Genomic DNA, 51700 nt, shown 5'->3' with positions numbered 1-51700 from the left:
CTCTTTAAATTGTGCTCTATAGTTTAAAATAATTAAAAATGATATAACGTTGTCGGAATGAAAAAAGTGGTATATAATAAATATTAACATTACTAGTAATTATTTTAGGTATTCCTAGAATAAAGGAGCGATACATATGAAAATTACTATTTATTTCGGAAGTCATGAAGATCAAGATGTTCGTACTATGGACTGTCATTTAGATGTAGAAGATACAGAAGAGATTGTTTCTGTATCATAATATAAATAGTTAGGGTAAACCCTATTCCTTACAGCGTTTAAGGCACCTTTTATAAGGTGTCTTTTTTGTTATATTTTCATCAAAAACCCTTTACTTTATAGCGTTTTAATAGTAAAATATAAATATACGAACAAACGTTCTTTTTATTTTAAACGTACATGAAGGGATGATTTTAACAATGGATCCATTAAAGCGCAGAGGAAGAAAAAAGCAAGCACCTATTATTTCAAATACAGGCTTTATCGGCTCTGTCTTTATTGATACATTGGAGTTACAAAAGAAATCCTATTATTTCGCTCGTAAAAAACTTCAAATTGTTCATCACGTACTAGATGGTCTCTCTGGAGCAACAAGTGCTTTATTTAAAGAACATAACATTTCAGCATACATGTCATGTGTGTATTTACATAAACAAAAGAAAATTGGTTTTGTTCTTTCAACGAAACCATTTGAACAAAGTGATGGCGTTGCTTATTTTGTAAATTATTTAATCGAAAAGAATTTTTATGGCGGCCATGATGAAGATGTAGAATATCAAGAAGTATTTAATACAGGTTTTATCGGTGTAGTATTCGCTGATTTATCTAGTATAGATCGCTTTAATTTCGAGTTTGAAATGGGTATGCTAACGAAATTAATGAAAGATATGATTATTCCAGTTAAAGAACTCTTTTTACGCCATAATGTACCGGCTTACATCTCCACTTCCCATTTAGAAGAACAAAACAAATTAGGTTTCGTTCTCTCTGTAAAGCCATATGACGAACGCGCTGAAGCAGATTTATATTTTGAAGCGTATTTAAAAGAACGCGGATTATTTATTGGTGATGAAGAAGATGATATTGATAAGATTGTCATTAGAAAAACCGCTGAATTACGATAAAAAAGCGCAGGATCAGCATCCTGCGCTTTTTAAGTTACGTTAAACACTATAATCTTTTGAATGAATTTCTAAATTTAACTTATTTGCTAAAATTTTATTCAAAGTAAAAAATACAATCCCCCCTGCAATGGGAAGCGTGTAGGCTGGAATGAAATTTAATAATAGTCCTGATATTGCAAGTGCTATTGGCTGCATTATTTTACCTAAGCTTAATCCAATACTAAGAACTCTTCCTCTATATTCTTCAGGAATCTCATTTTGCATGAAATACATTAAAGGAATATCAATTTGTGCTATCATAAATCCTAAAAAGAACATAATCATGCAATACGTAGTAACATATACCAAATTATTTACTACAATAGGTTTAAATAAAACAGGTATTCCTGAAACTATCATAAAAATCGCCAACATAAAACTTATTTTTTTCAATAGATAAGAATAAGAAAAACAATCAGTTATCTTTTTTACTAGTATTGCACCAACTATCATACCTATCGGGAAAGTCCCTTGAATCATACCAAATTGCTTAGAACTAAGATTAAGAACTGTGTTAATAATGTATGGCAACGGAACAGTTACAGCAAAGCCTAAAAAGAAATTAAGAGAAATTAAAATACTAAAAGTATTTTTTAAGCGTTTCCGCTCCAATAAATAAGAGTATCCCTCCTTTATATCTTCAATAAAATTAATTTCTCTAATTGAACATTCCTCATTTATGTTTTGCTCAAACAATTTAAAGTTAATAAACAATATGGAAATAGCCGAAAGGATAAATGAAATACCATTTATAATTATAAAAATTTTAATATCAAAGACTGCAAAAACAATCCCCCCTAACATAGGGCCTAGAATTAAAGATATAGAATCGATAATTTTACTTATAGAATTAATACTCATTAACCGCTCTTTAGTGACCATATTCGGTTTTACGGCCTCTAAACCTATTCCAAAAAAAGTTGTAAATACTGTCATAAGAAAGGTAGTAGTATAAATGATAAATAAGTTTAATCCATAATAGCTGCTTAATATATAAACAGTTATTAATAAGCATCCGCTTAGTAAATCCATACAAATAACCAGTTTCTTTTTATCAACCTTATCAGCAATGACACCGGCAAATGGATTCATAACAATCATTGGAATCGTTCCTAATATGAGCGAAATTGCAAAATTTAACGCAGATCCGGTTATTTGTAAAACATACAATCCTAATGCAAAACTATAAATAGAGCTACCAAATAGTGATACTGTTTTTGCAATTGAATATAAACAAATATTTCTTAGTTCTTGGTTTCTTTTTTTATTTTCTATATGTAATCGTAAACTTCCCATCACTTTTCCCCCTGCCTAACTTTGTGTTACGTACATTGTAAGTTCTTGGGTCAACCCAATAGCAATATGTACTATTTGAAAAGTTTTAAGGGAAAATAAATAAAAGATGGAGTTAACCCCATCTTTTTCCGAAAAATGAATATGTATAAATTTCTTCTCCTTGAACAAAGAAATCCTCGTACTTTCCGCCTCGTTTTAAATAATTTGAAGTACTTTCATCAATCGATTGAAACTGTAAATTTTGGATTTCTTTCGTTACTTTTGCAGATGTAAAATTCTCTCGGAGTCTAGGTGCAATTTGGCTATTTATGCTGAATTTATTAAATAAAATAAATGAACTTAATAAATAACAATTAGGTTTAAAAAGGTAATTTAATTCGCGTAATAAAAACTCCTCATGTTCAAAACTATAATTACTTGTACCTGATTGATCAATTACAATATCAGCAGAATAATTCTGAATAGGAATGTTTAGAAAGTCAGCACAGATAAATACAATATTTCTTTTCAAATTTCTTCTCTCAATTACATCTTTTAAAAGTAAAAGTTTATTCAAATCTCGATCAACAGCAATATATAAACACTCTACCGGTAGTTCTTCATAAATATTTCGTAAAAAGAACCCAATACCAGACCCTAAATCAAGTAGTATTTTTTCATTTAAATCTAATTGCATTAGTTTCTTTTTCGCCCATTCTCCTCCTCTTTGAACATTTTCCAAAAAAGCAGTATCCGTTTCATGGATATAATCTGAAATAGAATCTTCAAGTGATTTCCTCTTATACACCTCAAATAATTTTCCAGCTGTTAAAACTCCGGAAGTAATCGCGTATTCTTCACCACAATTACAAATTAATTTCCCCTCAACAATTTGATTTTTATTAATAATGCCATCTTCAAGAATTAAATTTCCGTTACACTTAACACATTTAAATAAATGAAGTACTTTTAAATCTACCCCTAAAATTGAACTCGAAATTTCAGTTTCTATAGATAAATTATTTAACGTTTTCTTTAATTTATCTTTTCGTTCCTTTAAGGTTTTTATCTCTTGTTCAATCTTTTCATATTTTACTTTAAATAAAGATTGATAAAAAATATCCTTTTCATAGTCTAAGGATTTCCCTAAATTTTTATAAAGAAACAGTTCTTTAATTTCATTCAAGCTAAACCCTATCCATTTGTACTCTAATATAAGTTCTATATCCTTTTGACAATACTCGTCAAAAAAATAGTGACTTCCTTTTTTCTCAGGAATAACGAGTCCGAGATCCATATAATGTCTAATCGTATCTACACTTACATTATTTACTTCTGCAAACTTACTGATTTTCATCCTAATCACTACCATTTATATATTTGTTTATACATACTTCTTTATTATTTTAAAAAATCCTTTCATCTCCCTATATAAAATTGTTTATATTATGAAAAAGATGTAATTAATTTTAGAGTTCCGCCACATATCCATCAAGCTAAGCTTATATAAGTTTAGCTACTCTTTTTAATCTTGAATTTTAAAAAAGAGTAGTAGGTAGTACGGTTATGTCTATATATCTAAAAAACTTAAAATTAAACTATGAGTTCATGGATAAATTAAAAACTGTGGCGTAAGTACGACAGTTTTTTTCCTTTTTCATTGGGTTGGAATATGTAAGGTTACGTACTTTAACTGTAGAGGACTAGTACTACCCGTTCATATTAATTTCATAGACGTTTAGGATATTGTTTTATGGGAAGTGTTCTTGCTATGAAATCGGGATTGTAAATATAGATGGACGTGATTCAAGTCAAAGAAAAGGCACTCCTTAGAGTGCCTTTTCTTTGACTATTTTATATGTGCGAACGCTTTCAAAATTATTGGATATAAATTGATGTACGCATTGTATTAAATGGTGCATTTATAGATGTCTTTTGGTACTCAAAAGTTCCTTGTTGGTGTCCAGAAGCATCCCATTTATAATACCAGCCAACGATTGGTCTTCCGCCAATTATAGTGGAATCAATACTTTTTACATTAGAACCATTCATTTTAGCAAATGGGTTTTGGCCATAGCCCATTTCTTTCGTTGTAATATATAAGTATTTTCCCCCGTGATTACGCGATGTGCTGAAGCTGTTCTGATTAATTGTTTCTACCCCGCCTAGCTCAGACTCTACTTGTACGACGTTTAGTGAAGTAAGTGGTGCTGCTGGTCCAGCTGAAGCTTCTGTTGCCATTCCTAATCCGACGAACGCTGTAATTGCTAACGATGAAATCCCTAGTGCTGCTTTTTTAAACATAAAAAACATCCCCTTCCATCTATTGTTTTCTCTTTCATTTTCAATATAATCCTAATAACCTTATATGTAAATAGATTGTAGCTGTATAAATATTAGTGCGAATATTCTATTATATATTTCTACAATTCTATTACTTAATATGAATGATTTACAGTGCAAAACGAAATACACACATGTCAAGTTTGTAGTGTTGACATAAAAATTGTAAACTGGCTTATGCCTCGTATTTATCATATTTTATATCCAATATTCCTAAGCTTCTGTATTCTAGAATGTTTTTACTACAACTATTCATTTTTTCTTTGCAGGAACAACTGTGATAACATCTCCTTTATCATTTAAAGTCAGAGAATGTAGAAATTATAGCTAGTTATTGATATGCTACCTACTACGTACTGGAGCGCAACCTATCTGATGGTGAATGATTCATGTGAAAAAGGAAACGCTACCAGTTCTATAGCACCTCCTTTTTATTTAATAAGTTAGACAGAAAGAATAGAAATAATGTTTTTCCTGTTTCACTATCCTTTTGTTTGTAAATGAACTGAGTTTTGAAAAACTATCCTATATAGTATGAATCGGGTATAGACATTAAATAATAGAATAGGGCACCTATTACTCCACAAGTAAAAATAGTAAATCCCATATTTCTTATGCCTTTAATTTTTGACCACAATCCAATAAATCCTGCTATTAACCCACTTAAAGAGAATAGTGAAAAGTTGGAAACGGGTGTAAGAAGAAATTCCGCATTAATCCCTGTCCCCCAACAAACAATAGGTAACACGACAAGGGTAAGACAAAGTAATCCCATTACACTTACAAGTAATTTAAGATATTTGATACCTGCAATAATTAAATAGATTCCACCTATAAATCCACATAACCAGTAAATTGGCATAAAGTAAATCCAAAGAAAATGCAAGATGATCATATGTAATTTCCTCCTATTTATTTTCGCTCATTGTAGTTCTGGTTATTTGATGTTCTGAATTCGTTGCTAATTTATTAAGTTGATTTAGCGTTTCTTCTAAATCAAACGAATTAAACCAACGGTAATCCTGTCTGTCTAGAATACGATAATGCTGACTAATTAGATTTTGTTGTAAGCGAAAGTTCCCTTTTTCTTGAATCTGCTTCCACCAGACTTTTCCTCCCAATGTTTTTTCTTTGAAGTTGTTAGTGCTATTGTGGGCCATTGTTTCGATTACTACTAATGGATCATCCCCAAGAGTATTCTGTAAAACTTCACTATCTCTAAACAATGCACAAATAGCAACAGTGTTGGTCCAACCTGCATTCGTTCTCCCTTTCTCAATTTGAACAAGCGTTTTTTTTGATATGCCGAGAACTTCAGCCATTTTATCTTGTGTATATCTTTTTTCAGTGCGTATTAACTTTATTTTCATTGAAATAAGTTCAATTGCATGCTCCTTATTCACTTTACTTCCCCCTCAAAAGTAACTAATGTGTTATTTAGTGTAATTTTAAACTTTAATCAATTCATTTTCAACTCAATCCTCCTTAAATCTTGTAAGAAATAATTGGATAAGTCATAAAAAAGGCATTCCACAGTTATCTATGAGAAGATAGCTCGACCATCGATTTCTAACCTCGATGGAGATATGTCGAGATCACATTTCATTTTAATTAAATAAAAAACCCGTAAATAATTCACGGGTTTTACTTTAATAACTAATTGCTATTGTACCTTCACCTGCATGAACCGCAAATGAAATTGGTAATGGATATAATTTGAAATCCATTTCAGGGAATGCTTGTCTAATATCTGCAATCCATTCCTCGGCTCCATCTTTATCATTAGCATGGAACATGTGAAGTACTTTTGGTAATTCTTTTTCAAGTTCATTTTTAATATATTCTCGACATTTTTGGATTTTACGAACTTTCTTTTCAAGTAAAAGCTCTCCACCTTTTACTTCTAATATTAAGTTAACACTTAATAAACTTCCAAGTAAAAATTGAATGCCCTTTACACGACCACTTGCATAAAGGCCTTTTAAACTTTTCGGGAATACGTGGAAAGGTCTTCTTTTTTCATCTACTAATGTTTTGTGTATATCTTGTAAAGTCATACCATCATTGTATAACGATTTCGCTTTTCTAATTAGTTCATCCATTGGATAACTTGTTGTTTCACTGTCTAATACCGTTAATGGAAAACCTGCCATTTCTGCAGCTAGCTTCATATTTTGATAGGTTCCACTTACTTTTCCGCTAATAGCAACTGCAAATCCTTCTTCATATTCTTCTTTGCATTTCGTAAATAACTCTACCATTTCCCCAATATTAGGTTGTGAAGTAGTGACTGTTTTACCTTCGTTTAACGCATTATAAACACGTTCACGTACACCTTCTTCACAATCTTTGTACGACATTCCATCAATAATAACTTCGATTGGGATAACAAAGTTATCTCCTTCTGTTTTAAAATTCGCAGTTGTACTATCAGTAATCCAAGCAACACGCTTCATGTTGTTCCTCCCTTAATTCAATTCCTCTTTTCTAATTTTTCTATATATTTATGTTATAAAAAGAGAATATCCCTGTAATAGTAACAGGACTTTATTGTTTTGGCTATAGTAGATGTATATTAAATGTGACTATTTCTTGTCTATTTCACAAATAAAAAAGAAAATCAAGGAATTTGCTCGATTTTCTTCTTATCATATACTATTTAAAAGTTTCATTATCTAAAATTACAACATAATCATTCGTTAATCTTCCAGCTTCTTTTGTATAACTAACAAGCCTTTGTATATTATCACAGCAAATTTTTGCTCCCCATACGAGTAACGGTACGCCAATAAAATCGATATGGAACCTTCTAGAAAACAGCCCACCGAAAGTCATTGGTAAAGGCACTGTTGGTGATGTGTTAGAAAATATAATCTTTTCATGGCTTTGATAATGTTTTTGCAAGATTTCTCCTAAATGCTTCATCGCTGGTACAACAACTTTTGATGCGCCACATCCAATCGTATATACAGGATGACCATGTTCATCGATTCCATGAAAAATAATTTTTCCCATATCTTCTGTTTTCAATTTATTAAAGTAATCTACATTCAAAATTTCTTCTTTCGTTAACTTACGATCCGTTGGTAATTTATTTAAATGATACGCTGCAGCAAGTGAAGTTGTATGAGTACCGCCGAAGTCTGTGTAAATGTATATCATATTATCATCCCTTGTTGTAAAAGTTCAATGTTAATTAGTATTACCGTTCTTAGCAATGTTAAACAAGGGGTGAATGCATTTACGTTTTTTGTGTTAATTCATTATATTTTTTCCAAATATAATAACGTCTACTAATCACAGTGCCTAATGTAATACATAAAAAGGCATTTGTTACAACCATTAATGTCTGGTGCGTACTACCAGAAAACATACTTTGTTTAATCATAATTTTTGCTCCTAAAATAACAAGAAGGATTATTGTACTTACCCAATTTCCTTTTCGGAGTACATGACCTGTTTTACTATCAAATCGAAATGTTAAAGCTCTTCCCCGTATAATCCCTAGACCTAAGCCAATTCCAAGCATTACAACAAACAGTAGTCCTTGCAGCAAAGTTATTTGTCCCATATGAATAATGGACTGGATTGTTACAAAGCACAACAAAGCCGGAATGAGCCAAATACGGTTTATTTTCACTTTTCGTTCTTTACTTTGCATCAAAACAATAATAAGAACAACAAGTAAAATATCCATTTAGAATCCTCCTATAAACTTGTTTATCTTTAAAAAATATATTCTCCTCTTTTCATTCCATACTTGAAATACGATAGCTACTTTTAAGTGTAAGTTGGAAAATGTGATTTCTCATCAGTCTTAAGCATTATTTATAAAAATAAAAAGACGTACTTTTTACTCGTACGCCTTTAATAACTCGTTTAAACTCCTATTTATCAACTAATTCCACACCTTTAGAATTAGTTTTACCCAACACTCGAATGTTAAATTTATTAATGGCTTTTAAAAAGATAATATAAATACAATATCCAATAATAGAACCTATAACATTACAGATCACATCATCAATATCAGTAATTCGTCCTACTCCACTAAATAAAGACTGAATTAATTGTAGCAATTCGATACTAACTGATATAGTAAATCCTAATAAAATAGTATTTTTGAACTTTTTATATTTATCCCATAAAATTGGTGCTAAAAATCCTAAAGGCATTAATAATAAAATATTCCCGCCTACATTTCTTACAATAAGACCAATCATAAATAGGGCATCCCCATCATAAGCACTACCAATTTGATTGATGTCTTTAATAATTGATGCAAATGGTATTATATTGACCGAGCGATTCAGATTTTCAATATTAGAAGGAAAACCGATTGGTAAAGGGAATAAAGTTACTGCAACAACCATACAAATGTAGACCACGAATAAAAAACTTATTATTTCTTTCCACCAAATCATATGTTTTTTATTTTTGGTACCAATTAATATTCCACGTACAATTAAATAACAAATAACCCCTAAAATAATAAACAAACTACCGTTGATCATATACAAATTGTTAACACATCCTTTCATATGAATTAATAATTTAAATTTACAATTATATAGTAATGTTTTTTAATTTAAAAATCCATATAAACATATGTAATTGTGCGGAATTACAAAAACCCCTTATTTAATAAATAAAGGGTTCCTCGTTAACTAAAATATTTTTCAGAACAGAAACAATCATAAACCCGTTTAAATTATTTTCGTATCTCTTCTTTTATATCCATATAATTAAAAAGCTCTTTCTATTTCTGTCATTAATTTTTCAGGTCCTGCCCCTTTATTCGATGGAATAACTAAAGTGATTCCTAATTCTGGATATATGGCCGAGCGAAAACTGACGCCTGGATCATATCCCATTACATGATATTTGAATACCTTGTTTTCTCGTGTTTCAATCCATACTCCATATCCGTAAGACTGTTTATCATTTACATGAATGTGGGGAGTTAAAAGTAACTTTGTATATTCCTTTCCTAAAATTTCATTATTAAATAGTGCCGCCCAAAATTTCAACATGTCTGGTGCAGTAACATATGCACCTCCATCAGCCCCTCCTTTTATTGGTATAGAGTAAGCGTTTGTTCTCCAATTTTGGTTGGTTTCGTCCTTTATATATCCTAGAGCTGTATGTCTTGGTAATTTATCTAACGAAAAATAGCCAGAATCATTCATGCCAATCGAATTAAAAATGTTTGTTTCTATATACTCCGTAAATTTAAGTCCCGTCTGTTCTTCTATTATTAATCCAAGTATGATAAAACCTGCGTTGTTGTAGTGAAACTTACTCCCAGGTGCAAACATCATATTACTGTTTTGGAATAATGGTAAAAAGTCTTTTAAGCTCTTTAATAGATACATAGGTGTTTGTTTCCAAAGATCCTCGAAGTTATCCATAATACTTTCATCAAAATAATCTGGTATACCAGAGCTATGCGTTAGTAGTTGATGTATTGTAATATCTTCATCGAAGTTTGGAAGTTTTATCTCTAGACAATCCTTTAATTTTGTATGAAAAGAAATAATACCTTTTTCAACAAGTTGACAAATTCCAATTGTAGTGAAAATTTTACATCCTGAGGCAATGCCGAATCTTGTTTGTATCGTATTGTTTATACATTCACTTTTGTTTGCGTAACCCATTGCTTTTTCATAGATTAAGTCTTTTTCTTTTTTTACTAAAACTACCCCAGAGAAATCTATTTTCTTTTGTATTTCTTTTACAATTTTATTAATTTCATCTTTTGTTTTTATCACGACAACCACCCTTGTCTTTCGGTATTGTTCTTTACCCTTATTAATTTTTCCATATAAAGGGGAAAGAACCCTTTTATTAAATACGATAAATTGTTAATGAGAACACAAAGTTCATTTCGAATGTATTCCGCTATTTGTGGGCAGTAGGACCCCCATCTCAAAATTCAGCGAAAGCAAAGAAGTTAAGTGGGGACCCTGCTGCCCGTAAAAGCCCGATTGGTGAGGGCTGATAATCAGTGGGGGATGCCCCCCTCATTAAAGTTTCACTTTATTGATTCAGTAGAATACAACTTAGATTGTGATGGGAATAAAGTAAACACACACAAGACGATAGTAATAAATAACATGATCAATGAACCTACAATAACTACCAGTTGTATAGAAATGAACTGAGTCGCAACACCAGATAATATTGTAATAAAGATTGTTACTAACGCAATAACAAGTCCATATATACTTCCGATCCGTCCCATTATATGAACGGGAACGTTATTTTGGTAAAACGTATAAAAGCCTGTATTTGCATATGCCATAGAGAAAGATAAAATAAAGAATCCAATAGCAGCTATTAAAAATATATTTGAAAAAGCATAAATTAAATAACCAATTGCGATGAATAATGATCCTATTCCAATTAGAAATGAAGGTGCTAATTTCTTTGACAAAATTGTATTTGTTATGGCACCTAAAATAAATCCTGCACCAGCTATACTAACTAGAAAACCATATTCACTATCTGTTAGTAGTAATACCTCTTTCGCAAACGATAGTTCAAGTGAATCAGTAGCGGTTGCTAATACGAACATACTTTGAAATAAGAAATACACACATACGACATACACATGTTTTCTACTAAAATTTATAACAGTGTTCCAATCTTTTTTTAATACTGTAAGAGATAATGTATTACTTGTTGTATCCGAAGCTTCTTTCTTATCAAGATTAGGTAAAAGTAATGTAATTAATCCTGATAAGAGAAATGCTATAGCATTCATATATATAGCAAACTCTGGTGTACCTGCAATTAATAATCCCCCCGCTACTGCTGGTCCAATTAGTGATGCACCAGATCCTATTAAACTGCGTAGTGAGTTGAAACGTTGTCTTTGCTCTACTGGAATTAATTTCGTCATATACGTCATAGCAGTTGGCTCATAAATTGCACTGGCCATACTTATAAAGAATACGAATACATAAACAATCCAAAGTGACGGAAGTAAAGGTAAAATAGCGATAAATAACGCACGATATATATCGAGGTGAATCATTAATTTCCGTTTATTTAAACGATCAATCATACTCCCAGACCAAGCGTTTGTAAATAAAGTGGCTAATGGTTTTATTACATATAAAGTAGCAACAGCTAAGGCTGAGCCACCCATATTATAGACAAGTACATTCAGTGCTATTAAGTAAATCCATGCCCCTAAATTCGCAATACCAACTCCGGACAATAGTAATAAAGGATATTTCCAATCTTTAAGTAAATTTTTCATTTTTGGCCCCCGCTTTCAAAATTGTTTTACAACAATAAAAAAATCCCACCCCCAAGATTTTTAATCTTAGGGACGAGATTTATCATCGCGGTGCCACCCTAGTTTGTTAATATGTCACCATACTAACCTTATCAGGTACTGCATTCTAATTCATGCTTATACCATAGCTCTATAACGGGAGATCCCGTCACACCATCCCCTAATAATAGGTTCCGATGTGCTGCTCAGAGGCTTGGTTCAATAAAGAATTTTTACTCCTTTTCAGCTACATGGAGCTCTCTGTGAAAAATTCATTTTATTTACTCTTCTCTTCACTGCATTTATTTTTTCCATATTATCACATGTACATTTAACTGTAAATAAAAAATAATCAGACATTTAACAACTTGTCATTTATTATTTTTTCTAAAAATTACGGCGCGTGAAATTACTCGCAACTCTAAAGAAAGAGCTATTTGCATACAGCTCCTTCCAAATGCCTGGATTAATTCGTATTCGCCTCTGTTAACGGTTGTAACGGCGGTTCTAATTCTAGTTCTAGTATATCTCCTTCTTGTAAATCTTGTCCTTTTTCAATACTTTGACTCGTTACATAACCCGTACCAGAAGTTTTCAAATCTAATTTCAAAAGTTTAGAGAAATACATAACATCACGCATGGACCACCCTTTTACATTTGGCATTTGTGCGTTATTCCCTAATAAAAATATACGATCACCTTCACTCATTACCTCGCCAGACTGTGGATATTGTTTTATTATTTTTCCTTCTCCTAAAATTACCGGCTGTAGCTTCTCTTTTTCTACACTTTTCTCTATTGTATCCATCGATTGATTTACATAATTTTGTACTTTTAATTGAGATTGTTTCGCTGCATCAGCTATTTGTTTTTCTGTATACGGTTTCACCTTTAAATATTCAAGGCTGTTTTTTATAACAGGTTTAAATATTTCAGCAAGAGGCTGAGCTCCATACTCATCTCCTTTTAACTTTGGCTGCTTAATAGCTAAGTATACGATTAACTCCGGATCATCAATTGGAGCCATTCCTAAAAAGGAGAAAATGTAATTCTCTTTCCCTTCCATATATCGGCCGTTTTCAGGATTCGGGATTTGTGCTGTTCCTGTCTTACCTCCAATTGGATAACCATCTACTTTATACATTGTACCAGTTCCTTTTGAAGATGTTATAACACGCTCCATTAAGCTTCTAACCTTGTCCGCTGTTTCTTTTTTTATCGGATTCCCAATTTCTTTCGGTTGATTTTCCATAATAACTTCTTTGTTTGTTGGATTTACAACTTTATCAACGATATATGGTTGCATCATTTTCCCGTCATTTGCTATAGCGGTAGCCGCTTGGATTAATTGAATCGGAGTTACTGTAGAACCTTGACCGAAAGAAGTTGTAACCTGTTGAATTTGCGTATTTAATAATAAAGTATTTTTCCTTTCTCCAGGTAAATCTATCCCTGTTTTTTGATTGAATCCAAATTTATTCATATATTGCTTAAATTTATTTGGTTTCAGTAACTGATCTTCTAAAATAGAAAAAGCTACGTTTGATGACCTTTCAAATCCTTCATCAAATGTAATTGATCCCCATCCAAATCCACCATTATGGTCTTTTATATCAGATGAACCAACAGAATATTTTCCAGATTGAAAATATTCTTTTCCGTTATATACACCTTCATTAATGGCAGCTGCTAGCGTAAAAACTTTCATTGTTGAACCTGGCTCGTATGCATTTGCAATCGGATCATTTAAAAAGTATTCGATATCACCTATATTAGGATTGTAACTAGGTTTACTAGACATCGCTAAAACTTTACCGGTTTTTGGATCAGCAATAATTCCAATTAACATAGAAGGATCATAATGTTCTTGCGCTTTGTTCATCGCTTCTTCTAAAAAACTATTAATTTGTTTATCAAGCGTTAAATATACGTTATTCCCATTTTTAGCTGGTTCTACTTTACCTATATCATTTGTAAGCGGAATTCCCCTTCGTGTACCCACATATTCTATATTCCCGTTTGTAGAGCGCAAATATTTATCCAAACTCTTTTCCAGTCCAAACTTTCCTTCCGTATTCCCTTTATCATCTGGTCTAGCAAAACCAAGTATATAGGATGCGAAGTCTTCATTCGGATACACTCTTGCTTTTTCCGACATAAAAGATACACCTGGTATTTTTAAATTATTAATTTTTTCTTTCGTTTCCCTAGATAAATTCCGACCAATTTTTCCAATTTCAACTTGTGTACGCCCTTCATGAAAGTTTTTTAATACTTCTTCTTTATCAATTCCAAGCGCATCGGCTAATTGTTGTGCGGTTTCATCTTTATTTTTCACTTTATCTTTTCCTTTTAAATTCACAACAACTCGATACGTTGTAGAATCTTGTACTAACACCTTTCCGCTTTGATCATAGATAGTGCCACGATTCGCTTCTAAAACACCTTTTTTATTATGTTGTTCATTCGCGAGATCCTTTACATTCACATTATGCACGACTCCTACTGCCTGAATATAGAATATACGCAAAATCATAATAAGAAACAAAACAATAAAAGCAATCATCATATATCGAGCGCCTTTATTCGTTTGGAGTTTTTGCATACTTATCTCCTCTCTTTTGGAATGGATTCGTACGAAGATCCGTTTTAAAATTTGTAGTTTTTGTTTGCGATACTATATGTTTCGAAGTTTTCTTTTTAATTCCTTTAAAACAATGCAAAACTAACTGTTGTTATTTTGTGTCATTATTTTATATATTTTAAATACGGTGCGTGAAATTTCAGAATATTAATTAGTACAACTTGATTACAGAGCACTCTAAACTCTTTTCGTATTTCCTATAAAAAAATTCCCCTCTGGATGTCCAAAGGGGAATTTTTTTAGGAAAATTATGCGATATGGTTATATTTCGCTAAGAAAGGAATTCGTCTCGCTACTAATGCATACATTTTGAATACAAGTTTCGCTATTGGTTCAAACATACGTGTACTTTGCATTACTAAAGCGCTCGTAATAAGTGTTAAGAATGCTGCACCAAGTATATCTAAAGGATAATGAACACCTACGTACATACGTGATATACCGACTAGTACTGCCCATAATAGCGCGATATATTTCAGTTTTTCTCCTCTAAGAATAAATACGAAGGCGATTGAAAATACAAGTACAGAATGATCACTAACGAATGATGAATCTGCTGCATGTGGTACTAATTGATGTACATCATGTGATACGAATGGACGCGGATGGTAATATACCGCGTGTATAAGAACATTTACTAATAATGCAATAATAACCGAAAGCGTCGTATATAAAACTGTATATTGTTTTCTAATTGCCTTTTCTTTCTTTCCATTATTAAACCATAAGATAAACATAAATAGAACGGCTACGTATGCAGCGCTATTTGTAATAGCAATCATTAACGTATCTAATAGTTTGGATGAATCAGCAAAATTATTAAACCACTGAAATACTGTGTAATTCATTAAACTCTCTCCTTACATACAAGTGTTCTTGATTTACACAGTATACAATACCATTATGAAAATAGGCTTAAACTTTTTTCATCTAATTCTCATTTTACTATTACTCATGTGACAATTATAAAACAAATTTTATACGCTATTTATGTATAAAGCCGGTAAGCCTTTATAATAAGGCGGTTCGTATTTTTTTCATATTTGAAATACATAACATGTTCATTTAAATATACTAATTGTAAAATCATATTTTTTAATTCATTTGAAGTACAATATTTCCGAATTGTTCCCCATGTTCCATACGGCTTAGTGCTCGAATTGCTTCTTCTAACGAGTAAACCTTATCAATAATTGGTTTAATTTGATATTTTTCAATAAACTTTATCATCTCATTAAATTCCTCACGGCTACCCATGGATGTTCCCATAATATCAATTTGATTATAAAATAATGCGCGTAATGGTAATTCAATTTTATCTCCTGAGCTTGCACCAAAATTCACGATTCTTCCATTTGGTTTTAATACATCAAAATATTTCAAGAAAGTTGCCGGGCCTATACTATCTATTATTAAATCTACTTTTTCACCTTGTAAGCTCTCTTCCCAATTTCCGGTACTATTAAAAGAAATATCTGCACCATATTTTTCAGCAAGTTCCCTTTTATTCTCTACCCTTGAAGTAACACTCACTTTTGCGCCGATTGCTTTCGCGAATAACATGGCAAATGTAGCTACACCACCTCCTATTCCCGGAATTAAAACATGTTCACCGCACTTCAATCTACCCTTTGTAAAAAGTGCTCTATATGCTGTTAATGCGGATAAAGATAAAACACCTGATTCTTCCCAAGTAAGATATGCCGGCTTTTCTACTACATTTTCAGCCGGTACAATTACATATTCAGCAAACGTTCCATCTTTCGGTCCACCTAGCACTTCCGGTAACTCCGGTACTTCAGTAGCATGTTCCCATCCAATACTAGGATTAATAATAACTTCTGTATGTAGTGTAATATTTGAAACTCCTTCTCCTATTTCTGTAACAATTCCTGAGCCATCTGACCCTATTACTAATGGTAGATCCATTTCTTTTCTATTGTTTATAATAAATAAATCCCTATGATTTAACCCTGCAGCTTTTAACTTTATTTTTACTTCACTTGCATTAGGACTTATCTCAGGTGAAAATTTATATTCTAACCCCTCTAATCCTTTTTCATATTGATGTACAATAGCTTTCATTGCTTAATACCCCCTTAATATTTCCAATGTACTAGAAATATCAAAATAAATAAAATAGTTTGCCTCCATTAATTAGAAATTATATATTTTGTCATGAAAAAAACAAAAAATCCTCTCCCTATAAAAAGTATAGGAAGAGGTTTCAAAACTAGTTAGATAAGAATCTATAAATTTATTGAATTCTAGCCAATTCTAATATTTTCCGAATAAATGGCGCTTTTGCCTTTGTATATGAAACACGATCAAAAGCATATGTAATAGCAAGCCTCTCTTTTAATTCTCTATATTCTTTACGTGCCCATTCATGGCTTATTAGAAAGTCACGAAATAAAATATTGTTTCTCCACTCATCACTATTATAAATATAAATATGCAAATGATGAGTACCCGCTCTCCATTTTCCCTTTCTAAAAAAACGCCAATTGGTTGCATCTTTTGGAACAAACTCATATCCAATTTCCGATAGAATTTCAATCCAGTTTTCAGTAATTTGTAAGTCTGTTACGCCAATCATCATATCAATAAGAGGTTTAGCTCCTAATCCTTCTACTGCTGTGCTTCCTATATGTTCAACAGCAATTATTTCTTGTCCTAACAAGGAACAGAATTTCTCTTTTTCTTTTATATACTCTTCAACCCAGTCTTTTTGATATGCTTTAATAACAATTTGTTGATCCATTGTATTCACCTCTTTATAAGTGTTTATCATTATATTTATAAAATTTTATATTATTAGCATAGGATTTCCATAAAATATGTCGAATAGTGGAATGTACAACATAATTATATTAAATGTGAGGTAATCTATGAAAGATAATTCCGTGGAAATTCAGTTAAATAACGTAACATTCCAATTAAAAGAATATCATAATTTTGATTGGCTTATTAAATTAGGAACCGTATTTGCAGTTTTTGACCAGCAAGACTCAGGTAATATAAGTTTTGGTGTAGAAAAAGATGAGCATAAGAAATTTATCAAATACGCAGGAGCACAAACAATTGCATTTGAAGGAACAACGGGTCACGCTATTAAAAGGCTAAAAAATTCAGTTACTATCTATGAAGATTTAAAACATGAATCGCTCATAAGACTAATTGATCATTTTCCAGCTCAATCTGGATATGTATTAATTTTCGATTGGTTTGATGGTGAATGTCTTCATTCGCATTGGAGTTTCCCACCTCCTGAGAAATATAAAAATCCAAACTCTCCATTTTATAAATTTAGACATTTATCTGCTATAGAACGAATTCATTCCTTACATTCCCTTTTTTCTTTCCATACTTATGTAGAAAAGAAAAACTATGTAGCAATAGATTTTTATGACGGTAGTATTTTATATAATTTTAATACAAACGAAACAAAAATTTGTGATATAGATTTATACAGTAAGAAACCTTACATAAATAAAATGGGCCGGCTATGGGGTTCCTCCCGTTTTATGTCACCAGAGGAATTTGAACTAAACGCAACAATTGATGAAAGAACAAATGTATTTAATATGGGAGCAATGGCTTTCTCACTTTTAGGCGGTGAAAAAGATCGTTCTTTTATAAAATGGGAAGCAAGTAAGGAATTATATGAGGTAGCGTATCGTGCTGTAAATAAAGATCGCGCAGAACGGTATGCATCAGTTACAGAATTCTACGAAGCGTGGTTAAAAGCAGCTAACGCAGAAAAGATATAACCCTAAATTATTAAAAGAAATATAGAGTTTATACTATACTTGTTTTGTTTTCTTTGCTATTGCAAACTTCAAAAAAGCTGCAAGTAGGAGGAGGAGCGGTATTCCCTGAATAAAGAGACATCCTCCAAAAAAATCAAGCGTAGTGCTATATGGAGAGTCTGTTGCCATCACACCTATAAATAAAGCCATTGGACTTGTGAGTAGATTTATCCCTAAACAGATCATTATCAATGATAGATTTTTAGCCTTAATTTTTGATGAACCGGACAAGAAAAATAAAAATATCGCAGTACCAAATATAAGAAACAGTGTTACATAAAAACTTACCATAATATCCCTCCATGAATCTAATTGTACCATTAGAAAGGACAAATTTGAATAAATAGGATATTTATGTAAGTCAGATATAGTGTCTCTTTATCAGTGGCAAGAAAAAAGTGGATCCCTACTCTCTCACAAGGAATCCACTCTTTCTATTTCTACAACTCTATTTATATACGTTCCTCTTTTTGTCCTTATGAGAACTGCCATCACTAGATCATTAACATAATTATCTTTAGCGGAAGTTAAAGGTTTTTATTTTCTTGCTCAATTAAAGCACCTGTTAGTTAAAGATTATGGATAATTAATTTGAAAGTTTTTTATCTAAATACACCTTTTCTTTTGGAAAGCCAATCTTCTAAGGCATCTTCGTGTAGTTTTGTGAATAATTTTGGTATTTGGTCTATTGGGAAGTATTTTAAATCCAAAGTCTCAATACCATCTACAGTAAGTTCTCCACCAATTGGCTTACATTGAAAACAATGAGTGATAGTCTGAGCTTTATCTCCGTTCGGAAACTCACCAGAATATTTAGAATAGACACCTATAAGATGTTCAACTTCAACATTTAATCCTGTCTCCTCAAATATTTCTCGTTTAGCGGTTTCTTCAAGAGATTCTCCAAGTTCCATAGCACCACCTGGAAGACCCCATTCATTTCTATCTCCCCGTTTTTGTAAAAGAATTTCATTTCGTTCGTTATAAACAATACCTCCAGCAAAATTAAGAAATATTAAATCATGTCCTACTTTTCCCCGGATATAACGAATGTAGTCCTTATTTGTAGTCATAAATTCCCTCCTAATTTATATATAAAATACAAATTAATTATATATAAAGATAGAAGAAAATAGTAACAAAAATGATAATATTCCTTATTCTCATAAGGGATTTGCCCTTTACTTTTTATCAATCTATGCGTTTATTAACCATTTCTATTCTAATACCTTCATTTCCTAAATCCCCTTTCAAAATAAAGAGAACACCATTTCTTAAAACAATTTTATCGCAGTTCTAAAAATTGGTGTCCTCTAGTTTTCTAGCCGGACTATATTCTATTTTCAAGCCCATTTCTATCTCCCCATGAATAAAACTCAACGTTCTGTTTATACTACAACTACATCTAGAGACACATCACTGTTTAGAGCGGCTAGGTTTTGTTAGCTGCTCTTTTGTGTTTTACACAAATAAAATCAATAACTCAGCATATAATATCTATGTAGCTAGACTATTACCTCTGTATCGAGCAGTTAGGCTGGGCTAAATGCTCTTTTATTTATGACAAAATAAAACTTTTAAACAGAATTACTTTCATATAACATTTTCAATCTCGCTTACACTATAACTGTAACTTTAAGTTACACATCTATTACTTATAGGGCCTAATTTTCTTTTGTGTAACAATTGGTTAGCTCATAAAGTTAACCAATTTGTTGCGTTAAATATTTTTTATTTCTCAATACTTAATACCTGGAATTAATTCTAATTTATTGGTATTAAACTATTGACATTGATTTTCCTCATATGCAATTTTTGAAAAGGCCTTTTCTCTCATATCAGGCTCTTTTATTTATTAAAAAAAGATTATTTTATATAGATTACTATAAGCATCCATAAAGCCAAAGCACCAATGATAGCGAGTACTATACGTGTTGATAGTATCCTTACTTCAAAGTCTGTTTTCTTGGAGGGTTCAGGATATGCAATTATGTAAATTCCCTTTAATAATGCAAGCCATGCAATAACCGTTAGGAATCCCTGCCAGTTGAATCCCCATACATTATGTAGAATTACAGTACCTAATCCTAGGAAAATTGATAGAAAACCATACATAATACCAAACCCTCTGTCTTCAACCACTAATTTTTTTAAGTCACGTAGCACCGATGGACGGACGAAAAGTATTCCCGATACGATAACCGTCATCCATCCCCAGAACAGCCCTGAAAAAGTACTAGTTTCCATTATTATTTCACTCCCCTCAATTATATTTATATTTCAGATATTCCTTCCTTTAGAACAATTCCAGCACTTTTCACATTTATAATAACTAACTATCCCCATCTTACCAGTTTTAAAATCTTCATTGTCATGACTATTAATAAGTTTATATCAATGTATACATTTAGGTTCTTTTAATTTATCCAACCAATTTCCTAACATAAATTAATTCCTTTCCTCTCGAAGATATTCTTTCTATTCCCAACCTCTTAAGGAAACATTGGAAAATATCTCCAATTATTGTAACGTGGTGGCTTGTTTTTCTTTAAACAAAAGAATTATTTTGTTTAAAAATTCATTCTAATTTATAACCACTATATTTTTCTTATATTTTCCATTAAAATTTAATAGAAATATTTTGATAACAAAGGAGCAACCTATGAAGCATAATATAAATCTACGGTCTTTTATTTTTTCATTCGTTTGCATTGCTTTTTTTTCTTTTATATCTTGAAGTATGCACACCTGAAATGAATGCGTCGTTTATAAATATCGTTTATTTTCACCCTTTATTTTTTGTACTCATTTTTTCAATAGGAACTTTTTTTGCTGGTATTAAAGGATTCTCTAAAGCAGGTAATTGGATAGCAATGCTTAGAAGCATAGTAACAGTTCTGCTAACATTGTTATTATCATTGTTTTTAACACTAACTTTAATCGTTGGTTATGCATTAAGTTAAACGTAATTCTTCACGAATAAAACTAAATATTACGTCAATACTATATATGACATTAGATTTTCTCCTTGTTCCCCCTTGGAGATGAGCAGTTAGCTTTTGCTAACTGCTCTTATTTTCTACAATTGGTTTCATTTACCTGATGTATTTAACGTAATATTAAGTTACGATATAAACGAATAAAATATATTTGGCAGTTATACCATTACCCTAGGAAACTAGGGTTTTGATTTCTATAAAATGAAATTTTTATTGTAATTACTCACCCATAGTTTTATATTTTTCAAACATTTCATTCTTCCGGAGAGTATTTACTAGCTGCCTTATCGTTAATTCCGTTCTTCCTACTGCTAAAGCAATTCCCTTCACCTTTCCGAATCCATAATACTTACATATGTAGGCTAATTCTTTCGTTGTATGCGGCTTCTTATGATTCGGATCGTAATCAGGATGATACTTCATTCGGCCCTGCGCATCATATTGAACTTCCACCCTGATCACATTCCTTTCAAATGAAGTTTTTATTAAGCTACTTGATAAGCTTTACAAACCCATGATTCATCTTCGTCTGCATCATCCGCAAAGAATATTTCTACCTTCAATTTGAAATCATTCTCCATTACGGCCGTCGCCTCAAATACTCTGCTTATATGGTCAAATTGCTTGATATCCTCGTCCTCAACCATTCCGAATTCTTCTCGGAGACTATCGTAGAATTTTTCTACTGCACTTTCTAAATCATACTGACTTTTATATGTTTGTTCGTGAATTAACTGGACCTCCATTTTCATTCTCCTTTTCTAATAAAATAGCGTTTTTGTTTAGTTTCACTCTAAAAGTAAAATTTTCATTTTTTCATTCAACCAAGTTCATAACATATTCTTTTCCCCCGATAAAATAATGATTAGGTGTCCCATGCGCATTTTATTCATTGGAAATAATACCTTTCACGTACTTACGTATTAGAAACTTCATTTCTGCTTCTTCTCCACTAGCAATTTTGTTCACTTTTTTGATACATTTATGAAACATTCACATGTTATCTTCAATATGTTCTATTCTTTTTGAAAAACCATGTGAGAATACCAAAATAAGAAGCCCTAGAGCCTTAACTCTAGGGCTTCTTGTTTTCAAATAAGGATTTTGCTAAAAAACTACACATTTATTAAGAACATGCATAAAATATAATGTGGTATTCTTTTTCAATATTAATGTTTATCCGAGAGCGCCTTGAATGGCGCTCTTTAATTTCCAAATAACATTTTTAGATAATTACGAGAGCGGATTTTATTATGTTGTACAAGCACTACTTTACTTTATTAAATAGACTATATAGATATCTAAAAGAAGGGAGCTTTAAATTCATATGGCTGATTACTTTTATAAAGATGGTAAAAAATATTATAAAAACCAATCACATTCCAACAATCAAAAAAATAACTGTTTTATTGAAACTCATACGATAGCTGGTTCTGCAGAAAATGCAAATGGAAATATACCTGTGTCAGTTTTCCTTGAAACCACCGCTCCACAAACTGTATTTGAGGATTTTACAAACAATCATAATAAAACATTAATTCAGTTATTCGTTGTCGGTATGAGTGCACCCGTTCAAGTAACTATTCTAACAAGAAGATCTAGCGTACCAATTACTACTACATTACAACCTGTTCAAACAAAAATATTTCAAGTTGAAGATTTTCAAAGTGTTACTCTTACAAAGCAGGAAGGTTCTACTAGTGTAGTTAGTTTATTTGTTCAAAAAACATTTTGTATATGCTGTAACGATAATAACGATTCATGTGATGAATATTACCACGAATGTAATTGATATATTAAATCACCAGAAAAACCCTTTATATAAAGGGTTCTTTTCCTTTTACTCCCCTCATTTTCCCGTTTTTTATTATGTTTCCTAACTTACAGTAATGTCCTTAAAAAAAATTTCATATATATTTATCAAACGCACTTTAAAATCCCAGAGTTTCAAATAATTTCAAAAGTCGACTGACCAACAATATTCGACTTATCTTTAAAAACTTATTAAAAATAACTTAGATACAAAAAGGCTACGTTTTATATAAGATAAAAAATTATCTTACGCAAAGGAGCTTGATTATTTGTGAATTACCAAAATGATAACAACTCTAACATTCACAAACCTTGTTCTTGTCCATCTCCCACGGCTAACAGTTTAAATGTTGTTCAAACTACCCCATCAATAGTTTCTGTAAACTCTGCGATTCCACTAGATACCGTGGTAAATTCTAATGGTACGGCAATCTCATTCACACCACCAACAACTGTTTTACTTGAAGGTGGAAGAACCTATTTGGCAATCTATGAAGTGCAAGTTATTATTCAAACAGGAGGTAATTCGGCAGGTATAACTATGTATCTGAATAATAATCCAATCATTGGCTCAGGTACTTCTCTAGGATATACTGCAGGATTCACTTCTGTATCAGCACCCGCAATTTTCACTACACCTCCAGGTATAACAAGTACTCTTACTGTTAATGTAGGACCATATTCTAATACATTGAATACGTTGGGCTTAACTCTTGCTGTTGTAGCATTAACATAATAAAATGTAAAACTCTCTAAAATGATTTTATTTGTCCCTTAACTGTCTATTGGGCTAGCCTCTAAGAACTCCCCATAACTACATATAGAAAAAGTACATTATTTGGTTCGATAGTACTAGGTGACTCGGCTAGCACAATTGTTGAGTCACCTATTTTTTTATAATAAAATAACGCTTTTAATTTTATTTCCATGAATACAGCAAAAAAAGAGGCCCTATGGCTCTTTTTTTATTCCTTAATAACAATCTAAATATGATAAAATATATCCATCACTCATATGTCCAAATATGTAATTTTCATAGCACCAAAATTACAACTAGACTTATATATAAATAAAAAAAGCACTCATTATGAGTGCTTTTTAAAGGTTATAACCTATCCATTTTTATCCTAACGATGTATTAATTAAATACCATGCTTGTTTTACTTTGACAGATTGATAAGCAACATAACCTACTACATTTGGGTTACCAGGGCCATTATATAAAGGTTGTTTAGATTCTATTTCTAGTTGAGCAGCATTTGAATTTAATCTATCTTTAAGAAAAAGTGCATCTCCATTATAGCCAACCCATTTTTCTCCTAAAGATGTATCAATTAAATACCATGCTTGTTCTACTGTAACAGTTTGCCAGGCAACATAACCTACTACATTTGGATTACCAGGACCATTATATAAAGGTTGTTTAGATTCTATTTCTAGTTGAGCAGCATTTGAATTTAATCTATCTTTAAGAAAAAGTGCATCTCCATTATAGCCAACCCATTTTTCTCCTAAAGATGTATCAATTAAATACCATGCTTGTTCTACTGTAACAGTTTGCCAGGCAACATAACCTACTACATTTGGATTACCAGGACCATTATATAAAGGTTGTTTAGATCCAACATAATTCAATAATTGAGATCCGCCGCTTGTATAAAGATCCGCTTTATGATTTCCGTAAGCCATAACTTTTGAAGAATTGATAGACATAAATGCGAATGCTAGTACAAAAAACACTACAAAAACCTTTTTCATTTTCTTTCCCCCTTGCATTATTTTATATTTCCATTTTTTATATCACTTAATTTTCAGTATATTGTAAATATAAAATTAGCAGTAACTTACATATCATATCCTATAACTGAATTTGTTCATATATGGTAAAATATATCCATCGCTCATATGTCCAACTATGCAATTTTCAAAATAGCAACATTACAACTAGACTTATACAACATAATTCAAAACAAAATGAAGGAGTGTTTTAAGTGAAAGGACATATTCGAAAAAGAGGAAATAAGTACTTAGTGTGTTTCTGGTTATAAGACAAAAAAGAAGCAGTAAAAAATGTGACGAAAAAGATTACGGATTTAAATGAAGGGACTTTTGTGGAGCCGTCTAAGCTTACTTTAAAAGACTATCTCGTTCAGTGGCTAGAAATTAAAAGGATGAGTTTAGAAAAGAATACCTACGTTTCTTATAATAGCAACATAACCCACCATGTTTTACCGAACATGCAGAAAGAAGTAGTAAAAAGTTTTGGTAAAAGTATCTTTGAATAGCTAATGTTTGCATTTTATAAAAAAAGCTAAATAAATCTTGTATGAACAAGGTTTATACATCCTAACACATGTTATCATGTATAATACATATGTTAAGTAAATTCAGAATAACGAGGCAAATATTATGGACTTTGTTTATATTAATCAAAACGTATTAAATAATCTTCTATACATTTTATGTAGTATATTTGTTTTTTATTTCATATATGATAGCAAGCATTATTTGAAAAAATACAAAATATTACTGATTACCCTTTGTTCTAGTATCCCGCTTATTTTATGTATGCGATACCCTATCTATATGGATGAAAGTTGTATTCATGATTTAAGACAAATTCCGGTCATAATAGGTACGCTTTATGGTGGATTCCCTGTCGGTATCATATTGTTTACAATTTTATTAATTACAAGATTTTTATTTTATGGCTTTAACATGCTGACAGTCGTTGTTTACGGAATAATGTTCATCGTTACAGCACTCGCATCTTCAAAATTTAATACATATAATAGAAAGCTTAAAGTAGCTTTTTCCATGTTTTTAACCTTTTTCCTAGCAATATTTACAACTGTAATTGTATTAACTTTATCAGATTTTGAAGTGAATAATTTGTATATTATTTATTTCATGGTATTACCGACTACTTTAATGTTATTTATTGTTTATATAAATGAAGTTATAAAAGATGCTGTATTAATGCGCTCTAAATTAATTAAAATGGAAAAAATGGAGATTGTTAGCCAACTCGCTGCAAGTATATCGCACGAAGTAAGGAATCCCTTAACGGTTGTAAAAGGATTTACACAGCTTTTAAAAACACCAAATTTAACTGCTGAATCAAGAGACGAATATATTAAACATATACTTGAAGAGTTAAATCGTGCCCAAGAAATTATCGATGATTACTTAACGTTTGCCAAACCTTCTCCAGAAAAATTAGATCAAATTTCAGTAAAACAAGAGTTAAATCGAGTTATTAATATGATATTGCCATTGTGTAATATGAATACGATACATATTACACAGGATTTTTCTGAGGCAACCATTGTTGGTAATAAACAACACTTTCAACAATGTTTTTTAAACTTAATAAAAAACAGTATTGAAGCAATGCCTAATGGTGGTACCTTAAATATTTCCTCATCTATCAATAATAGTAAAGTTGAAATACGAATTGAAGATAGCGGAGTTGGAATGTCACAGGAGCAAATACATCGATTCGGTGAACCGTATTTTAGTACAAAAACAAAAGGCACCGGTTTAGGTACGATGGTTGCTGTTAAGATTATTGAGACGATGCATGGAAGTTTAAAAATCCGGAGTATCGTTAGTAAAGGAACGACTTTAACGATTACGTTCCCGAAATATAATAAGAATACGCATTAAAACAAATAAAAAAGGAGCATAGTCGCTCCTTTTTTATTTGTTTCGATACATAAGTATCTTCAATGTTTTTTTAGTTTACATTTGTGAAGACTAATTAAAAATTAGTATCCTCCGCCCCAGCAGCTGCATCCTACAATTATTAATAGAATGAATAACACAACTAGTAAAGCAAAACCTCCACCAAAACCACAAGAACCACCGTAACTCATATTTTCTCCTCCTTTTGGTTTGAAAACTAATAGGTAGTTGATCATTTTAACTGGTTCGTATTATACATTATGTATATATCCCTTTTTTGAGCATGTCTACATAAAAATAAGTAAAAGCACTCGTTTAAAGAGTGCTTTAAAATGGATACCAAAAGTTTTGAAATACGTTTAATTTTAAATATACCGCAGCAATGAATATGAAAACACCGGCAAATAAAATGATAAAATCTTCACGTTTCACCTTACTTGTATAAAACCATGTACGTTTATCCTTCTTTCCAAATCCTCTTAGATCCATTGCATTTGACACCGTATCTATTCTTTCTAGAGAATGAATGATTAGTGGCCAGAAAATTAAAACACGGTTCTTCATACGAACCCATAAACTTGCTTCTCCTTTTTCAAAAGCCACTCCTCTCGCTTCTTGCGCGTGTTTAATAATTTTATACTCAGACTGGATGTCAGGAATATAACGAAGTGCAATATTTACTGCATATGTAATCTTATAATGAATACCAAGTTTACTCAAACTACTTACAAATTCGCTTGGATCTGTCGTGTATATAAAAAGAAGTGTAAATGGTAATAACGTAAAATACTTTAATGAAAGTGTAGCTGCATAAAATAATGTTTCATATGTAATCGTTGCATATCCAACATGTAAAAACGCGGTATATGATTCAGTTAATTCAGATCCATGAGTTGGTGTAATCAATAAAATCATGACAGAGTTTAATAAACTAAATGTAAATATGACACTAAAAACAATTAAAATTTTACGAAATGGAATTTTAGCAATGCTGAGTCCGATACATCCAATAATAAATAGTATTAGCAACACCCGAAAATCAAAAAACAAAAAAGTAAGCATCATACAAAAAATAAATAAAAACAATTTCACTACCCCATCCATACGATGAAAATATGTACTATGCACCTTCCTCCCTCCTATTACTATCTAAATAAAGTTCCATAAATTTTTCCGGACATGCAATCCCACTAAATTTAACAAGCTTGGTTAAAGAACTCTCTCTTAAGTTAGCTATTTGTAACGTTTCTTGATCACCAAATACATTAGACACTGTATTATCCGCAATAATTTTCCCTTCATGTAGAACTACTGCACGGTCTGCATATTCTAGTGCGAGATTCATATCGTGAGTGATAAAAACAAATGAAATTCCCTTTTTAGCTAGTTTTTTAATAAAAGACATAAATTGTTTATAGTGATAATAATCTTGTCCCGCTGTCGGTTCATCCAATATGATAAGTTTAGGATTTGTTGTTAATACAGATGCGATTGTTAATCTCTTTTTTTGCCCATAGCTTAGTGCTTGAATTGGCCAATTACGAAATGGATATAAACCACAAATTTTTAAAGTTCCTTCTACTCTATTCTTAATTTCTTCCTTAGAAAAATTATGTAATGTTAATGTAAATGAAACTTCTTCAAAAACAGTAGGCTGTGTGATCATATGATTTGGATTTTGCATCACGTAAGATATGATTTTCCCACGTTTACGAATAGACCAAGAACTAATATTTTCACCTTCTAACAAGATTTTCCCATTTTTTATTTTGTTTATGCCTATAAGACTATGAGCTAATGTGGATTTCCCTGCTCCATTATGTCCCAACAGTGCCACAATTTCTCCTTCATATATTGAAAGGTTTACATTTTCTAATACTTTTTGTTTATTAGGGTATGAAAATGATAAATTCTCCACTTTAAGTAATTCCTTGTTTTTAGTATTACCTTTTAATATGACTTGTTTCTCCATCCACTCTTTTAGAACGTTGCCTACCTTTTCTTTTTGAAGGTTTTCCATTGGATATATTACGTCATTATTACGATCAAAATGTAATCTCTTTAATGCTTCGATGTAAATAGGCTCTCTTAAGCCAATACGTGGCAATATATTTGACGCTAAGATTTCTTTTGGTGTTCCTATCCCAATGACTTTACCTTCATCAATTAATATAACTTTGTCTAAATCCAGTTTTAAAATTTCTTCTATCCTATGTTCGATAATAACAATCGTTTTATTATATTGCTCATGTATATCTTTCATAAGTTCTATCGTATGTACGGCGCTTAGTGGATCTAAGTTCGCTAACGGTTCATCGAACAATAATATATCCGCATTTGTTGTTAATAAACCAGCAAGAGAAACTGTTTGCTTTTGACCTCCTGATAATTCATGTGGACTTTGTTTATGAAACGTATGCATCTTCACCTTTCTTAATGAGTCCGAAACAATCTTTTTCATGTCATCTTGCTTTACACATTCATTTTCTAAATAAAAAGCTACATCTTCTTCTACTGTCAGACCAATAAATTGAGCATCTTGATCTTGCAAAATTGTTCCTACCTGCTTACTTTGTTCAAAAATACTTCCTTCCCTCGGATCTTTACCGGCAATTAAAACGTTACCTGTACTAGTCCCTTCGTAAGAAAATGGGATTAGCCCATTTATACAATGAGCTAATGTCGACTTTCCTGAACCACTTCGTCCAGCAATTAGTACTTTTTCCCCAGGGTATATATGAAAGGTAATATCACTTAAAGTAGGCTGCGCAGCATGCCCATATTGAAAGGTAAATTGTTCAAACGAAATAATTGGTTGCATGTTAACATCCCTACTTTTCAATTTTTAAATGTGTATGTTTCTTATTAGATTTGGCCAAGCCAATTGTAAGTGGCAATCCAAGTACTAAGAAAACGATAACATCGGAAATTGTTGCTCCTAATACTTGTATAACAATTTTGTCAAATGGTTCTCCCATCACAATAATATCGAATGCCCCAGCAAATATAATAGCAATGACAATACCAACTAGCCCAGTAATTGCTAAATAAGAAATATCCCCCTTGTTAAACGACCCGTTTTTCACACTAAAGCCAACTCTTTTTTGAATAAGACCCATTGAAAAACCAATAATACCTGAACTAATAACCCAGCCCCACCAAATACCCCAGCCAGCAATCGTATCTGTTACGGTATGACCGATAAGTCCGATTAAGAGTCCTGCCACTGGACCAAATAATGCTCCAAAAACAGTTAATATAGCTAATGCTGGTTTGATAAATGTATTCGGTGCAATAGAAAATCCCCAAAGTCCTAATATCCCGTATAATGCTGCTCCAATACCGATTGCTACTACTAACTTTGTTGATAATTTGTTCATGACAATTCCCCTCTCATATTAGTCAACTTTTATTACTCTATATTTAATTTAAAAATGAATTATGCATCGACACTCCCTTTCTATACAACAAAAAAATGACCTCTTACATAAGAGGTCATTTTCTTTCACGTTCAAGAATCCTCTTATCTTTCAAAAAACACATCGTGTCCTCTGCGGAATTAGCACCTTCCTATAAAATTGCATAGGGGTTGCTGAGGTTTCTTAGGGCCGTTCCCTCCACCTCTCTGGATAAGTATTAATTTGTAATTCGTATTATGGCACTAAAGAATGTAAATTTCAACACTTTTCTTACTATTTTTATTTTTTTGTTAAACGGATCATTTAAATCATTGTATTCTTATCGGAATTATGAAATAATAAATTCAAAATCGTTTCGGGAGGAATGCATTATGAAAGTTATTGGTTTGATTGGAGGATTAAGTTGGGAATCTACATCATTATACTATAAACATATTAATACACTTACACTCTCTCAATACGATCAAAATGCAAAGTTAGTTTTATATAGTATGGATTTTGGTGAAGTAACTAATTTATTACAAAACCATCAATATGAAGAAGTGAAAAATGAACTAGTTACAGTTGCAAAGAAAGTTGAAAAATCTGGGGCTGAATGTTTATTAATGTGTTCAAATACCGTACATCTATTTGCCGAGGAAGTAGAACAAGCAATATCTATCCCGCTTCTTCACATTGGTGATGTAAGTGCTAAAGAAATGGTAGAACAGAATATAAAACGTATCGGACTATTAGGAACAAAACAAACGATGGAGCAAGATTTCTATAAATCACGATTAGCGAAATATAACATTGAGACAATTATCCCAAATGACGAGGAAAGAACTTTTATCCACCATGTCATATTAGATGAATTAAGTAGAGGGATCATTTCAGAAACATCTAAAGAAAAGTTATTACAAATTACAAAATCATTAATTCAAAACGGCGCTGAAGGTATATTATTAGGCTGTACTGAAATACCTTTACTCATCTCCCAAAATGATCTCACTGTTCCCGTTTTTGATACTGCTTTTTTACATGCAAATACTGCTGTGCAATTTGCTGGATAAGAATCTACAAGCATAAAGGTGAGAACCTCTATGCTTGTATAAAGTTATGACTATTTATCCTGCTATTTGCGGACAATAAAACCCCCATCAATTAAAATTTCACTTATTTAAAAGAGATTCAATAACTATAATTGCTTCTTTTGAACCACCACATTCTATAAAGCTATCATTCAGTTTTCTTATACCATTTTTATACTTTTCATTTGAAAGAACATCTATTACAGCCTCTTTTAAAGTGTGCACATTAACATGTTCTTTCAATAGTCTATGTGCCGCTTCAAGCTCAGTTAATCTTTGCGCTATCATAGGCTGATCTTTATCATGCGGTATTATTACAAATGGGACATTATAATGAATGGCATCGTGTACGCTATTCATACCACCATGTGTAATAAAAACATCTGCTTCATTTAATATTTCTGATTGAGGTACGTATGGAGCAATTATAAAATTATCTGGCGCTTGCTTTATTTTTGAAATATCATTTCTATCACCAATTGCCATTACAACTATCCCATCAAAATCTGAAAAAGTATCAATACAAGTATTAAAGAATGATTCGAGTCCTTCAAGCAGTGTTCCCATTGAAATGTAAATAACTTTCTTCTCTTTAAGTGATTCCAGTGGAAACTTTATATTTGTTTTACGCTTTGAAATGCTCGGTCCAATAAAAATGTTATTTTCTCCGAACGATTCGCTATTAGGTTGGAAATAACGACTTGTGTATACGAAACAAACATCACCCTTATTATTCATAAATTGAAGATTATTCTTTGGTTTTACTCCAAATTTATGTTCCATCTGATTTAGTAATTTTTCAGAGATCTCCTCTGGTTGGAATGGTATATCTGCATTTGGATGAAAAGGTAATGTCTTCAAAAACTCTGAAGGAATTAAAAATATAGGTGAGGAAACTACACCTGGAACTTGTAAATACTCCTTTACTAACTCTCCCGCGCCAAATATATCATAAATTACGAAATCAAAATTTATACTTTCACATAATTGTTTCGTAATTTCTAATATATATAAAGAAGTTTGAACATGCACATGAAAGAAAGCATTTAACCCAGATGAGGTTTCAGCATCAATAGAAATCTCCTTTAATAGATCCGGGTGAGTATGTACAGTAGCTCCTAAATCTTCAATTCTATCCTTAAAGTTTGCCGTTGTAATATAATGTACGTGATCCCCTCGTTCAGTAAAGGCTTTTACTAAATTTAATGTAGGGTTTACATGTCCCTCTGCTGGAAAATTAACCACTAAAATATTTAGCACTTATTCCTCACTCCTTATATTTCACTGTTTTAATTAAGCATACTGTTATTTGTACAAGTAATCTTCCCCTAATAGTCCTAATATGCTTGCTACATTATATTGATAAATAATTTTCAGTCATCAACATAAAAAAAGCATCTACCTATGTAGATGCCTAACCGTGATAAGGAGTGTTCTGTGAGGTTAGAACAAGCTTTTCTGCTTGTCCTATGCTATTAATATATGATTGATTTTATAAAACGTGAATAGTTAATAGAATTATTTTATCCATTTTATATGATCAAATGGATAAAATACCATTTCTACTTTACCTATTATATTTGACTCATCAATAAGTCCAAGTGTATTCCTACTATCTTTACTATGATTACGATTATCACCTAACACAAATAATTTATGCGTAGGAACTTTTATTTCTCTAAAATTTGAAAAACGATTGGATACTTGTGACATATCTAAATTTATATACGACTCATCACGCTTTTTACCGTTAATAAATACCTCATCCTTTTTTAGTTGTATATTATCCCCCGATAATCCAATAATTCGTTTCACATAGTAAGTAGGCTCGTCTTCTTTTTTATAATGACAACATCTCCATGATGAAAAGACGATAAACAGACGTTTACCTTATTAACAAGTATATAATCTTTTTCATTCAAAGTAGGTTGCATCGAAATTCCTTCTACCATACAAAATAAAAAGGACTTATTAATAAAAATAACCCCTATTATAATTAATATGTAGCTACATATGTTCCTCCAATATTTTAGAATAAACAGCTTCATATATACCTCATTTCTAATCTATCCCCAGATAAAAACGCCTCTAGTTCACATGAATGCTAGAGACGTTTCGTCCATTTTAATTCTCTTTAGAGGTATCTGTTTTTGGCGCTTCACCAGTTAATCGCTTATTTTTCAAATCAAAATAAGCATCTAAAACTTCTTTTCCAATATCGGAGTTAATGCCCGATTTATCATTTTCAACCCACGGTACTACAACAGAAAATGCTACTTCTGGATCATCATATGGCGCATATCCAGCTAATGTTAAGTTATAACATTCTCTACGATCGCCTTTCGCATTTCGCCCAATTTCATTTTCTCCACCATATACAGTTTGTGCGGTCCCTGTTTTACCAGCTGGTTTATATGGTGCTTTTTGGAACGCTCTTACTCCCGTTCCATCTCCTTCTTGAAATACTTTTCTAAATCCTTCTTTTACTTGATTAATATATTCTTGTTTCATATCGATTCTATTTAAAACAACGGGTTCTATTGATTGTACTACTTTACCAACCTCATCTTTTTGAACGGTTTGTTCTCTAATCTCTTGAACAATTTGTGGTTTCATTCGATACCCTCCATTTGCGATAGTCGAAATATATTGTGCAAGCTGAAGTGGTGTATACGTATCATATTGTCCAATAGAATAATCTAATAAGAAACCAGGCTGATTATCTTTTCTTCCAATTTGTCCTGCAGTTTCATTTGGTAAATCAATACCAGTTTGTACGCCTAGTCCAAATTGCCTGAAATAATACCTCATTTTATCAAAATATTCTTGTTTAATATCTAGCGAACTATTTTTTACATAATCCACGCCAGCAATTTTCAATGCTATATTAAACATATAAACGTTTGAAGAAACTTGTAACGCTCTTAGATCGTCTATATCACCAAAATTTTTCCAAGACTTCTTTTCCTTGGTTCCTTTAAACTTCATAGGTGCATCATAAAAATGTGTTCCAGGAGTTATTGCATTTGTTTCAAACCCTGTTAACACTGTCGCACCTTTAACCGTTGATCCAAGCTCATATGAACTTGTCAGCGTGCCTAAAGCATAATCTTCTACTTCCATTTTCCCATCTTTTTCTACAAGCCTTTTCCCAGCCATTGATAATACTTGGCCATTTTTCGGATTCATCATCACTACGAAAGCACGGTCTAACATTGATTCTGATCCTATATATTGTTTTAATATTTTTTCTATGCTCTCCTCTACTTTTTTTTGCAATTCCATATCTATTGTTAAAGTTAAATTTTTACCGCTTTTCCCTTCAGTAACAGTTTCCGTTCTAATAGTATTTCCTTGTTTATCAGCAATGCTTCTTACTTCTTTTTTTGTACCATGAAGTACATCTTCGTATTGCTGTTCGATATAACTTTTGCCGACCCTATCATTTCGGCTATAATCACGCACTAAATAATAATCTAATCGTTCACGTGGCAATCCTTCATCAGCATTTGAAACGTTACCAAGGACAGAACGGAATAATCCATCATTTACATAGATTCTCTCCCAATCAACTGATGCGTCTACTCCTGGAAGGTTCGCTAAATTTTCACTAATCACCGCATATTCCTGTTCACTAACGTCCTTTTTAATAATTTGAGGTGCCATTTGAAAACCTGAGGTCATTTTACTTTTAATAGCTAACACTTCTATATCTTTAGCCGTTAGTTCTTGAAGATTTTTATCTGTAACGCGTTTCCTTTTTAAATCTTCTATTTTTTTGTCTAGCTCTTTTCCGGTAATATCCTTATCTCGGAACTTATCTATTTCTTTTTTTGATACTAAGTCTTGAGCAAGTTCTGGATTTAATTGCATCCAAAAGTCTTTCTTATCAGTCTCAGTTAACTTATCTATATCTTCTTGTGGCATTTCAATAATATCTGCAAGTTGTCTTGCTGATTTTAATATTTCTTCTTGTTTTACACCTTTCACCTTTGTATATGTAATCGTACGTAAAGACTTATTATCAACTACTGGATTTCCTTCACGATCAAATATTTTCCCACGTGGTACAGAAAGGCCCACGGTTGCATTTTCTCTCTTCTCTACTTCATTTTTATATGTTTCTCCATCAAAAATTTGCACTTTCCCTAACTGAATAATAATGCCAGAAAATAATAAAAATACACAAAGGAATAAAATATTTAACCGGAGAGGTACTACTCTACCACTTTTCTTCTCTTGCTTTTTCACCTTGTCATAATCTCCTCCTTACAATATTTCAAATAATAATCACATTTCTATATTAAAAGTAATGTACAATTTCTATACATTGCTTTGTACAAATATTAATATAATGTTTAAAACTTAATAGAAATTAAAACAAAGGTAAAGAAAAGGTAAAGTTTACTAAATTAAATATAAAAAATACCCAATAACAAAAAGCTTAGTTTTCACTAATCGCTTTGTTATTGGGTATTAATTGATTTAAGAATTACTACTAGTGCGTATTGGTATACATTTGTCGTCACAATTAGAAAGAGATTGTTTACTTAGTACTTTCGGTAAGTAAATAGTTACTGTTGTCCCGACACCAACCTCACTCATGATACTAATTGTCCCTTGATGACTTTCAATAATTTTATAACTTAACATTAATCCAATACCAGTCCCTTTTTCTTTCGTACTATAAAAAGGTTCACCTAATCTCTTAATTCTTTCTTCAGGTATTCCTATTCCTTCATCTATTACATGAATGATGACACCATCATCATTTATTTCTTTTATGTGAATTGAAATTTCCCCACCATTTGGCATAGCTTCGATTGAATTTTGCAAAATATTAATAAATACTTGTTTCAATTGATTTTCTGAGCATTCAATAATTATATCTTTGTCATCCGTAAATAGTTCAACTTGAATATTTGTCATAATTGCTTTTGTATTCATTAACGATACGACATTTTTAAAAATTTGATAAATATTTTTCTTTTCTGTATTTATTTCATCTGTTTTAGCAATTGACAGAAATTCTTGCAGGATCGCTTCTATCCTTTCAATTTCAGAAAGCATAAGATCAAAATATCTTTCTTGATCTTCTTTATTAATTTGGAATAACTGTATAAAACCTTTAATTACAGTTAAAGGATTTCTTACTTCATGAGCTACGCCAGCTGCTAATTGACCAATTGCTGCAAGCGTATCTGATTTGTTTAACAATTCTTCTGTCTTTTTTCGCTCTGTAATGTCGCGTACAATAATCATAATTTTATCACGTAATAATGGTAAGCACCTAGCTTCAAAGAAATCAATACTTCCATTAAGTGTGAGTGGATATTCTACAATTACATTCGTTCCTTTTTCCTTCACTTGATTAATGGCTTCCTGAAACTGCTGTGCTACTGAAGATGGTAATACTTCGTAAAACTTTTTTCCCATAAAAGCTTCTGCGGGTACGTAAAACTTCGTAGGAGATCCTGCCTTGTAATCAATAATCGTGCCATCATCTTCTGTTAAGAAACATAAATCTGGTAAAGCTTTAAAAATTAATTCCAGTTCAGATGTTTGTTGTTTTAACTGCTCTTCTATCGCTTTTAAATGCGTAATATCTACACCAACAGCCCAATAACTATATCCTGTTACAGGAAACTGTTCTGAGATATTCGACCACATTATTGTTTTGATTTCACCATTTTTACATGTTAAGTGCATTTCCCAATCTCTGAAATTTTTTCCACAAGTTAAAAATTTCTTTTGTATTTGATGGCGATAATTATGATCAGGATACAATAATTGCAGTGCATTTGGATTTCCAATTATTTCTTCAGCGGTATAACCTGTTACGATTTCGCATTCTCGGTTCCACAAAACAAAATCTCCATTATAATCAAGCGCATCGACCATAACAGGCATGTTTTGTAAAATCGTATGTAGTTCCTCCTCTTTCCGAGAAAGCAACGTTGTATTTTTACTTTGAAATACTTTTATTGCACCATCTAAAATTAAACTTGAGAGCATTTCAAAGTATTTTTGACAACTGAAAATTTCACTTTTTTTGGACCATACAACAAAAGATCCTAAATGTTGATTGTATAAGAAAATGGGGATTTCAATCTTTGGAAGTTTACTCTTTTTTATTTCATTCATTCCGAATGAAAAAACACACTCTTTTTCAGCATCAAGAAGTTGATGTGATATGTTAGTTAATTTATAAAATTGTTCTGCCATGGTTTCTATTGTACTCACATCAATAAGTTCCATTAGCCGCGAATTCATTCTTTGTTCACCTCAATATGTAAAATTAATACAAATCTAAAATTCATACTTCTCCATTATACGAAGAAAGCTAGTGTAGGTATATAGCTGTAGAATAATTATTCGAACAAATTTTATTTTTCAATTAAAACAAGAAAAGAATATATTTCGTCCATTCCTCATTTATTGTCTAGCTAACTTGAATTCCTCCTTACATTCACTGAATTTTCACTTGAGAGTCATACGCGTCACTAATAGCGGTATAAACATGCAATAAGTATAAAGTTCATAAAATATTCACAATTTTTATGAAAAATATACACATTTATTCCAATATATTCTATATAATGAAATGTAATAAGGCTTCTATGAATCTCATAGAATACCTTACCCCTAATAAAAAAGAAAAAAGAATCCATTTGGATTCTTTTTTCTTTTTTTAATTACATTACATATTTATATAAAGCATGTGCCACACCATGTTCTTCATTTGATAACGTTTCGTATTTACACATTGCTTTTATTTCTTCAACTGCATTTCCCATTGCAATTGATATATTCGCTTTTTCCATCATAGAAACATCGTTTAGTCCATCACCTATCGCTACAGTGTTTTCAACCGGAATATTAAGATGTTCTGCTAAAGTATATAATCCATTCCCTTTTTGAGCATCTCGATGATTAATCTCTAAATTGTGCCAATATGAAGATGTAATTGCTAAATCTGTATTATGAAGAAATGTTTCTTTTAGTTTTTTTAATTTCTCAATATCATAAGAAAATGGTAATAGTTTATGCACATGTATATCTGTTTCTACAATTGGTTTACAACTTTCCGCACTATGAAACGCTGTATGCTCAAGATATAATGCTGCGATTGTTTCTAACTCTTTCAAGTCGAAATTTTCTTTTGAATTCTTCACATACTCAATTTCATTACGTACACTCTCTACTCCATAATCCGGTACATACACACCTTTATCAGTATAAAGCTGATAATATAAACCATTCTCTTCAAGATATTCTACAATTTCAAGTGCCTGCATATTTTGAATTGGATATCTCTTCATCATTTTTTTATCTTTATATATAAGAGCCCCATTTTCCGCAATGATTGGACACTCTAAATTAACTTCTAACAATAATCGCTCAATGTCAACAATAGAACGTCCTGTACAAATTGCTACAACATGGCCAGCTTCTTGACATGTTCGAATTGCTTCTGCATTTTCTTTACTTATCATTTTATTCCCCGAAAGAAGAGTTCCATCTAAATCAATTGCGATTAATTTCATTATTTCTTCACCACTTTCTATAAATACACGAGTTCTAATTAATTATTAGGTATCGTTTCCATACAAACCTCGTGAGGTACTTCTTATTTATAATTTATGAAAAGCGTTTCAGGTCAAGAAATAATTAAAAATAAAATCCAAAGCTTTTCTTTTTAAAAAAGCTTTGGATTTTAAACTATGAATTATAACTAATGTATTTTGTCTCACACATGTACACGTTTTTTTCTTCAGTTGGGATATATACTTTAAACTTTTCTAATCGTTTTCCATAGACATGAATCGTAATAACGCTTTCATTTTCGCTAATTTCAAGAATATGACAATCTGCTGGTGGAATTACTTTATCAGTTTCTCCTTCTCCCAAATAAAGATTTCCTGTATGTGTTAAATAAACAAGTGAATTTCCAAGTTGTTTCGTTTGTATAAAGTTCTGTACCATTATCCTTCCTGAAAAAACGCCTTCTACTCCCCATGTGCCGTCATGATCATGTAAAGGTGTAGATTGTCCATCTTTCCATACGAGAGCTAGTACTTCAAAACGTTTGAGCGGATCTTCATACAATAAATGTCTTGCATATTGGGTCAAATTGGCCTTCTGTTTTTCTAACGGAAGCCATGTTTTCTTTTCTAAAAGTTCTTCTAGTAATTTTTCAATGCCACACACTATTTCTTCTTCAAATAAACCGTTTTCCATAAGATTTGTAACACCTTTAATAAACTTTTGAAATGATTTACTTCCATTACAAGTCAACATAAGAATCCTCCTCTACGTTTTATACAATTCCATATTAAGGTAATTGCCGAAAACTCACAATTGAGAAACAAAAAAACAAGATGCAAATGTATGCACCTTGTTAAGATTTTTATTTGGCTTTCAATCGAATAGGTAAGTATTTTAATGTTTGTTCATTTTCCAATATACATTTTTCTAAACAGAAAGATGGAGATAGCTCTATTTTTTCAAAAGCATTTATAAAGGTAGTTAATGCAATCTCAGCTTCTAAACGTGCAAGAGGTGCTCCTAAGCAAAAGTGAGGACCTTTCCCAAAGGTTAAATGCTTTTCATTTCCTGTTCGATGTACATTAAATTGAGAGGCTTGTGAAAATTTTTTCTCATCTAAATTCGCTGCACTAACCCACGCAACAATCATCTGATTCTTTTTCATGAAAGGACCAAATATATTTGTATCCTCTGTAATCCTCCGGGCTAATGTAACAGGAAAGCGATAGCGTAATACTTCCTCAATCGCTTTTAAAATTAAGTTAGGTTCTTTTCTTAACTCTTCATAAATTCCAGGTGAATCTACTAAAAAGCAATAAAAGCTATTAATAATTAAATTTGTAGTGGTTTCATTCCCAGCCGCTAGTAAACCTAATGAAAAGGTTACAATTTCTTCATCGGTTAATCTTTCGCCTTCATATTCAGCTCGAATTAAATCAGAAATGATATCATCGGTTAAATGATATCTCTTTTCCTGAACAATCGGTAGAAGGTATGCTTTGAATTCATGTAATGCTATCCCTTTCTCGGCATCCAGATCATTAAACTTTTCTTTACTATACGGCATAAATAAAATATCAGACCATTCTTTAATTTTTTTACGATCTGTTGTTGGGACTCCTAATAAATCGGAAATAACGGTAACAGGTAAAGGTGCAGCAAACTGTTCAACGATATTAACTTCACTACATTTTTCGATATGTTGTACAAGTTCATCTGCGATAGCCTGTATTCGAGGTTTCCACTGTTCTAAACTTCTTGGAGTAAATGCCTTAGAAACAATGGAACGTACATTACGATGTTCTGGTGGATCTGTAGAGTTTATATTTATTCTAGTTTCTAAAGGAGGGATTGAGAATTGTCTGCGCTCCCTTCTACTTGAAAATAAACGATAATCTGATAAAACACGATTTACATCATCATATAAAAAAACATTCCATACATCCTGCTCTTCATCATAATGAACTGGGTGATTATCCCTCATCAAACGATACCATTCATATGGATTCCATAATTCTTCTTTTGTTTTCAGCTTTGAAATTTCATGAACTAAAATAACATTTTCAGGTGAAGCCATAGTTCTTTCCTCCCTTTTCTTTTACAATAAAAGTGATAGGTCGGCAGTCCAAAGTTGTATAAACTATCATATGTTATTTTAACATATACCAAAGGGGATTTTTCATTAGAGAACTTGAGAAATATATAAGGGGGATTTTTATGTACGTTGACATTTTACTACTAGCAGAATTAACGACAGGACCAAAACATGGATATGAAATTAAAAAAAATGTTCAAAATCGTTTAGGTGAAAATTTCGAATTAAATCACAACATGCTTTATCCAGCCCTTCGGCGCTTTGAAAATATGGGTGCTATAACGAAAAAAATACATAAACAAGTCGGAAAACCAAACCGAAATATGTACGATATAACAGAAACAGGAGAAGAAATTTTTTCTGAAATGTTACGAGAGTTTCCCGAAAAACTTGCGACAAACAATACAGAATTTCTTGTTCGTATTGCGCTATTTGAAAAACTTGACTATGAGGATAGAAAAGAGATTTTGACTGTACGTCAAAACGTACTACATAATCAGCTTACTGCTATTCAGTCTCTAGATGTTACCTCATCTTTTATTACTGAAGTCATTGAATTTAGTAAATCACGAATTGAACATGAATTGAGTTGGATTACATCACTTATGAAAAAAATATGAAAAAATAACAAGAAAAGTTAAAAACAATGAATGAAAATGATATTTATTATCAATACTATAATTAATAAAAGGGCAACCACGATTTGGCTACCCTTCAAACATTTACACTTCTGGATCGAAAGTTTTGCAATCTGTTTCTTCCGTTGTAGATGCATGTTTACCTTTATGACTTACTACGTAAATTGCCTCTGCACTACATTTATTACCGTTCGCCCAAAATTTACAGTTATTCACTTCACATAAAACGTCTTGTGCCATAGTATCACACCTCCTTGTTCTATTATCATTAACAAAATTCGGAGGTATGATACTCTTTGTCATCCATTTTTTATTCCCTTTTTAGCTTTCTTAATGGTTCAATATCTCCTCGTACAATCACATCTATATTTTCAGTTATTTTTTCAATGTCAAAATGCCACCATTGAATTTGTAATAATTCTTCTATTATTTCATTTGAAAATCTCTCTTTTATTTTATTTGCTGGATTTCCACCAACAATTGTATATGGTGCGACGTCTCTAGTCACAACAGATTTAGCTGCAATAATTGCACCATCTCCTATTTTTATTCCGGGCATAATAGTTGTGTCCATACCAATCCAAACGTCATTTCCTATAACCGTATCGCCTTTGTAAGGTAAATCAGACAAACTAGGTGTATACTTCTCCCACCCATTTCCAAAGATATTAAATGGATATGCCGAAAATCCATCCATCCGATGATTCGCTCCGTTCATAATAAAGTTAACTCCAGATGCAATACAACAAAACTTTCCAATAGTAAGGCGATCCCCAAGAAATTCATAATGATGTAATATTCGATTTTCAAATGTTTCTCCATCTTTCGCATCATAATAAGAATAGTCACCAACAATTATATTAGGCTTTGTTATTGTATTTTTTATAAATTGAACGTTTTGATTTCCTTCAATAGGGTATTTAACATTTGGATTAGGATTCATTTTGTACAGCACTTCCTTTACCACTTATTTCACTTTCTACCGCTATTACTGGCTTTAAATTATATATAGGTAAAATAAACAATAATCCAATTATAAAAAGTAAAGCCGTCCCTTCATACATCATACTTAATGAAAACATCTCTTTTAATGAGCCAGCTATACTCATCGTTACTACCATTGAACCGGTAAATAGCGGACTTAAAATACCATTTACACGACCTATAAAATCGGTATCGCTATTTTGAATAATAAGCGTATTAATACCAATTTGGATACAAGGAAGAGCTAAGCCACTAAAAAGCTGAGCTGTAAGTGTCACCCATAAATTTGTAGAATATCCTATAATGCCAATACCAATTGCTTGACCAAGCATACCGATAATTAACATCTTTTGCGGAGCAACGTTTTTCGCAAATACCATTGCTAATGCTCCGCCAACAATCATACCCGCACCATTTACTGTTAGTAGCCACTGTAAACTCTCTTTTGATAATCCTAGCTGCTCAGTCACAATAAATATACCTAATGGTTGAATTAATCCTATACCTAGTCCTGCAGCCATAAAGCAAAGCCCTAGCAAAGTTAATGCTTTTTTCTTTTTGACATACTTAATACCATCCTTCATCTCCTGCAGCAGAGTGATATCTTTCTTTTCTACGTCGTTTTCAAGATCTTTCGGAAGAAATAACAATACAACTGCCGCAAGTAAAAACGAGATACCTGTTATGATGATTGAAATATAAATTCCAAAACTGTGAAAGATAAATGTCCCTAGAATTGGTCCTAATACCATAAATATTGCAAATATCGTTTGATATATAGACATCGCTAATTGAATTTGTTCCGTTGATAAATGTTGTTTAAACAACTTCATTCCAGATGGTTGTGAAAACTGTGAAAGGATTGCAGAGATGAGTGTCACAAAAAACACAATTTTCCACGTTCCAAACATAAGCGTAATTAAGACAGCGAATACTGAAATGGAACTTAACGTTTCACACCATATCATTGTCTTCTTTGGCTTCCACCTATCAGCAAAGGTACCGCCAATAAATGAAAAAATAAAAATTGGAGCGAATTCAGCAACTGAAATCATGGAAATAGCAAAAGCATCACCTTTTGTCATTTCCATTACATATAGTAATACCGCAAAGTTTCAAACCCATATTCCTATTTGTAAAAATAATGCTGATGCTAAAATCCCTTGTACAAACCGATTTTTTAATACTTGTGATACCCCATTGTTTTGTTTCGTTACTACATTTGTCGACATAAAAAAGCCTCCTATTTCATGTTCTGAACAGGAGGCAGCACAAATCATATAAAAAGACTATATATTCGCAGAGCGAAATAATACATCCCTTTTCTATAAATGTACAGACTAATCCTATTCAGAAGAATATTTCGTTTTTTAACGAAGATCTCTTACAAATAGAATTAGTTGATCATTGGGATGTCTTCACCCTTCCGTTTCGAATTTAAATAACACATACATACTCTATGTAAATCATTTTCGATGTATGCATGTCTACTTTTAACTATTCTAGAAAGTTAAAGGCAATTCCTCTAAAGAACGCATTAAATAATTACCTTGCCATTTAATTTCTTCACGATTCCCTTTTATTTTTAGTTCAGGCATTCGATTAAACAAAGTAGTAATAGCAATCTTTGCTTCTAACCTCGCAAGTGGAGCTCCTAAGCAGAAATGGCTACCATGACCAAAGGCAATGTGACGGTTGTTCTCCCGTGTAATATCAAATATTTCTGGATTTTCAAATACTGTTTCATCACGGTTCGCTGAAGCCAATGCAATAATAACCATATCTCCTTTCTGTATTGTTTGATGGTGAATTTGAAAAGGTTCCGCTGCCCATCTTGCAGTTGTAACCTCAACTGGAGAATAATAACGCAATCCTTCCTCAATAGCCGAATCAATTAGTTTTGGATTATCTTTTAATAACTGTAATTGATTTGGATTTTCAAGAAGTGCTAATACCGTATTTGTAATTAAATTCACTGTCGTCTCATGTCCTGCGACAATTAATAGCATTATCATTGAATATAGTTCCCGAGCGCTAAGTTTATGCCCTTCACTCTCTGCAAGTATTAAAGCACTCACCAAGTCTTCTTTTGGCTCTTTTCGTTTAATATCAACTAAATATTGAAGATATGTAATAAACTCCGATAGTTGTTTTTCGGTCTCTTTTATTTCTTCAGGTGTTTCTGGTGATGCAATAACAGCATGAGACCAAATTCTAAATTTCGCTTGATCTTCTTTTGGAATACCGAGCATCTCACTTATTACAATAATTGGTAATGGAAATGAATAATCATCCACAAGATTTAATGTACCTTTTCGCTCTATATCACTTATCAAATCATCTGCTATTCTCTCAATTCTTCCGTCTAATTGTGCAATCATCTTCGGTGTAAAAGCTTTTTGAACTAAAGATCGTAAACGACTGTGGTTAGGTGGATCTGAATTTAGCATATGTGTTGTTAAGTGGTCACTATTATCAACGGAAAGATACATGTTCTTTATATCTTGAGAAAACACATTTGTCCAATCTTTTTTTAAACGATTATCTTTTAAAAGTGGCAGAGCATCTTCATATCTAGTAATGAGCCATTCTTTACCGATTTCAACTTGGTTTACAAATAATATAGGTTGTTTTTTTCGCGATTCTTTATAAATTTCATACGCATCTTCTTTAAACTGAGCTGAAGCTAAATTAATGCCATCCTCTATGCTTAACCCAACTTTGTTTTTCATTGACATTGTATTCCCTCACTCTCATTTGTTTTTGAAAACCAACCAACATATGCATTATACTCTAATAAAAACGTGAAAATTGTAAATTTTTAATCAAAATCTTACTTCGTATATTGAAAAATAAAAAAGTGAGAGAGTACAATCGTTTTACTCTCCCACTTCTCTTTATGCGAAGCACATAAAATTACTAATTTGTTGATAGCGATAACTTACTTTACGACGACGACCACCTTGCCAAGTGTAACCTGATACTCCGCTTCTTCTCACTTCAGTCGGAAAGAACCATAAATCCCTTCCAAAAGGTCCAGGACGATGTAAACGTAAATAGCCCCATCTTCCTAAACAGTTACACATCCATGATTTCATATTGCCTGGTTGTGCTGGAGAAGCAAATGTAGACGGTAACGATGGCGCTTGTGACGGTGGTGGTGACGTTGGAGCATCCTCCGCATCATCTGGTCTGTAATCTTCTTGTTCAATATCTCTCACTTCATTTGTAGGTTCATACCCGTAGTTTTGTGGATTATAATACATCGCTTGATCATATGGATAATTTTGTTGGTTATACATATTAATAAATCACCTTCTTTTCATTCATTACCTTTAACATTCATATGTGATATGCCCTCTCTGGGAAGCTTATGTATAGCCCAAATTCAACTTAAAAAGCTCGTATTATTAAAAATACGAGCCTTTCAAAAATAGAATTTGTTTATTGTTTCCTTAACTTCACACTATAAAAACGCATTTCATCTAACGAACCTTCAAATTCAAATACTTCTTGTTTAATTAATTGTTTCAAGCGATATTCTAAGAAAGTATCTCCAACCAATTGTTCAACAAGACCAAGTGCTTCACCAATTACTCTAGGAGCTTTGAGGAACTCTCGATTAGCACCCACACTTTTCGCACATTCAATTATAAATTGATCAAAATAATCTTCTTGTACAGAATGCACTTCATTTTCTTCCCACACTCTTAAACATTCTATGCTTTTCGATAATCTATCCCACTCATGTTCAAAATTCATTCGCTTCTCTTCAGTTAAATAAGGTAACTTTGCAAAACTTTTTTGGAATAGAGCTAAACTTTCAGGTGGTAATTCTCCCGTTCCACGAATATCATACTCTTGTTTCAATATTTCTCTACTTGCTTCAGACGTATTAATAACTCGAATGTTTTTCTTATCCTTTAATTGTGCCATCACAAAACTTAGGCCTACATGTTCATGTGCATTATCAGCCTTCCAAATTGTAATAGGCGTTTCAACAGGAATAGTATGTAGTTCTTCTATAGTTGCTATAAATCTTGATAAATATTCTTCTTCAAAATAACTATCATAAGCAGTTAAATTATTTATTAACCACTTCTGTCTTGCTAGTTGCCCCTCATTCGTATGCAACTTATATATCGGTCCAATTGAAAAGAATTCAGAAAAAGCAACAATACTCTCTTCATATAATTCTTCTTGATTTAACATATATTTTAAGCAACCAGCCGTTGAATCATCAAAAGCAATATGTACGTGCGTACTTTCTTTTACATTCCTTTTATAAGTAGGATTACTCGTTAATTGTTTTGGAATATCCATCAAATTTTTAATTGTATCTTCACTATAGTTTTCTTCTAATAAGTTTAACTGTATGAGAATACTTCGAAGTAAATCTTTAGCCTCATCTTCGTACATATCCTCTACAGCATTTTTAATTTTATCTATCACACAAATCCCTCTATTCATTTCAAAAATAACGTAGATTATAGTGTATCATTTTAGTATAGTTCTTTAAAGTCAAATCCAGATTACTACAGCAATCTGGATTTTTAACAAAAGCTCTTCTTATATTTTTGAATTACTAAATATTTTTACTTTGAAAATCCTTGTATCTAAATGTATAATTATATAAAAATAAAAATATAGGAGCTATATTTATGGATAAAGTACTTACAAATTATAAACATTACTTAAAAAATTGGAGATTTATATTTATTTGCATACTACCTGCTATCGCCTTATTCGTTACTTTCTATGTCATCTTCGAACTACTGTTTCATCAAGATTTCTACTTATCTAACTTAATTTCTGCTATCATATTATTTTTAATATTTATTAACGTTAAAGATAAATTTAAAATTAAAGGCTAAAAAACACTATTTCAAAATAGCCCTTTATTATTGCATCCTACTATAAAATAAGGCTCGTAGTAGATTTTCATAAAAAATAAGAGCACCCTGCAATTGGATGCTCTTATGTGATTAGAGGTTTTTTCTGAGTATTAAATAGGACACGAAGATCTTGTCCTACTACATAATATATGCTTGTACTTATTATTTCGTGCATATATTATGCAACATGTTCAGGTACTTAATATATGCATAGTCATTGCTATAAAATTTACTCAAATATTTACTGTACGATTATCATATTTATAAATTAAAAAACATCCCCAGTGGATGTTTTTTATCTAACGATTTTAAGCTTCCATAAACTTAGCCGGTACACCAATTTTTTCAACTACAGAAGATATATTAGTAGGATTAATCATTACATTTTCAATACATACTAATTTATTTTCTAATATCCCATTCTCTGTAGTAATAAGTTTTTCAAATCGATCTAAAGTCATTGAGAATTTATGTTCACTTCCACCATTCATACTAACTTTTACATACTTCATAGTGTCACCGCCTTTCATAATAATTTACATTTCGACAAGAATGCGCTTACATCCTTTTTATTTACTCTTAGATTTCTCACGTTTACATGTATTTTGAGAAAAGAAACTACTATTATTTACTCACAAAATTATTGTTAATAAGAAAGATAAAGATAACAATACACAAAGTGGAATATATAAACCGGTATCCATTCTAGCAAAGTGCGTATCTTTTTGTCGTTTAAAGATACCAAAATAATTAAACTCACCAATTACTCTAATAGAAAAGACGATCATACAAATCCAGGAACCGGCTTGAATAATAAAATTAGGAACTGCAAAATGAACAATTTTTGCTTGTTGCAACAAAATTATTGCTGCCATACTTAATAATAATGCAATGAACAATGTCATTCCGGCGCGAGGTGTAAACGCCTTTTCCCCTGATTTAGTTGGAATAACACTATTTGTCCCCCAATTACCTCCGAAAGCCCAATATACATGTAAAAAGCTAACTAAGAATAATATACAAGCAGATATATATGTAATGATAAGCATTTTATCCTCCCCTTATTTCATTTTGGTTCCTACCTATAAAATATGCTGTTCCCCCCACATTAGCAACCTTCATTTAATTACATAAAAAATACCGTAATGATTTATCAATATTAAGATAAGTCATTACGGGATTATTAAACTTCATTATGCATTATACCTATTTCTTCGGCGTTCCATCCTTGTTTGACCTTGAACTGCATTTTCTTTGTATGGATCTATTTGCTCTGTCATTTCATATGCTGCAACTGATTCTTCGTACTTATACTCATGGTTCTTTTCTGGCATTTTACTTTTAGATTCTTTCCCACCAAACTTAAATAGTTTCATCTTTAATTTCGGCAATCTTGGAAGTCGAATCTTAATTGATAATCTTTTGCGTTTCTTTTTTGGTCCAAGTAGATTTATATTTTCTTTATTATCTTTCTCTTTGCGGTGAATGAACATCGCAAGTAATCCTCCTAATACAAGTCCTCCAATTAATAGTAATATATATACATAATGGCTTGTCATTAAACTCGTTATGCGTTCAAGTATGACTAACGACTGTACTTCTTTTATATCCCATAGTAAAGCGGCCCATAATGAGAATAAGCCCAAAGTAAGTCCATATGTACGAAAACGGAATAAACATGGAATTAACGCGACACATGCAGCAATTTTCGCATTTGCTATGATTGAACTTGTTGAAATATCCTGGTGCCAAATAACTAACAGTAATGTTATAAATGGCGCATACGCTATCCAGCTGCATATACGTGAATACATCTTTTTAGCAAAATAACTACCGAAACTAGTAAAAAATAAAAGCCCTCCAATATATATAGATTGTTCTAGAGGGATTTGCTTTGTAAGTCCTGCAATTGGAAAGAGGCCGCTCAATAGCATTAAGAGCACATCTAATTTCTTCACAATTCCCCATTCCTTTCAAATTTTTTCAATTAATAAAAATCTTTTTCCATATGATATAGTTTTTGTATTTCTAAAAAACATATTAATCCTGTCTGCACATAAAGTAAATATGTAAACGAAAAGATACTTGACAAAGGATATCCTTATTTACATAAAAAAATGACAAATCCTGATCGATATAACGAGCAGGATTTGTTTACTAGTATTTAAAGTAGAGTAATTGAATCTTTCTTTTCTACCTTTACTACATCTACATCCAATTCATCATCAAATTCTTTAAACTCTCTTGCATCTATGTCAGTAATATAAGTCTTCATTACTTTTTCCATATGTACGGAATATGTCATGTGTACATTCTTTTTCGAAAGCATACTAGAATTACAGCACATGTAATGTATCATTTTAGCGATATAATCCCTTTCTACAGGTTTTACACCCAATGGTAAAATTTCAAGTATATATCGCTGAAAAATCCCACTACAATTAAGTGAATATTCACCAGTGCTATAATACATCCCTTTTTGATCTGCATATAAGCCAATGCTATCTAGAGCATCATCAGATTCTATTACACCGTAACTTGGTACATCAAAACCTGTATTTATTCTAATAATATTTAAATTTGGAACCTTTAACACCTCTGGAACAATATCAGGTAAAATATCTATATTAATTTCTTTATTTTGTAACTCTTTTATCCAATATTTTCTCAAATTTGCATCTACAATGAAGTAAACTTGTTCATTTTGTTCTTTTGCATATTGTACAATTTCCATTAATGTTTCGAAAACATATTGTTTAAAAAGAGCCCCCATATCATTTCTCTTTGATGGTTGTGGTAAAAATGCATTATGTTTATTTATATTTAATAATACGTAATCAATCGTTTGCCACTCTGTACTCCCATATAATTTATATAAAATTTCTTTTCCTTTTATTTTTGAAAAAATAGGTAAGAAATCGAATTTCGATATTCGTTCAATTGATAATCTAACATATGTACAAGGTAAATTTATCTTATTCCAACTACGCCTCAAAAATCCTTTTTGTTCTAATAGACTAAAAATACTATTTACAATTGTTTTACGAGATACATTTTGTCCTATAAATAAATTAATAAATGTTGAAATACGGTTTGTTCGTGCAAATCCCTCTCTAATGATTTGTTTTGGATCAATTTTTTCGCGTCCATCACAATTCTTCATCGCGATTAATGCTAATGTCGCATCACTGCGCTTACCCGCGGTAGCATAGACAGCTTTCTTAACATCATCTACAAGATTTGTTTTATATTTTTGGCAATATTGCATTTTATATGGATTTTGTAACACCTTTTCAATATTGTATCTCACAATCTTTAATAACACTGGAAAATCTGTATTCAATACATAAGAATTTTCACCAACTTTAGTCAAAACAATTTCGCTATCAAGTAATGCTTGTTCTATTTCCAGCGCTATATTTTCAGACCAAACTTCTAATATTAATGTCTCTAATCCTTTTGGTGCAAATAAAGGAAATAATTCATTTTTGTTATTTGTAGCTACCTTTTTACATTCTGGAAGTATTGTGAAATAAGAGAATTTACGCTGAAATTCTTTAAATAAATACTCTCTTTCCTTTACTGTTATACCCGGTTCTATTTTAGTACCTTGAACTTTATAAATTCTCTCATTGTATGGAAATAACACCCTTTTATTTTCTCCTACAATATAATCTTTCGGATATTGGAGAATATGGTCTAAATCCACCTCTCCCCCTATTTGAAAATCATCTTTTAAATTTCTAAATATCTTAATCCATTTCATGCCGGTTGTAGCTTGTTGTATTTTTAGTTTTACAAACCGTATTTTTTTATTATTTGACGCAAACTCTGAGGTAGAAATCAATATCATGCCTCGTTTTCGTCTTAAAAGTAAAGGAATATCTGGATGATTATATTCTTGATATTAAGACTGTCTTTATGAGCATTTCGTATAAGTATGATGTAACTGATTAAAGCTATTTTCAAAGACGACATATCGGCGATAATTTATGTCTATTTCTTATAGGTGTTAGCAAGTTCGTTTGCAA

General features: G+C 31.6%; 48 protein-coding genes, 4 pseudogenes, 1 riboswitch and 1 other annotated feature. Of the genes and pseudogenes, 10 read left to right on the top strand and 42 right to left on the bottom strand.

Annotated features, from left to right (window positions below; all coding sequences use genetic code 11):
• Positions 1 to 419: 419 nt before the first annotated feature.
• Complete coding sequence (locus CQ064_RS30145; RefSeq protein ID WP_000371371.1) at positions 420 to 1124, top strand: hypothetical protein; 705 nt, start codon at positions 420 to 422, stop codon at positions 1122 to 1124.
• A gap of 39 nt (positions 1125 to 1163) precedes the next feature.
• Here the strand turns inward: CQ064_RS30145 and CQ064_RS30140 are convergent, their stop codons facing one another.
• From CQ064_RS30140 to CQ064_RS30070, 15 genes are all read right to left on the bottom strand, one after another.
• On the bottom strand, positions 1164 to 2459 hold the full coding sequence (locus CQ064_RS30140) for an MFS transporter (RefSeq protein WP_000535169.1): 1296 nt from the start codon (positions 2457 to 2459) through the stop codon (positions 1164 to 1166).
• Positions 2460 to 2571: 112 nt separating this feature from the next.
• A complete protein-coding gene (locus CQ064_RS30135; protein ID WP_000703283.1) occupies positions 2572 to 3795 on the bottom strand; it encodes a MerR family transcriptional regulator in 1224 nt (407 codons plus the stop codon).
• Positions 3796 to 4316: 521 nt separating this feature from the next.
• Positions 4317 to 4742 (bottom strand): DUF4879 domain-containing protein, encoded by a 426-nt coding sequence (locus tag CQ064_RS30130; protein WP_000472916.1) that lies wholly within the window; start codon positions 4740 to 4742, stop codon positions 4317 to 4319.
• Between the two features lie 559 nt (positions 4743 to 5301).
• The gene (locus CQ064_RS30125; RefSeq protein ID WP_000584709.1) at positions 5302 to 5676 is read right to left on the bottom strand and encodes a hypothetical protein; all 375 of its coding nucleotides are present in this window, start codon (positions 5674 to 5676) and stop codon (positions 5302 to 5304) included.
• Between the two features lie 13 nt (positions 5677 to 5689).
• Positions 5690 to 6184, bottom strand: coding sequence for a helix-turn-helix transcriptional regulator (locus tag CQ064_RS30120; protein WP_001031006.1), 495 nt, complete (start codon positions 6182 to 6184; stop codon positions 5690 to 5692).
• 246 nt (positions 6185 to 6430) lie between these two features.
• Positions 6431 to 7237: a DegV family protein gene (locus CQ064_RS30115; RefSeq protein ID WP_000831923.1), complete on the bottom strand. Its 807-nt coding sequence runs from the start codon at positions 7235 to 7237 to the stop codon at positions 6431 to 6433.
• Between the two features lie 199 nt (positions 7238 to 7436).
• Entirely contained in the window at positions 7437 to 7943 is a 507-nt protein-coding gene (locus CQ064_RS30110; protein ID WP_000639421.1) for a DUF3189 family protein, read from the bottom strand.
• Positions 7944 to 8022: 79 nt separating this feature from the next.
• On the bottom strand, positions 8023 to 8478 hold the full coding sequence (locus tag CQ064_RS30105; RefSeq protein WP_000353711.1) for a CcdC protein domain-containing protein: 456 nt from the start codon (positions 8476 to 8478) through the stop codon (positions 8023 to 8025).
• Positions 8479 to 8668: 190 nt separating this feature from the next.
• A complete protein-coding gene (locus CQ064_RS30100) occupies positions 8669 to 9301 on the bottom strand; it encodes a VanZ family protein (RefSeq protein ID WP_000281839.1) in 633 nt (210 codons plus the stop codon).
• Between the two features lie 225 nt (positions 9302 to 9526).
• Positions 9527 to 10552: a serine hydrolase domain-containing protein gene (locus tag CQ064_RS30095; RefSeq protein ID WP_000598058.1), complete on the bottom strand. Its 1026-nt coding sequence runs from the start codon at positions 10550 to 10552 to the stop codon at positions 9527 to 9529.
• Between the two features lie 263 nt (positions 10553 to 10815).
• Positions 10816 to 12048 carry an MFS transporter gene (locus CQ064_RS30090; RefSeq protein ID WP_000793346.1) on the bottom strand — a complete coding sequence of 411 codons (1233 nt, stop codon included), beginning with the start codon at positions 12046 to 12048 and terminating at the stop codon, positions 10816 to 10818.
• A gap of 65 nt (positions 12049 to 12113) precedes the next feature.
• Positions 12114 to 12372: a binding site (T-box leader), on the bottom strand.
• Positions 12373 to 12532: 160 nt separating this feature from the next.
• Complete coding sequence (locus tag CQ064_RS30085; protein WP_001170941.1) at positions 12533 to 14671, bottom strand: penicillin-binding protein; 2139 nt, start codon at positions 14669 to 14671, stop codon at positions 12533 to 12535.
• Positions 14672 to 14958: 287 nt separating this feature from the next.
• Positions 14959 to 15558, bottom strand: coding sequence for an undecaprenyl-diphosphatase (locus tag CQ064_RS30080; protein ID WP_001110124.1), 600 nt, complete (start codon positions 15556 to 15558; stop codon positions 14959 to 14961).
• A gap of 247 nt (positions 15559 to 15805) precedes the next feature.
• A complete protein-coding gene (locus CQ064_RS30075; RefSeq protein WP_000644517.1) occupies positions 15806 to 16795 on the bottom strand; it encodes a zinc-binding dehydrogenase in 990 nt (329 codons plus the stop codon).
• 172 nt (positions 16796 to 16967) lie between these two features.
• Complete coding sequence (locus CQ064_RS30070; RefSeq protein ID WP_000372677.1) at positions 16968 to 17474, bottom strand: GrpB family protein; 507 nt, start codon at positions 17472 to 17474, stop codon at positions 16968 to 16970.
• 127 nt (positions 17475 to 17601) lie between these two features.
• On the opposite strand from CQ064_RS30070, the gene CQ064_RS30065 reads away from it, so the two are divergent.
• On the top strand, positions 17602 to 18483 hold the full coding sequence (locus CQ064_RS30065) for a protein kinase domain-containing protein (protein WP_000654530.1): 882 nt from the start codon (positions 17602 to 17604) through the stop codon (positions 18481 to 18483).
• A gap of 33 nt (positions 18484 to 18516) precedes the next feature.
• Here CQ064_RS30065 and CQ064_RS30060 read toward each other — a convergent pair whose 3' ends face one another.
• The 3 genes from CQ064_RS30060 to CQ064_RS30050 form a co-directional block, all read right to left on the bottom strand.
• The gene (locus tag CQ064_RS30060; RefSeq protein ID WP_000253417.1) at positions 18517 to 18813 is read right to left on the bottom strand and encodes a hypothetical protein; all 297 of its coding nucleotides are present in this window, start codon (positions 18811 to 18813) and stop codon (positions 18517 to 18519) included.
• A gap of 311 nt (positions 18814 to 19124) precedes the next feature.
• Positions 19125 to 19595, bottom strand: a complete 471-nt coding sequence (locus CQ064_RS30055) for an NUDIX hydrolase (RefSeq protein ID WP_000210489.1) — start codon at positions 19593 to 19595, stop codon at positions 19125 to 19127.
• 793 nt (positions 19596 to 20388) lie between these two features.
• Positions 20389 to 20769 (bottom strand): hypothetical protein, encoded by a 381-nt coding sequence (locus CQ064_RS30050; protein ID WP_000450251.1) that lies wholly within the window; start codon positions 20767 to 20769, stop codon positions 20389 to 20391.
• A 415-nt stretch (positions 20770 to 21184) separates the two neighbouring features.
• Here CQ064_RS30050 and CQ064_RS34355 point away from each other — a divergent pair.
• Positions 21185 to 21485: pseudogene (locus tag CQ064_RS34355) on the top strand (hypothetical protein).
• A gap of 255 nt (positions 21486 to 21740) precedes the next feature.
• Here CQ064_RS34355 and CQ064_RS30040 read toward each other — a convergent pair.
• Positions 21741 to 21974 (bottom strand): hypothetical protein, encoded by a 234-nt coding sequence (locus CQ064_RS30040; protein ID WP_000453746.1) that lies wholly within the window; start codon positions 21972 to 21974, stop codon positions 21741 to 21743.
• Between the two features lie 32 nt (positions 21975 to 22006).
• Positions 22007 to 22267 (bottom strand): hypothetical protein, encoded by a 261-nt coding sequence (locus CQ064_RS30035; RefSeq protein WP_000453678.1) that lies wholly within the window; start codon positions 22265 to 22267, stop codon positions 22007 to 22009.
• A 581-nt stretch (positions 22268 to 22848) separates the two neighbouring features.
• Here CQ064_RS30035 and CQ064_RS30030 point away from each other — a divergent pair.
• Positions 22849 to 23313, top strand: a complete 465-nt coding sequence (locus tag CQ064_RS30030; protein ID WP_000796391.1) for a hypothetical protein — start codon at positions 22849 to 22851, stop codon at positions 23311 to 23313.
• A gap of 291 nt (positions 23314 to 23604) precedes the next feature.
• A complete protein-coding gene (locus tag CQ064_RS30025; RefSeq protein WP_001109244.1) occupies positions 23605 to 24069 on the top strand; it encodes a hypothetical protein in 465 nt (154 codons plus the stop codon).
• Positions 24070 to 24455: 386 nt separating this feature from the next.
• On the opposite strand, the gene CQ064_RS34240 is transcribed toward CQ064_RS30025, so the two are convergent.
• Complete coding sequence (locus CQ064_RS34240; protein ID WP_258166713.1) at positions 24456 to 25073, bottom strand: hypothetical protein; 618 nt, start codon at positions 25071 to 25073, stop codon at positions 24456 to 24458.
• A gap of 251 nt (positions 25074 to 25324) precedes the next feature.
• Between CQ064_RS34240 and CQ064_RS30015 the strand changes: the two are divergent.
• Both CQ064_RS30015 and CQ064_RS30010 read left to right on the top strand, forming a co-directional pair.
• Positions 25325 to 25573, top strand: a pseudogene (locus CQ064_RS30015) (tyrosine-type recombinase/integrase); the annotation flags it as partial.
• A 169-nt stretch (positions 25574 to 25742) separates the two neighbouring features.
• Positions 25743 to 27002, top strand: a complete 1260-nt coding sequence (locus tag CQ064_RS30010) for a sensor histidine kinase (protein WP_000348328.1) — start codon at positions 25743 to 25745, stop codon at positions 27000 to 27002.
• A 101-nt stretch (positions 27003 to 27103) separates the two neighbouring features.
• Here the strand turns inward: CQ064_RS30010 and CQ064_RS30005 are convergent, their stop codons facing one another.
• From CQ064_RS30005 to CQ064_RS29990, 4 genes are all read right to left on the bottom strand, one after another.
• Positions 27104 to 27211, bottom strand: coding sequence for a YjcZ family sporulation protein (locus CQ064_RS30005; protein ID WP_000120182.1), 108 nt, complete (start codon positions 27209 to 27211; stop codon positions 27104 to 27106).
• Between the two features lie 136 nt (positions 27212 to 27347).
• Positions 27348 to 28148 carry an energy-coupling factor transporter transmembrane component T family protein gene (locus tag CQ064_RS30000; RefSeq protein WP_000556364.1) on the bottom strand — a complete coding sequence of 267 codons (801 nt, stop codon included), beginning with the start codon at positions 28146 to 28148 and terminating at the stop codon, positions 27348 to 27350.
• Positions 28141 to 29841 carry an ABC transporter ATP-binding protein gene (locus CQ064_RS29995; RefSeq protein WP_001182519.1) on the bottom strand — a complete coding sequence of 567 codons (1701 nt, stop codon included), beginning with the start codon at positions 29839 to 29841 and terminating at the stop codon, positions 28141 to 28143. The genes CQ064_RS30000 and CQ064_RS29995 overlap by 8 nt, the downstream gene beginning before the upstream one ends.
• A 10-nt stretch (positions 29842 to 29851) precedes the next feature.
• A complete protein-coding gene (locus CQ064_RS29990; RefSeq protein ID WP_001038210.1) occupies positions 29852 to 30400 on the bottom strand; it encodes an ECF-type riboflavin transporter substrate-binding protein in 549 nt (182 codons plus the stop codon).
• A gap of 140 nt (positions 30401 to 30540) precedes the next feature.
• Positions 30541 to 30656: riboswitch (SAM riboswitch) on the bottom strand.
• Between the two features lie 154 nt (positions 30657 to 30810).
• On the opposite strand from CQ064_RS29990, the gene CQ064_RS29985 reads away from it, so the two are divergent.
• On the top strand, positions 30811 to 31491 hold the full coding sequence (locus CQ064_RS29985; RefSeq protein ID WP_000864376.1) for an aspartate/glutamate racemase family protein: 681 nt from the start codon (positions 30811 to 30813) through the stop codon (positions 31489 to 31491).
• Between the two features lie 99 nt (positions 31492 to 31590).
• Here the strand turns inward: CQ064_RS29985 and CQ064_RS29980 are convergent, their stop codons facing one another.
• From CQ064_RS29980 to CQ064_RS29950, 7 genes and pseudogenes are all read right to left on the bottom strand, one after another.
• Positions 31591 to 32769 (bottom strand): macrolide family glycosyltransferase, encoded by a 1179-nt coding sequence (locus CQ064_RS29980; protein WP_000932141.1) that lies wholly within the window; start codon positions 32767 to 32769, stop codon positions 31591 to 31593.
• A gap of 258 nt (positions 32770 to 33027) precedes the next feature.
• Positions 33028 to 33557, bottom strand: a pseudogene (gene lepB, locus CQ064_RS29975) (signal peptidase I).
• Between the two features lie 76 nt (positions 33558 to 33633).
• Positions 33634 to 35760: a peptidoglycan D,D-transpeptidase FtsI family protein gene (locus tag CQ064_RS29970; protein ID WP_000743772.1), complete on the bottom strand. Its 2127-nt coding sequence runs from the start codon at positions 35758 to 35760 to the stop codon at positions 33634 to 33636.
• A gap of 234 nt (positions 35761 to 35994) precedes the next feature.
• On the bottom strand, positions 35995 to 37782 hold the full coding sequence (locus tag CQ064_RS29965) for a PAS domain-containing sensor histidine kinase (RefSeq protein ID WP_001088549.1): 1788 nt from the start codon (positions 37780 to 37782) through the stop codon (positions 35995 to 35997).
• Positions 37783 to 38204: 422 nt separating this feature from the next.
• A complete protein-coding gene (locus tag CQ064_RS29960) occupies positions 38205 to 39056 on the bottom strand; it encodes a Cof-type HAD-IIB family hydrolase (protein ID WP_000766393.1) in 852 nt (283 codons plus the stop codon).
• 175 nt (positions 39057 to 39231) lie between these two features.
• Positions 39232 to 39810: a cysteine dioxygenase family protein gene (locus CQ064_RS29955; protein WP_000954443.1), complete on the bottom strand. Its 579-nt coding sequence runs from the start codon at positions 39808 to 39810 to the stop codon at positions 39232 to 39234.
• 109 nt (positions 39811 to 39919) lie between these two features.
• Positions 39920 to 41134: a cytochrome P450 gene (locus CQ064_RS29950; RefSeq protein WP_000168009.1), complete on the bottom strand. Its 1215-nt coding sequence runs from the start codon at positions 41132 to 41134 to the stop codon at positions 39920 to 39922.
• Between the two features lie 140 nt (positions 41135 to 41274).
• Between CQ064_RS29950 and CQ064_RS29945 the strand changes: the two genes are divergently transcribed.
• Positions 41275 to 41772 (top strand): PadR family transcriptional regulator, encoded by a 498-nt coding sequence (locus CQ064_RS29945; protein WP_000289124.1) that lies wholly within the window; start codon positions 41275 to 41277, stop codon positions 41770 to 41772.
• A 102-nt stretch (positions 41773 to 41874) separates the two neighbouring features.
• On the opposite strand, the gene CQ064_RS29940 is transcribed toward CQ064_RS29945, so the two are convergent.
• From CQ064_RS29940 to CQ064_RS29910, 6 genes and pseudogenes are all read right to left on the bottom strand, one after another.
• On the bottom strand, positions 41875 to 42030 hold the full coding sequence (locus tag CQ064_RS29940) for a DUF1540 domain-containing protein (RefSeq protein WP_000046095.1): 156 nt from the start codon (positions 42028 to 42030) through the stop codon (positions 41875 to 41877).
• A gap of 70 nt (positions 42031 to 42100) precedes the next feature.
• Complete coding sequence (locus CQ064_RS29935; protein WP_001069254.1) at positions 42101 to 42733, bottom strand: Vat family streptogramin A O-acetyltransferase; 633 nt, start codon at positions 42731 to 42733, stop codon at positions 42101 to 42103.
• Positions 42723 to 44006, bottom strand: a pseudogene (locus tag CQ064_RS29930) (MFS transporter). The gene CQ064_RS29935 and the pseudogene CQ064_RS29930 overlap by 11 nt, the downstream one beginning before the upstream one ends.
• A gap of 270 nt (positions 44007 to 44276) precedes the next feature.
• Positions 44277 to 45512 carry a cytochrome P450 family protein gene (locus tag CQ064_RS29920; RefSeq protein ID WP_000062121.1) on the bottom strand — a complete coding sequence of 412 codons (1236 nt, stop codon included), beginning with the start codon at positions 45510 to 45512 and terminating at the stop codon, positions 44277 to 44279.
• A gap of 159 nt (positions 45513 to 45671) precedes the next feature.
• Positions 45672 to 46076, bottom strand: coding sequence for a hypothetical protein (locus tag CQ064_RS29915; protein ID WP_000282689.1), 405 nt, complete (start codon positions 46074 to 46076; stop codon positions 45672 to 45674).
• Between the two features lie 142 nt (positions 46077 to 46218).
• Positions 46219 to 47226, bottom strand: a complete 1008-nt coding sequence (locus tag CQ064_RS29910) for a DUF1835 domain-containing protein (protein WP_000565693.1) — start codon at positions 47224 to 47226, stop codon at positions 46219 to 46221.
• Between the two features lie 209 nt (positions 47227 to 47435).
• Between CQ064_RS29910 and CQ064_RS29905 the strand changes: the two genes are divergently transcribed.
• Positions 47436 to 47648, top strand: coding sequence for a hypothetical protein (locus tag CQ064_RS29905; RefSeq protein ID WP_000362069.1), 213 nt, complete (start codon positions 47436 to 47438; stop codon positions 47646 to 47648).
• A gap of 329 nt (positions 47649 to 47977) precedes the next feature.
• Here the strand turns inward: CQ064_RS29905 and CQ064_RS29900 are convergent, their stop codons facing one another.
• The 4 genes from CQ064_RS29900 to CQ064_RS29885 form a co-directional block, all read right to left on the bottom strand.
• Entirely contained in the window at positions 47978 to 48181 is a 204-nt protein-coding gene (locus CQ064_RS29900; protein ID WP_000878371.1) for a hypothetical protein, read from the bottom strand.
• Between the two features lie 120 nt (positions 48182 to 48301).
• Complete coding sequence (locus CQ064_RS29895; RefSeq protein WP_000905570.1) at positions 48302 to 48718, bottom strand: DUF3995 domain-containing protein; 417 nt, start codon at positions 48716 to 48718, stop codon at positions 48302 to 48304.
• Positions 48719 to 48862: 144 nt separating this feature from the next.
• The gene (locus CQ064_RS29890; RefSeq protein WP_000732186.1) at positions 48863 to 49627 is read right to left on the bottom strand and encodes a DUF3959 family protein; all 765 of its coding nucleotides are present in this window, start codon (positions 49625 to 49627) and stop codon (positions 48863 to 48865) included.
• 206 nt (positions 49628 to 49833) lie between these two features.
• Positions 49834 to 51516: an RNaseH domain-containing protein gene (locus CQ064_RS29885; protein WP_000626125.1), complete on the bottom strand. Its 1683-nt coding sequence runs from the start codon at positions 51514 to 51516 to the stop codon at positions 49834 to 49836.
• Positions 51517 to 51700 lie beyond the last annotated feature (184 nt).

The organism is Bacillus sp. MYb78 (assembly GCF_002975115.1).
Classification (GTDB): domain Bacteria; phylum Bacillota; class Bacilli; order Bacillales; family Bacillaceae_G; genus Bacillus_A; species Bacillus_A cereus.
This window is presented reverse-complemented; position numbering and strand designations above follow the sequence as displayed.

Coding starts and splice junctions, on each gene's coding strand:
- CQ064_RS30110 (WP_000639421.1), bottom strand. CDS start 7,943: ATGATATACATTTACACAGACTTCGGCGGTACTCATACAACTTCACTT.
- CQ064_RS30135 (WP_000703283.1), bottom strand. CDS start 3,795: ATGAAAATCAGTAAGTTTGCAGAAGTAAATAATGTAAGTGTAGATACG.
- CQ064_RS29965 (WP_001088549.1), bottom strand. CDS start 37,782: ATGAATTCGCGGCTAATGGAACTTATTGATGTGAGTACAATAGAAACC.
- CQ064_RS29950 (WP_000168009.1), bottom strand. CDS start 41,134: ATGGCTTCACCTGAAAATGTTATTTTAGTTCATGAAATTTCAAAGCTG.
- CQ064_RS30070 (WP_000372677.1), bottom strand. CDS start 17,474: ATGGATCAACAAATTGTTATTAAAGCATATCAAAAAGACTGGGTTGAA.
- CQ064_RS29985 (WP_000864376.1), top strand. CDS start 30,811: ATGAAAGTTATTGGTTTGATTGGAGGATTAAGTTGGGAATCTACATCA.
- CQ064_RS30085 (WP_001170941.1), bottom strand. CDS start 14,671: ATGCAAAAACTCCAAACGAATAAAGGCGCTCGATATATGATGATTGCT.
- CQ064_RS29900 (WP_000878371.1), bottom strand. CDS start 48,181: ATGAAGTATGTAAAAGTTAGTATGAATGGTGGAAGTGAACATAAATTC.
- CQ064_RS29995 (WP_001182519.1), bottom strand. CDS start 29,841: ATGCAACCAATTATTTCGTTTGAACAATTTACCTTTCAATATGGGCAT.
- CQ064_RS30130 (WP_000472916.1), bottom strand. CDS start 4,742: ATGTTTAAAAAAGCAGCACTAGGGATTTCATCGTTAGCAATTACAGCG.
- CQ064_RS29920 (WP_000062121.1), bottom strand. CDS start 45,512: ATGTCAATGAAAAACAAAGTTGGGTTAAGCATAGAGGATGGCATTAAT.
- CQ064_RS29905 (WP_000362069.1), top strand. CDS start 47,436: ATGGATAAAGTACTTACAAATTATAAACATTACTTAAAAAATTGGAGA.
- CQ064_RS29990 (WP_001038210.1), bottom strand. CDS start 30,400: ATGAACAAATTATCAACAAAGTTAGTAGTAGCAATCGGTATTGGAGCA.
- CQ064_RS30035 (WP_000453678.1), bottom strand. CDS start 22,267: ATGGAGGTCCAGTTAATTCACGAACAAACATATAAAAGTCAGTATGAT.
- CQ064_RS30005 (WP_000120182.1), bottom strand. CDS start 27,211: ATGAGTTACGGTGGTTCTTGTGGTTTTGGTGGAGGTTTTGCTTTACTA.
- CQ064_RS29960 (WP_000766393.1), bottom strand. CDS start 39,056: ATGAAATTAATCGCAATTGATTTAGATGGAACTCTTCTTTCGGGGAAT.
- CQ064_RS30080 (WP_001110124.1), bottom strand. CDS start 15,558: ATGAATTACACAGTATTTCAGTGGTTTAATAATTTTGCTGATTCATCC.
- CQ064_RS30090 (WP_000793346.1), bottom strand. CDS start 12,048: ATGAAAAATTTACTTAAAGATTGGAAATATCCTTTATTACTATTGTCC.
- CQ064_RS30105 (WP_000353711.1), bottom strand. CDS start 8,478: ATGGATATTTTACTTGTTGTTCTTATTATTGTTTTGATGCAAAGTAAA.
- CQ064_RS30050 (WP_000450251.1), bottom strand. CDS start 20,769: ATGGAAACTAGTACTTTTTCAGGGCTGTTCTGGGGATGGATGACGGTT.
- CQ064_RS30145 (WP_000371371.1), top strand. CDS start 420: ATGGATCCATTAAAGCGCAGAGGAAGAAAAAAGCAAGCACCTATTATT.
- CQ064_RS30115 (WP_000831923.1), bottom strand. CDS start 7,237: ATGAAGCGTGTTGCTTGGATTACTGATAGTACAACTGCGAATTTTAAA.
- CQ064_RS30010 (WP_000348328.1), top strand. CDS start 25,743: ATGGACTTTGTTTATATTAATCAAAACGTATTAAATAATCTTCTATAC.
- CQ064_RS29945 (WP_000289124.1), top strand. CDS start 41,275: ATGTACGTTGACATTTTACTACTAGCAGAATTAACGACAGGACCAAAA.
- CQ064_RS30140 (WP_000535169.1), bottom strand. CDS start 2,459: ATGGGAAGTTTACGATTACATATAGAAAATAAAAAAAGAAACCAAGAA.
- CQ064_RS29915 (WP_000282689.1), bottom strand. CDS start 46,076: ATGTATAACCAACAAAATTATCCATATGATCAAGCGATGTATTATAAT.
- CQ064_RS29940 (WP_000046095.1), bottom strand. CDS start 42,030: ATGGCACAAGACGTTTTATGTGAAGTGAATAACTGTAAATTTTGGGCG.
- CQ064_RS30125 (WP_000584709.1), bottom strand. CDS start 5,676: ATGATCATCTTGCATTTTCTTTGGATTTACTTTATGCCAATTTACTGG.
- CQ064_RS29935 (WP_001069254.1), bottom strand. CDS start 42,733: ATGAATCCTAATCCAAATGTTAAATACCCTATTGAAGGAAATCAAAAC.
- CQ064_RS30065 (WP_000654530.1), top strand. CDS start 17,602: ATGAAAGATAATTCCGTGGAAATTCAGTTAAATAACGTAACATTCCAA.
- CQ064_RS30060 (WP_000253417.1), bottom strand. CDS start 18,813: ATGGTAAGTTTTTATGTAACACTGTTTCTTATATTTGGTACTGCGATA.
- CQ064_RS29895 (WP_000905570.1), bottom strand. CDS start 48,718: ATGCTTATCATTACATATATATCTGCTTGTATATTATTCTTAGTTAGC.
- CQ064_RS30075 (WP_000644517.1), bottom strand. CDS start 16,795: ATGAAAGCTATTGTACATCAATATGAAAAAGGATTAGAGGGGTTAGAA.
- CQ064_RS30030 (WP_000796391.1), top strand. CDS start 22,849: ATGGCTGATTACTTTTATAAAGATGGTAAAAAATATTATAAAAACCAA.
- CQ064_RS30055 (WP_000210489.1), bottom strand. CDS start 19,595: ATGACTACAAATAAGGACTACATTCGTTATATCCGGGGAAAAGTAGGA.
- CQ064_RS29955 (WP_000954443.1), bottom strand. CDS start 39,810: ATGTTGACTTGTAATGGAAGTAAATCATTTCAAAAGTTTATTAAAGGT.